Below are 52,497 nucleotides of genomic sequence, written 5' to 3'. Positions count from 1 at the left end.
TAGCGGGCCTCGGCCATCCAGTGCGCGTCGGGGGTACGGGTGACGGGGACGTTCGAGCCCCACATCATCAGGTAGGCGGCGTCCCACCAGTCGCCCGACTCCGGCACGTCCGTCTGGTCGCCGAAGACCTGCGGGGATGCGACCGGCAGGTCCGCGTACCAGTCGTAGAAGGACAGCATCGGGGCGCCGATGAGGGAGTGGAATCGGGCGCCTGCGGCGTGCGAGGCCATGGACATGGCGGGGATGGGGGAGAACCCCGCCACCCGGTCGGGACCATGCTCCTTGATGGTGTGCACCTGCGCGGCGGCGGCGATCTCCACGGCCTCGTCCCAGCTCGCGCGCACCAGGCCGCCCTTGCCCCTGGCCTGCTGGTACGTGCGTCGGCGCACCGGATCGCGCTGGATGTCGGCCCAGGCGAGGACGGGGTCGCCCAGGCGCTTCTTGGCCTCGCGGTACATCGCGAGGAGCGTGCCGCGCACATAGGGGTGGCGCACCCGGGTCGGGGAGTAGCTGTACCAGGAGAAGGAGGCGCCGCGGGGGCAGCCGCGCGGCTCGTACTCGGGGCGGTCCGGGCCGACCGAGGGGTAGTCGGTCGCCTGGGTCTCCCAGGTGATGATGCCGTCCTTGACGTACACCTTCCAGCGGCAGGAGCCGGTGCAGTTCACGCCGTGCGTGGAGTTCACGACCTTGTCGTGGCTCCAGCGGTCGCGGTAGAACACCTCGCCGTCGCGACCGCCCGTGCGGTGCACCGACCTCAGGTCGTCGGACACTTCGTCCCGGGTGAAATACCGCCCGGCCTTGAGCAGCGCCTCCGTGGCTCCGCGCTGATTCTGCCGCAACTTGACCCTCCGAGAATGGAAAGAGTGCGCCCCTGGCTTGCCGACAGAATGCCGGGAAATTCGGTGGCCTGTTCAGACCCTAAGCCTGCTTTTCGGGTCGAACCCGGGGACTTAAGTCCCACCGAGCAGTGACCTAATTCCGCAATTCGGTGTGCGCGCAGGTGACATGGTGGGATTCCGGACCAAAGTGCGGAAGGGAGAGGGCTTTTGACCCGCCGGGTTCTTCCCGCCCCGCTCCCTGATTCCCTGACGTTTCCCTGGCGCGGTCCAGCCGGCGTCACAGGGCGAGAGAAGGTCGGTCACTCATGCATGCCTGGGCGAACGCCCGCGCCGTTGCCGCGTCTGCCGTACGAGCCCTGCCGCCCGAGCGGCGGCCCCTGACCGAAGCCATCGGCCAGGCGCTGGCCGGACCGCTGGGCGAGCCCACCGACGTGCCCGCCCTCGACGGCTCGGCGATGGACGGCTGGGCGGTCCGTGGGCCGGGGCCCTGGGGCCTACGGGGCGACCGGGTCCTGGCGGGCCACCCCGGCGGACGGCTCCGCCACGGGGAGGCAGTATTGGCGGCCATCCCGCCGGAGGGCGCGGAAGCGGGCACGAAGGTGGAACCGCTGTCGTGGCCGGGCTCCGTTCCCCTTGCCGGTTCCACGGCGAGTTCCGCCGCAGCCGCCCCGGCGAGGGCGGTCGCGGCATGAGCGCGGCCACTCAAATCGGCGCCCGTTCCGCAGGGGTGCCCGCCCGCGCACAGTCGAAGTGGGTACCCGATCAGCACGGCGCGTGGGCCATGCTCGCCGTGCCGTTCGCCGCAGGCACCTTTCTGGGCGCGCCGACCTGGCTGCACCTGCCGGTGTTCGTGTGCTTGCTGCTCGCGTACGCCGCCACCTTCCACCTTCAGCAATACGTACGACTGCGCCGGTGGTCCCGTAATCCCCGTGCGGCTGACCGCCACACGCGGCCGTTCCTCACCTTCGCCACCGCGCTGATCCTGGTCGGCATGCCGCTTGTGGTGGTGCGGCCCTGGCTGCTCGTCGCGGTGGCGGCGGCACTGCCGTTCTGGGCGGTGAACACCCTTTACGCGCTGCGGAATCGGGAGCGTGCACTGGTGAACGGCCTGGTCGCGGTCGTGCCCGCGTGCGCCATGCTGCTCGTCGCGCTGCTCCTGGGCGGCGGCACGCTCTCTGAGGGGGCGGCACCGCTGGCCGCCTGTCTGCTCTACTTCGGCGGAACGGTCCTGTACGTCAAGTCCACGATCCGAGAACGCCGCAACCGCCGCTACCTGTACGCGTCGGTCGCCTACCACCTCGCCGCCCTGATCTGCGCGACGCTGCTCGACCCGCTGCTGGCGGTGCTGTTCTCCGTGTGCCTCGCGCGCGCCGCGCTACTGCCGGACAGGAGGCTGCGGGTCCGAACTGTGGGGCTGATCGAACTGGCCTGCTCACTGGTCCTGTTCGTGACGGTGGCTTTCGCCTGACGAGGACGCGTGCCTCGGAGAAGACCCGCCACGCACGTCCCGGCTCATTTCATGGCGGGAGCGCCAGTACGGGTTGTCGTGGGGGAGGCTTCCGCTGACTCTGCCGTACATGCCACCGGTCATGAGGAGCAGTCCGACGGCGAAGCTGAACAGTACGTTCCGAGCCCCCTTCGCCTGTAGGCGCCAACGCTTGCGGAGCGCAAGGTTCTCGTGACTGCGCAACAGTCGTGGTCCGGGTTCCGACCGTCCTGCGACCAGATATGAGTACAGCATTTCCTGAATTCAGAGATTCATGTACTGTCTGAGTGTGCTGACCATCGCTTCCCAGGTCGAGGTGCTTGCCCGGTTCGGCCGAGCGCTGGCCGACCCGATCCGCTGCCGCATTCTGCTCGCCCTCGCCGAAAGCCCGGCCTACCCCTCCGAGGTGGCCGAGACCCTCGGCGTCTCGCGCACCCGGCTCTCCAACCACCTGGCCTGTCTGCGGGACTGCGGCCTGGTCGTGGCCGTGCCGGACGGTCGGCGCACGCGCTACGAACTGGCCGACGAGCGGCTGGGGCACGCGCTGGAGGACCTGCGTACCGCCGTGGTGGCCGTCGAGGCCGATCGCACCTGCCCGGACGCGGACGAAAAGGGCTGCTGCTGATGGCCTCGATATCCCTCGGCCCCTCCGCCGCCCGCCGGGACGTGCTCGCACGCCGCATACGCCTGCTCGTCGCCACCACCATCACCTACAACGTCATCGAAGCCGTCGTCGCCATCACGGCAGGCACGATGGCCTCGTCCACCGCCCTGATCGGTTTCGGTCTCGACTCCGTCATCGAAGTCTCGTCGGCCGCCGCGGTGGCCTGGCAGTTCTCCGCCACCGACCACGCGGTGCGCGAGGCCCGCGAGAAGACCGCCCTGCGCATCATCGCCGTGTCGTTCTTCGCGCTCGCCGCCTACGTCGCCGTGGACGCCGTCCGGGCCATCACCGGCACGGGGGAGGCCGGGCACTCGCTGCCGGGCATCGTGCTCGCCGCACTCTCCCTCGCGATCATGCCGTTCCTCTCCGCCGCTCAGCGCCGCGCGGGCCGCGAACTGGGCTCGGCCTCGGCTGTGGCCGATTCCCAACAGACCCTGCTGTGCACCTACTTGTCGGCGGTGCTCCTCGTCGGCCTGCTGGCCAACTGGCTGTTCGGCTGGTCCTGGGCCGACCCGATAGCTGCCCTGGTGATCGCCGTCGTGGCGTTGAAGGAGGGCCGCGACGCCTGGCGTGGCGACGCCTGCTGCGCCGTCCCCGCCCCGAGCGCGAGGGACCTGACCAAGAAGGACGCGTGCGGCCGCCGCTCCGGCTGTGACTGCTGCGCCTGATCCACCGGACGCGCCGCCTGCGCGTTCACGGCCGGTCGACGAGGCGTGGTGGGCGTCAGGAGCTCCGCGGCTGCTGGAGGCCCTGGAGGAGCAGTGCGACCAGACGGCGGGGGTCGTAACGGGGGTCGCCGGCGGATCCGATGCAGAGGTTGCCGATGCCGCGCATCAGCTCGTAGGGCTGCGTGCCGGGCCTGATCTCGCCCGAGTCGACCGCGGCGGCGAGCAACTGCTCGGCGACGGGGAGCAGTCGGTCGAGGAAGTAGGTGTGGAGCGCGGCGAATCCGCTGCTGTCCGGCTGCACCGTGTTGGCGAGCCCGTGCTTGGTGACCAGGAAGTCGACGAAGACATCGATCCACTGACGCAGCGCCGCAAGGGGTGAGTCGGCACGGGCGAGGAGGCTCGGGCCGGCTTCGGCGCACGCCTCGACCTGATGGCGGAAGACGGCCACGACGAGATCCGCCCGCGTCGGGAAGTGGCGGTAGATCGTTCCCATGCCGACGCCCGCCTTGGCCGCGATCTCGCGGATCGGCGCATCGACGCCGGAGGTGACGAACACCTCGGCTGCGGCGGCAAGCAGCTTCTGCTGATTGCGCACCGCGTCGGCCCGCTTGCTCGGGGCTGGCGCATCTCCGGGCTGGCCTGCACTGGGCACCGCGGTCTCCTCTCGGTAGCAGGGCTCTGGGACGTATCACGGCTCTGGGGTGCTGGATCGGAACAGTGTTCTGCTTGCCAAGCGGAACACTGTTCCGTATCGTAAGTGGAGCAACGTTCCGATTCAATTCTCAGTCTAGTCGAAGCCGGCCCTGCCTCCCCGCCTCACACCCCGACCCGACCCCATCCCAGGAGATCGGCGGCACAGGCCCAGTGGGAAAACCGAAGGGATTCACACATCGTGAGCACATCGACTTCCATCACCGACACCGACACCGGTGACTCGCCCGCCCCCGTCCTCTCGTACAGCCCGGTGGTGCTGTCCGTGCCCGGACGTCCCGTCGACCTTCAGGTGCGCGTCACCGCACCCGCGACCGGAACCGACCTGCCGGTCATCCTCCTGTCGCACGGCCACGGCTACTCGAACCACCTCTCCTCGCTGAACGGCTACGCCCCGCTCGCCAACCTCTGGGCCGAACACGGCTTCGTCGTCATCCAGCCCACCCACCTCAGCTCCAGGACGCTCAGTCACCTTCACGCGGAGACCCCCGGAGCTCCCTTGTTCTGGCGTTCACGCGCCGAGGACATGACCCACATCCTCGACCGGCTCGACGCGATCGACGAGGCGGTGCCGCAGCTTGCCGGTCGGATGGACCACGGCAGTGTCGCCGTGGCCGGACACTCGCTGGGCGGCTTCACCGCCGCCCTTCTGCTGGGCGCCCGGATCACCGACCGCGACGACGGCCAGGAGGCAGACCTCATCGAACCCCGCATCAAGCAGGGTGTGTTGCTGGCCGCTCCCGGCAGGGGTGGCGACATCCTCACCGGGGTCATGGCCGAGCGGTGGCCGATCTTCCGGACCATCGACTTCTCCACCATGACCACGCCCGCGCTGGTCGTAGCCGGAGGCAAGGACGACCCCCGGCACTTCACGGAGGCGGGTCCGGACTGGTACGCCGACCCGTACCGCCTCGCACCTGCTCCCAAGACGTTGCTCACCCTGTTCGACGCGGAGCACGGACTCGGCGGGATCAGCGGGTATGACGCCGAAGAGACCACGGATGAGAGCCCCGATCGAGTCGCGGCGCTCGGACGGCTCTCCGCGGCCTACCTCCGCAGCCAGTTCCAGCCCGGCGACCATGCATGGAAGGAAGCTCAGGACGCGCTGGCCACCGGCCCCGACGCGTTCGGGCTGGTCGAATCCAGGTGATCGGGGACAGACGCCGGCCCGAGGGTCGGTAGCCGCGGACAGACGCCGGCACCAGGGCCGGTGGCCACTGGTGCCGGTGCGGGCTCGGCGTCGTCAGGCGGGGACGGGGTCCTGGTCGGCGGCGTCCAGGGGCGGATAGCTCTCCCCACGCGCAACTGATGGGCGTTGACGCCCGTCCGGCGACCCAGTTCTCCGATCCGCATCGAAACCTCGCGTGACCTTCATACCGGTATCAACGTTGACGATGTTGCCATGAACAACAAAACCGCTACATCTATTACCGTCATCGGACTCGGTCGTATGGGCCAGGCACTGGCCGGTGCGTTCCTGAAAGCCGGTCATCCCACGACCGTGTGGAACCGTACGGCATCCAAGGCCGACCAACTCGTCGCCGCGGGCGCCCAGTCGGCGCCGACCGTCGGCGACGCGCTCAAGGCAAGTCCCCTGGTGATCGTCTGCCTCACCGACTACGCGGCCATGTACGAGCTGCTCGGCGCGAGCGATGTCGGCCTGGGCGGCACGACGTTGATCAACCTGACCTCCGGAGACTCCGCCCAGGCCCGGGACGCCGCCCGATGGGCCGAGCAGCGCGGCGCCCGCTACCTGGACGGCGCCATCATGGCCGTCCCGCCGGCGATCGGGACCGCCGATGCGGTGATCCTGCACAGCGGACCGCAGCCGGACTTCGAGGCATACGAGTCGACACTCGGCGCCCTCGGTACCGTCACCTACCTCGGTGCGGACCACGGCCTGGCGTCCCTGTACGACGTGGCAGGCCTGGCCATGATGTGGAGCGTCCTGAACGCCTGGCTCCAGGGCACCGCACTTCTCAAGACGGCCGGCGTCGACGCCGCGACGTACGCGCCGTTCGCGCGGCAGATCGCCGCCGGTGTGGCCGAATGGCTCCCTGGATACGCCGAGCAGATCGACGCGGGCTCCTTCCCGGCCGAGGTGTCGGCCCTGGACACCGACGCGCGGGCGATGGGGCACCTGATCGAGGAGAGCGAGGCGCTGGGCGTCAATGCCGAACTGCCGAAGCTGCTCAAGGCGATGGCCGACCGCTCGATCGCCGCTGGGCACGGTGGGGAGCAATACCCCGTGCTGATCGAGGAGTTCAGCAAGCCCAGGACCGACTGACCGGTCTCGAACTGCCCCGTCGCAAAACGGCGGGTACGGGCGGTTACGGGGGAGAGTTCCGCACTAGGGACTAGAGTCGCGGACATGGATCAAGGAAGGAACAACTTGCCCACCAAGTCACTGCAGATACCCACACCGGACGGCCGGGCCGACGCCTTCGCGGCCTACCCCGACGGCGGCGAGCGGCACCCGGGAGTGCTGCTGTACCCGGACGCCTTCGGCGTACGGCCCGAGTTGGAGGACAAGGCCCGCGAACTGGCCGGGCACGGGTACTACGTACTCGTCCCCAACCTCTACTACCGGCACGGCACGGCCCCGGTCATCGAACTTCCCGCGCACGTCGGAGAAGAGGTCCGGCCCGCGGTCTTCGCCCAGTTGATGCCCCTGGTGGAGGCGCACACCACCGAACGGGTCCTGAGCGACGCCGACGCCTACTTGAGGTTCCTCACCACGCAGCCCGAAGTGAGCGCGGGACCGGTCGGCGTGATCGGCTACTGCCTGGGCGCCGCGTTGGCGATGCGCACCGCGACCGCCCACCCCGAGAAGGTGGCCGCCGTCGCCGGATTCCATCCCGGCTTCCTGGTCACCGACGCGCCGGACAGCCCGCACCGCCTCGTCCCCAAGCTCACCGCCCAGGTCCATCTCGGCCTCGCCGAAGGCGACTTGACGCCCGAGGCCATCAGCGAGCTCAACCACGCCCTGGACGCCGCTGGTGTCGACTACACCACCGAGATCTACCCCGACACCATCCACGGCTTCACCATGTCCGACACCGATGCCTTCAACCCCGCGGCGCTGCAACGCCATTGGGACCGCCTGCTCCCGCTTCTGGAGCGCACCTTGGGCGGCAGCTGAGGATCCGGCTCGGACGCCACGCTGCCCGGGAACCCCTGCGGGGGAGCGTGGAGGTCACACGGGGGCGAGCCGGGTGTGCAGGAGACAGAACTCGTTGCCCTCCGGGTCCGCGAGGACGTACCAGCTCTCGGTGCCGGTCTGGCCGACATCGGCGTGCACGGCGCCGAGGCCCAGGAGCCTCTCCAACTCGGCTTCCTGGTCACGGTCGGTGGCGCTGACATCGATGTGCAGCCTGAGCCTGCCGACCCGGGGGGCACTGTTCGGGCTGAGGACGAGGACGGGTTGCGGGCTGCCGAAGCCTTTCGCGGGGCCGATCTCGATGCTGCCGTCGTCGCATCGTTCGAGTTCCACGTAGTCAAGAACGTCGCACCAGAACGCTGCCAGCCGGTCGGGGTCCGCAGACTCGACGACCAGTTCACTGATTCGGCATGCCATGGGCGTCAGCGTACTGCTCGGCCGTGCGTCCGGTCCCGGGTCCCGGGTCCACGAGCGGGCCGCTTCCGTCTCCCTCCGCCCCATGGCGACGGTCCGATCGGCGTGACCAGCTCCGCCCGCTTCCGATCACCCCGGCTTTCCTTCTACTCTCGGTTCAGGTGAAGTCGGGCTCACGCCCACACCGCAGGCTCCCAGCCCCCGAGCCGTGACCGACCGCCCAGGCCGGCTGGAGCCGCATCACCGACAACGCGGCTCCAGCATCCGCCCTCCAGACGCGTCGGCGAGGCAACTCCCGCAGCCTCGCACCGCTGGTGGGCACCTTGCGCGAGGACCGATCGAGGGGAGCCGCGGTCGCTCGCGCCCCGGTCGCCGCCGCCGCACGCTCGCGGCGGCGACCGGACGCCCCGGCCTCCCACTACGGGCGGGTCTCCCGCTACGGGCGCGGCGTGTCCGTGGCCCGACGCAGCTGCTCACGCACCCATGCGGGATCGGGGTTGGTGTGCGGCCGACCCGCCACGACGACCGTGGGCACGGTCTCGTTGCCGTCGTTGGCCGCCCGCACCGCCGCCGCGCCCGCCGGGTCACGCCAGATGTCGACCCAGTGCAACTGCCGGGCGCTCGGGCCCAACCGGATGCGCAGCCGCAGACAGTACGTGCAGCCCGACCGCCAGAAGACGACAGGCCGGCCGTCGAGCGCGCTGCGGCGTTCCGCTTCCACCACCCCGGTCGAGGTCGGGAAGATCAGCGGCGAGTGCACGTAGGCGAGGAGGACGAACAGCAGCAGGAGTACTGCGGCCGCACCGGGGCTCCCGCCGGAGGCCAGCCCAGTCGCAACGACTGAACCGCACAGAACCAGCAGCATCGGCAAGATCCAGGCGCGCGTCATGAACACGCACGCTACCCGGTGAGGGCGCATGCGGATGAGGGCAGCTCGATGTCGATCGCCCGATGAGGATCACGGCCACGGGGCGTCGGTAGGGTCGAGCCTATGATCGTCGCTCGTTCCCTGGCCCTGTTCCTCGTCGCCGCCCTCTTCGAGATCGGCGGTGCCTGGCTGGTCTGGCAAGGCATCCGGGAGCACAAGGGCTGGATCTGGATCGGCGCGGGAGTCATCGCCCTCGGTCTGTACGGCGTCGTCGCCACCTTCCAGTCCGACGGGAACTTCGGCCGCATCCTCGCCGCCTATGGCGGCATCTTCGTGGCCGGGTCGATCGCCTGGGGCATGGTGGCCGACGGCTACCGGCCCGACCGTTACGACGTCGTGGGCGCCCTGGTGTGCCTCGCGGGGATGGCCGTGATCATGTACGCGCCCCGCAGCAACTGACCTGCGCCCCCCCGTGGGCCAGCGCGCCCGCTGCGCCGGAGCCGGAGTGGACGGCACGAATGATCGACGCCTGTAGGCGTCGTGCGGGGCCGTCTACCAGTAATGCTTCCGTCCGCCGACCGCGTGGCCGACGGACCCGAGGATCCACATTGCCGCCCCGACGACGACGAGTACGACGCCGATGGTCCACAGGAGCGAGATTCCGGCCAGCATGCCGATGATGAGCAAAATGATGCCGAGCGCGATCATGGAGTCCTCCGACCCTCGGAACAACAGTTCAACTGCGCGCCTGCCGAGTGCCCTCAGACAGTCAGTCGACTCCTCGTGGAGGCCTCCGATCGGATGTGTGCCCGCTAGCCCGCCGTTCCGAAGCCCTCGCCCGCGCCGCTGATGGGCAGCCTGGCCAGCAGGGCACGGCGGCTGGCCCTGACGTGTTCGCGCATCACGCGCTCGGCGCTGTCGCCGTCCTTCTCGAGGATCAGTTCCAGGACGAGGTGGTGTTCACGGTCGGACTGCAGGGCCCGGCCCGGCTGGCTCAGTGAGGTGTTCACGAGACGGGAGTACGCCAGTTGGTTCATCAGCATGCGGTAGTGCGCTGCCAGCTTGTTGTTGTCGGCGCCGGTGATGAGCAGGTCGTGGAACTCCTGGACCAACTCCGCGTACCGCTCCCGGTCGTCGCGCGCCACCGCCTCGTCGGCCTCGCGCAGGTTCCGTTCGAGCCCGTCGATCTCCGGGACCCGGCCGCGCTGGGCGAGGAGGCGTACGGCGGCGCCCTCCAGGAGCTCCTTCATCTCGAAGAGTTCGGTGATCTCGCGTCGGGACGGTGTGGTGACGAACGTCCCGACACGAGGCCGGATCTCGACGAGCCCCTCGGTCTGCAACTGCTTGAGTGCCTCGCGCACCGGCGTACGGCTCACGCCGAACTCGTCCGCGAGGGCGAGTTCCGAGAGTGGCGCGCCGGGTGCGATGTCGCCCTTGATGATCCGCCCGCGCATTTCGGCGATCACCCTGCCCTGCATCGACCCACCCCCAGCCTCCGGCCGGGGGGACCCCCACTTCGGTTCGCTCTTTCCGCGATTCACCGAACCCTCCTCCGTCTCCCGAACCGCCCGCCGGTCATCCCAGGGGCGCGAGCGCGCCACCGTCGAAGAACTTACCCGCGCTGTAGACCATCGGGTCTCGCTCCTCGACCGCCGCGTGCACCACCCGGCAGATGAAGACGGTGTGGGTGCTGGCCTGGAGCCGCTCGCGGATCTCGACCTCCATCCGCGCGCTGCTCCGGGCGATCAGCGGGCTGCCGCAGGGCCCGCTGTGCCACTCCAGGTCCCTGAACTTGTCGTCGGACTTCGTCGCGAAGGTACTGACGACGTCGAGCTGGTCCGTGGACAGGATGTTGATCGCGAGGTGGTCCGCACGGAAGAGGCAGTCGTGGGTGGACGAGGTGCGCTGGACGCACACCATCACCGTGGCGGGGTCGAGCGAGATGCTCGAGAAGGCGTTGACGGCGAGACCTCGAGGGGTGTCACCGTCCATCGCGGTGACGACCGTGACACCGGTGACGAACTGCCGGTTGACCTGCTTCATCACGTCGAGGTCGGGCTTGCAGGCGAGCGGGGCCATGAAGGTACTCCTTGTCATGTTGATCGTCGGTCCTGTCCCACGTGGTCGTCAGTCCTGCCCCACGCGGATGATGCCGAGGGCCGAGAGAAGGGCCCGGGGGTCCCACGTCACGTACTCCTCGACGATGTGGTCCCCCTCGAACCGGGCGAAGGTGGCACCGCTGACGTCGACGCGCCGCTCGGTGGCGGGGACGCCGAGGAACGAGTGCGTGTGGGTTCCGCTGCTGTGCCAGCGGATGGCTGCCTTGTCGCCGTCGACCACGATGTCGTCGATGGTCGTGACCAGGTCGGGAAAGGCGGCGCGTGTGGAGACGATCGCTGCCTTGAAGGCGGTCAGGTCCTGCGGGTGCGGGTCCGTGCCATGGCGGAGGTAGGCCGGGCTCAGGAGTTTGTCGAGGGCATCGACGTCACCTTGGCCCCAGGCCACCGCCCACACCTTCTCGGTGCGTGCGCGACGGGTCTCAGCGTGGGACATCACTCTTCTCCTTTCGGTCGGCGCCCAGTTCCTTCCAGAAGGACACCGCCAGACCGGCGATGATCACGAGGAACGGCAAGGACGTCACGATGACGGTGTTCTGAAGGGCGGTCAGTCCGCCGGCGAGCATGAGGGCGACGGCGGTGACTCCGGTGAGGACGCCCCAGAGGACGAGCACCGAGCGGCGCGGGGTGAGCGAACCGTCCGAGGTCATCATGCTCAGTACGTACGTGTTGGCGTCCGCTCCGGAGACGAAGAACATCACGACCAGGAGGATCGCGACCACCGAGGTGACCCCGGAGAGCGGGAAGTGTTCGAGGGTCGCGAAGAACGCGCTGTTGATGTCTGCCGAGGTCTGCCGCGCGATGTCACCGCCCTCGAACAGGTCGAGGTGGATGGCCGTACCGCCGAAGACCGTGAACCAGGTGAAGAACACCACGCTGGGCACGACGAGGACTCCGACGATGAAGCCACGGATGGTGCGCCCGCGCGAGATGCGGGCGAGGAAGACACCGACGAAGGCGCCCCAGGAGACCCACCAGGCCATCATGAAGTAGGTCCACACCTGCATCCACGCGAGCCCGCCGAAGGCGGTGCCCTGCAGACTCATCCGGAAGAAGTCGGTGGCCCAGTGGCCCACGGACTCGATGTACAGGTTCGCGATGAAGACGGCGGGGCCGACGACGAGCATGAAGACGAACAGCGCGACCGCGAGCAGCGAACTGCCCTGGCTCAGGAACTTGATGCCCTTGCTGACGCCGGTCACCGCCGAGAGCGTGAAGACCGCGGTGACGGCGGCGATGATGAGCACCTGGGTCACCGAGTTGACCGGGATCCCGAACAACGTGCCCAGGCCGTTGTTGACTTGGAGTGCTCCCAGGCCGAGCGAGGTCGTGGTGCCGAAGAGCGTCGCGAACACGGCGAGTACGTCGATCGCCTTGCCGATCGGCCCGTTCACGCGGTCCCCGAGCAAGGGCACGAACAACTGGCTGACCAGGGCGCGGCGTTGCTTGCGGTGGGTCGAGTACGCGATGGCGAGTCCGAAGACGGCGAAGATCGCCCAGGCGTGCAGGCCCCAGTCGAAGTAGGAGTACTGCAGGGCCCTTACCGCCGCGTCCGGCGTGTTCGGCTCGGCGAGGCCGTGGGGCGGTGCCGCCAGGTGGGAGATGGGTTCGGCGACGCCGTACGAGACGAGTCCGATGCCCATGACCGCGCTGAGGATCATGGCGAACCAAGTCGGCGTCGAGAACTCGGGGCGGTCGGTGTCCTTGCCGAGCCGGATGTCGCCCGCGGGGCTGAAGGCCAGGAAGACCAGGAAGACCAGGATGGCGAGCGTGACCACCAGGTAGGTCCACCCGAAGGTGCCAGTGACCCAGTTCAGGGACGTGGTCGTGACCGTGTTCAGGTTCTCCGTGAAGAGCACCGCCCAGGCCACGAAGACGGCGGAGATGCCCAGGGAGGCCCAGAAAACGGAACCGAGCCTGCCGGCGGATTCGGCTGTCTTGCCCTCGCTCGCCGGCGGCTCGGCGGGCGCCGTTTCCGCGCCCGTCGGAAGGGGACTGGCCATGAAACTCCTTGAGTCCGCGGGCTCACCGCTACCGCCATTGGTATACAAGAAGCAGTAAGGCATGCCACCGATTGAGCGTCAAGGGGTCGGCCTTGCCTAATCGCCACGCGAAGCTCAGTTGCGTCAAAGTGCCAGCTCAGAGCCAAATTATGGGGGAGTCCTGCGCCTTCTTGGGTGTTTGGGGAAGTCCCCCGCCTTTTGCCTCTTGACCGGCACTAGCGAGCATGTCTAACGTCCTGTGGCATGCAAGAGAGCAACCTGGATCATCGTGCGGACGAAAGCATCGGTCTCCGCAAGCTCGTGCTCTACCGCGACGTCGTCCTCACCGAAGCGGGCGAGGTGCCCGCGCAACCGGCGGGCCGCGCCAGCGTCGCCGCCGTCATCCGGAATCCCTGGGTGGGCGCCGGACCATCGACTGATCTGTCCCCGCAGCAGGAACGCGTCGCCCCGGTCCTTGCGAAGGTGCTGACCGACCGGCTCATCGGCGTGCTCGGCGGCGTGGACGAGATCGAAGCGTTCGGCAAGGCCGCCGTCGTCGGCACGGCGGGCGAGATCGAGCACGCCGGTGCCCTCATCCACACCCCGTACTTCGGCAATCTGGTCCGGGAGTTCCTCCAGGGCGAGTCGATCATCTGCTTCGCCGACACACGCGCCGAGGCGGGCGAGACGCTGATCGTCCCGCTCTGGCACAAGACACTCGCCGCGACCCGCAGCCACTACCAGACCATCAGCGCCCGTGTTCCCGACGCCCCGCGCGCCGACGAGATCGTCGTCATCGCGGCGGCGTCGACGGGGCCGCGCCCCCACCCCCGTATCGGGGACCGCATGACCGACCCCGTCGTCACCACCGAAACCCTGGAGGTAGTCCCCTCATGAGCGTCCGCAAGATCGTGACCGTCGTCGAGGAGATCCGCACCGAAGGCGGCCGCGCAGTCAGCCGCCCCACCCGGATCGCCGTCGTCGCAGCGGTGATCGAGAACCCGTGGGCCGGCCAGGGCTTCGTCGAAGACCTCAACCCCGGCATCGACGCGCACGCCTCCGACCTCGGCGCACTCCTCGCCCCCGCGGTGCTCGACGCCCTGGAGGCTCCCGCGGAGGCGTACGGCAAGGCGGCCGTCGTCGGCCTGGACGGCGAGATCGAGCACGGCTCGGCGCTGATCCACACGCTCAAGTTCGGCGACCACTTCCGCAAGGCCGCGGGCGCCACCACCCTGCTGCCCGCGGTCGAGAAGCGCGGACCAGCCGGCGTCGTCTTCGACATCCCGCTGAAGCACATCACCGACGCCACGATCCGTTCACACCACCAGACCATCGAGATCCGGCTCACCGACGCTCCCCACCCGAACGAGATCGTCATCGCGCTCGCCGCCGCCGCGCAGGGCCGCCCGCAGCAGCGCCTCGCACCTCTGTCGACCGAGCAGTAGGCAGCCATGAGCAAGCCCACCGTGGTGCTGCTGCACGGCGTCGGGCTCGACCACTCCATGTGGGAGCCCGCCGCCGCGCTCCTGGCCGACCGATTCACCGTCATCGCCCCCGACCTGCCGGGCCACGGCACGCGCCCGCCCGTACGCGACGGGGTGACGCTCACCGACCTGGCCGACGGGGTCATCGGCGAGATTCCCGCGAGCTCGCACCTGGTCGGATTCTCGCTCGGCGCGCTCGTCGCGCAGCATGTCGCCCTGCACCGACCGGAGTTGGTGGCCACGCTGACCTCGGTCAGCTCGGTGTGCGAGCGCACACCTCAGGAGCGGGCATCCGTCCTGGAGAGGCTGCGCGCCGCGGAATCCGACTTCGCGGCCAGCATCGCCGCATCCCTGGAGCGGTGGTACGCGGGCACCGACGTCGACCCCGGTCGCGTCGCCCGCACCAAGGCCACGCTCCTGGCCAATGAGGTCGGATCCTTCCTCGCCTGCTACCGCGTGTTCGCCACCGCGGACGCCGAACTCGCGCCGGACCTGGGCGCCATCGCCGTACGCGCCCTGGCGATGACGGGGGAGAACGATCCCGGCTCCACCCCGGAGATGACCCACCGGCTGGCCGGGGCGCTCGCGCACTGCCGCGCGGCCGTCATCCCCGCGGCGCGTCACATGCTGCCCGTCGAGTGCCCCGAGGCGTTCGTCGACCGTCTCACCACCTTCATCGGAGAGCGCGCACATGTCTGAACTCACCACGCTGCAGCACTTCATCGGCGGTACGTGGGTCGAGCCCGCGTCGGGGGAGTACTTCGAGAGCACCAACCCGGCCACGCGCCAGGTCCTCTACCGGGCGGCGCGCGGGAACGCGGCAGACGTCGACCGGGCCGTGGCCTGTGCACGCAAGGCCTTCGAGGACCCGCGCTGGCGCGACCTCAGCCAGACGCGCCGCGGACACCTCCTGCGCCGCCTCGGCGACCTGATCGCCGAGAACGCCGAGGACCTCGCCCGCGGGGAGACGCAGGACAACGGCAAACTGCTGCGCGAGATGCGCGGACAACTGGCCGCCCTGCCCGAGTACTTCCACTACTACGCGGGCCTCGCCGACAAGATCCACGGCGACTTCATCCCCACCTCCGACCGCCAGGTGCTGAACTACACCGCCCGCGAGCCGCTCGGCGTCGTCGGCGCGATCACCCCCTGGAACTCGCCGCTGACGCTGACCAGCAGCAAACTGGCGCCCGCTCTGTGCGCGGGCAACACCGTGGTGATCAAGCCCTCGGAGTACACGTCGGCCACCGTCCTCAAGCTCGCCGAGCTGGCGCTCGAAGCAGGGTTCCCGCCGGGCGCGGTGAACGTCGTCACCGGGTTCGGCGCCGAGGCCGGGCAGGCACTGGTCGACCACCACGACCTCGCGAAGATCTCCTTCACCGGCAGCACCGCCACCGGATCGCGCATCGCCGCGGCGACCGCGAGCCGGTTCGTCGGCTCGACGCTCGAACTCGGCGGCAAGTCACCCAACATCGTCTTCGGTGACGCGAACATCCCCAACGCCGCGATGGGCGTCATCGCCGGGATCTTCGCCGCCGCCGGACAGACCTGCATCGCCGGCAGCCGCGTGTTCGCCCACCGGTCCGTCTACGACGAACTGCTCGACCGCGTCTGTGAACGCGCCAAGACCATCCGCATCGGCGACCCCATGGACGAGACGACCGAACTGGGACCGCTGGCCTTCGCCGCCCAACGCGAGAAGGTGGCCGGGTACGTCGACCTCGGCCGCACCGAAGGCGCCCGCGTGCTGACCGGCGGACACTCCACCGACGGCGGGCTCGGCGGCTACTTCTACGAGCCCACCATCCTCGTGGACGTCGACAACACCATGCGCGTCGTCCGAGAGGAGATCTTCGGGCCCGTCCTCGCGGTCATGCCGTTCGACTCCGAGGACGAGGTCGTGGGCCTGGCCAACGACACCGACTACGGGCTCGCGGCCGGCGTCTGGACGACGAACCTCTCCCGCGCGCACCGGATGGCGGCGCGCCTGGACGCCGGGACCGTCTGGGTCAACACCTACCGGGCCATGTCCCCGATGTCGCCGCGGCAGGGCTTCAAGACCAGCGGTGCCGGCGTCGAACACGGCACCGAGTCCATCAACGAGTACACCCGGCTCAAGAGCGTCTGGATCAACACGAGCGAGGAGCCCGTGGCCGACCCGTTCACCATGCGGAGCTGACATGCCACAGGTCGCCATCACCCTCGCCGAGGGCCGCACCCCGGCACAGATCCGGGACCTGCTGCACGAGGTGCACGCCGCGGTCCTGCGCACCACCGGCACCCGGTCCGAACACATCCGGGTCGTCGTCCACGAAGTCCCCCGCACCCACTGGGCCACCGGGGACATCACCATCGAGGAGCTGTCATGAGGTTTTCGCTGTTCGTGCACATGGAGCGCTGGGACGAGGAGGTCAGCCACCGGCAGTTGTTCGAGAACCTCTCCGAACTCGCCCTCATGGCCGAGGCAGGCGGCTTCTCCACCGTGTGGATCGGTGAGCACCACGCGATGGAGTACACCATCTCGCCCAGCCCCATGCCGCTGCTCGCCCACCTGGCCGCGAAGACCTCCACCATCCGCCTGGGCGCGGGGACGATCATCGCCCCGTTCTGGCACCCGATCCGGGCCGCCGGTGAATGTGCCCTGCTCGATGTCATCAGCAACGGCCGCATGGAGGTCGGACTCGCCCGCGGCGCCTACCAGTTCGAGTTCGATCGGATGACCGACGGTGTCTCGGCCCGCGACGGCGGGAAGCACCTGCGCGAGCTCGTGCCCGCCGTTCGGGCGCTCTGGCAGGGTGACTACGCCCACGACGGCGAGATCTGGCAGTTCCCCACGTCGACCAGCGTGCCCAAGCCGGTTCAGCAGCCCACCCCGCCGATGTGGATCGCCGCACGCGACCCCGACTCCCACGACTTCGCCGTGGCCCAGGGCTGCAACGTCATGGTCACCCCGCTGATGAAGGGCGACGAGGAAGTCGCCGACCTCAAGCGGAAGTTCGACACCGCCGTGGCCCACCACCCAGAGGTGCCGCGTCCCGACCTGATGGTCCTGCGGCACACACACGTCCACTCGCCCGACGAGCACGACGGCTGGCGCCCGGCCGCTGAGGCGATCAACCGTTTCTACCGGACCTTCGATGCCTGGTTCGGCAACAAGGCCACCCCTGACAACGGCTTCCTCGCGCCCAGCCCGGAGTCGAAGTTCGAGGGCCGCCCCGAGTTCGAACCGGAGGCGCTGCACAGGACCGCGATGATCGGCACCCCGGAGGAGGTCGTCGAGCGGCTGCGGGCCTACGAGGAACTCGGCGTCGACGAGTACAGCTTCTGGATCGACACGGGCCTCTCGCACGAGGAGAAGCGCAAGTCCCTGGAGCTGTTCATCAAGGAAGTCATCCCGGCCTTCCAGTGAGGCCCGGCCGCGGTTGCCGCGGCCGCCTGCTGTCTGTGCCGGGCCATCGCGTCCGGCAGGGCGGAGCAGTCGTCGGCGGCCGGGCGTATCGCCTCACGCCCGCGTGACCGGCGGTACAGCGCTCGCTATGACGCGGGCCGTCTCTCTGCCGAGTTCCGCCACGGAGGGCTCGGTCGCCGGCAGACACCGTCGCGCGGGGGACTCGTACACGCAGCCCAGCACCCCGGCGTGGTCGGTGGCCTGTTCGGACAGCTCCGAGTCCCAGTTGTGCGTGAGGAGGGCTGCGTGCAGCTCGCGGGAGGATTCGACGGGCACGACCGTGTCCTGGGTGCCATGGACGAGCAGTACGGGCACCGGCGCGACCGCTCGGCCGACCGCCTGGAGAGGCGCGGTGCCGGTCGTGCGTGCCGGACGCCGGTAGCCGCCCGCGATGCCGACCACCGCAGCGGGCCGCCAGCCGCCGAAGAGTTCGGGCTGGAGGGCTACGCCCAGCGCGGCGCCTGCCCCAGCCGACCACCCCGCGAGAATCAACTGGCCCGGCCCCTCGTTGGATTCGCGCACGTAGTCGCGCACGTAGTCGCGGGCGAACCGCAGGCTGTCGGTGAGGTGTTCCCGGCCGTCGTCGGCCTCGTCCGAACGCCAGTCGGGGACAAGGACGGTGGGACCCAGACCAGCGATCTCCCTGGCCAGTGAGGCCAGTACGTCCCGCTCGTCGGGTCCCATCCCGTGCCACAGCAGCACACACCGATCGTCCGGCTGCCCGGACGTGTGTATGTCGAGTGGTTTGCGGTCGCCGCCGGTGGCGTAGCACACGGTCCGGGTAGTCGTCCTCAAGTCCGTCCCTCCAGGCCAGATCCGGTGTGGTTCGGTTTTGCGGGGCTTCTAGGGCTGCTTTGGCGGGGGTTCTAGGACTGCTGGTGGTGTGTGAGCAGTCGAGTCAGCAGGCTGGTCAAGGTCTGCCTGTCCTCGGCCGAGAGTGGCCCCAGCAGGTCGTCCTGGACCCTGTCGAGCGCTTGGTCCATGCGGCGCAGCTGCCGTCGGCCCGCCGTGGTGACGGTCACCCTGTTGCGCCGTCGGTCGTCCGGGTCCGGAGTCCGCTCGACGTACTCCTGCGCGGCCAGTTCATTGATCGCCGCCACGACATCGCTGCGGTCCATGCTGCACCTGCGGCCCAACTCGGCCTGGCTGGCCACTCCGAACTCGGCCAGCGCGGCCAGGATCCGGTAGTGGTATCCGCGCGCGCCCACCTCGCCGAAGCCCTCGGACGCCAGCCGGTGGGCGTGCACTGCCACCTGAGTGAGGAGCCAACTCGGCTTCGCGGTCAGGTGCGCTGGGGTCTCTTCCACGACAGTCACTCTACATCGTTGGCGCGGCCAATGAATCTCTGTATGGTTGGCGGCGCCAATGTTGGATGCGCCAACGAAAGAGGATGTCATGTCTGCCATACCTGCCACATCCACGAGTGCTCCGGTCGCCGACCGCATCGAGATCGCCGACCTGTTCAGCCGCTTGGCGCGGCTGCTCGACGAGAAGCGGTGGGACGAGGCGGACACCGTCTTCACCGACGACGTGGTGGGGCACTCGCCGCGCGCGGCTGAAATCCGCGGCCTCGACGAGCTCATCGACTTCATGCGACAGACTGAGGTCGAAGGCGAGTACACGCAGCACGTGACCACTGACCTCCTGGTGGACGTCAACGGCGATGAGGCGGCCGCCTCGGGAAACTCGCTGGTGTACTTCTACCGGGAGGGCCAGGCGCCCCACGTGGCGAGCGGCCTGCGGCTTGCCTGCACCGTGGTGCGGACGCCTGCGGGCTGGCGGCTCCGTGAGACGCGGCTGACGCTCGCCTGGATACGCGAGCAGTGATCGGTGCGGTTCTAACGGCCGTCTGCGGCGGTCCTGCCGGGCAGCGGCGTGTGCCTACGCTCGCGGCAGGCCTTGCAGAACTCCAGGCACACCCAGACGCCCACGGCAGCGACCGTGAGCAGGATGGTGACGCCGAAGAGGAACGGGTAGATCATGCGGCGAGCATATCCCGTCGTATGTGAGCCAACTCGTACGGGATTGTCGCAGCCGTCCCGGCCCGGAGACGCCTATGCGCGGCCTTCGACGACCAGGTCGCCGTCTTCGGTGAGGCGGGCGATGACACCGGTCTTGTGGAGACCGTCGGGCGTGAAGGCGCGGCTGTTCTCGTCGGGGGCCTTGTAGTAGCCACGCAGCGTGTAGGGGCCGCGCGTCCAGAGGTGGCCGGGAGTCCCCACCGGTACGTCGTCGCCGTCCGAATCGGTGACGCGGATCTCGTCACCGGGGGAGAGGGGGCGCCCCTGCGTGTGATGGATGACGTCTTCGGTGTCGGTGAGGCGGGTGAGGGAGAGCAGTCCCTCGGGCGTCCCGAAGACCTGTTGCAAGCGGCAGCCGAAGGTGGGTTGGATACGGGCCGCGAGCCCGGGGTGGTGACCTGCTCCGCCGATCTGGATGAGGCGCAGGCTGGAGAGGTCGTACCGACCGTCGGAGAGGGCGTCCAGCCACAGGCGCGCGACGTCGGGGACCAGGGAGGTGACGGTGACCCCCTCGGTCTCGATCGCGCGGAAGGCGTCGCCGGGTTCAGGGTCGTCGCCGATGAGGACGACGGTGCCGCCGACGGTGAGGGTGCCGACGATCCCGGGGGAGCCGAAGGCGAAGTTGGACTCGGCCGGAAGGGCCGCGAGGTAGACGTCCTCGGGGCCGAGGTCGATCAGTTCGGCCGATGCCCGGCTCTGGTACGCGTAGTCGTTGTGGGTACGCGGCACCAGAGGGGGCAGGGCCGCGGCCCCGCCCGACGGCAGCAGGAACGCGACGTCGTTGGGGTCGTACGTGCGCTCCGGGTCCATCGGGGCGTCCACGGAGCTGAGGGGAAAGAACAGACATCCGCTGAGGGCGGTGGTGAAGCCGCTCTGCGGGCCTTCGGGGCCGTCGAGAGTGAAGACGCGGCGCAGGCGCGGACGCTCATCGCTGATGGCCTCGATCATTTTGGCGTGGTCGAAGCCGCGGTGGATGCCGGGCCCTATATAGGCGGCGGCTTCAGTTGTCCGGGCGAGGTACCCGATCTCCTCGGCGCGGTACGAGGTGGGCGCGAACACCGGGACTGCGCCGGCCCGCATGAGCGCGTAGACGGTGACGACGAACTCGGGCACGTTCGGGAGCTGGACGATGACGCGGTCGCCGGAGCGGATGCCGCGGAGAGTGAGCCCGGCAGCCAGGCGGTCGACGCGGCGGTTCAGTTCGCGGTAGGTGAGACGACGTTCGCCGTGGACGAGCGCCGTGCGGGTTCCGTACGCGCGGGCGTGCCCGGCCAGGAGTTGGGGCAGCGCGGCGCCTTGGTAGAAACCCTGGTCGTAGTAGCGGCCGATGGTCTCGGGCAGGTGCGGGGTGCAGCCGTCCAGCATGGTTCGGACTCCTTCCGGGCGCCGTGTGAGGATTCGATCACGGCGGCTCAGAGTTCCATGCCGGGTGCGGAAGCTTCAAGCAAATGCCGACCACCGGTGGTGGGTCGGGTGGTGGGTTCCTGGAGTGTGTCCGAACGTGCGGCGGAAGACATCGATGAACGCGCTGGCCGACGACCATCCGCACCGGTGGGCCACGGTCGTCACGGGAGTGTTCTCGGCGAGCATGATCAGGGCGTGGTACAGGCGCAGTTGGGTGCGCCACTGCGGGAAGGTCATGCCGAGTTCGGCCTTGAAGCGGCGGGAGAGGGTGCGGTCGCTTGCGCCGACCTCCCGGCCCAGCGCGGCCAGCGTGCGGCCGTCGGCCGGATCCGCGTGAAGGATCTCGCACACCGCCTGCAGCTGCGGCGTGGTCGGGGCGGGCAGGTGTAAGGGCTGCTGGGCCGAGGCCCGCAACTGGTCGAGGAGCACGGCCCGCAACCGCCGTCGCTCAGGGCTCTCGTCGTGCGGGGTGTGCGTGTAGGCGAGGATCAGTTCCCGCAGGAGGGGGCCGACGGCCAGCACGGTCGGCTCGTCGAGACCGAGCGGATTGTCCTTCGCGGGCAGGCCGACCAGGTGCAGTTCCAGGTCGCCGTGCGCCTGGTGCGCGTGCGTGGTCCCGGCGGGAACCCAGATGGCGCGCGTGGCCGGTGCGATCCACGAGCCGGTGCTCGTCGTCACGGCGAGGACTCCCCGGCCCGCGTAGACGATCTGGTGGTCGTCGTGGCGGTGGGCGCCGATCGCCGCCCCGGACGCCATCGGCTGGGTGCGGGTCGGCGCGACAGGCTGGTGGCGGATTTCTGTCATTACTTGGCAGTTTATCGGAAGCGCGACAGGTGGCCGGGCGGTGACTCTGGTGACGTGTCAAGAAAGCAATCGATCACTCTGCTGTCGGTCGGCCATGCCTGCGTGGACATCTATCAGGGCTCGGTCGCCTCCCTCGTCCCCTTCTTCGTGGCCGAGCGTGCGTACACCTATGCCGCGGTCTCGGGCATCGTGCTCGCCGCGTCGCTGCTGTCCTCGGTGGCCCAGCCCGTGTTCGGGATGCTCACCGACCGCTGGGCGATGCCCTGGATCCTGCCGGTGAGCACGATCCTCGGCGGACTCGGCATCGCCCTGAGCGGCCTGAGCGGCTCCTACACACTGACGTTGCTGTTCGTGGCGGTGTCCGGCGTCGGGGTCGCCGCCTACCACCCCGAGTCCGCCCGCGTCGCAAGGCTCGTCAGCAAGGGCAGCCACAGCGCGATGGGCTGGTTCTCGGTCGGCGGCAATCTGGGCTTCGCCGCCGCGCCCCTCATGGTCACCGCCGTCGTCGCCTCCGGCGGCCTGCGCCTGTCACCGCTGCTCGTCCTGCCGGCCCTCGTCGGCAGTGTGCTCTGCCTGCCGGTCCTCCACACACTGGGCAAGACGGGACGCGACGGCTCCGGCCCCGCGGCCGTGGTGGGCACCGACGACAAGGCGTCGTTCGTGAAGCTGTCGCTGGCCGTGGTCTTCCGGTCCATCGTCTTCGTCTGCCTGAGTACGTTCATCGCGCTCTACGCCCGGCAGCGCATGGGAGGCAGTGCGGCAGCCGGCACCGCGGCACTCTTCGTCCTGTACATCGGCGGGGCGGTCGGCTCCATCCTGGGCGGCAATCTGGCCGACCGCTGGGACCGGGTCAACGTCGCAGGCTGGTCCTACCTCCTCTCGATCGTCGCCGTCGCGGGCACCGTGTTCGTCCCCGGCCCGGTGTTCTACGTGTTCGTGGCGCTGACCTCCATCGGCCTGTACGTCCCCTTCTCGCTGCAGATCACCCTCGGCCAGGACTACCTGCCCACACGTGTCGGCACCGCCGGCGGAGTCACGTTGGGGCTGACTGTCAGCGTCGGTGGCCTGGTCAGCCCGCTCGTCGGCAGCATCGCCGACGCGACATCCCTGCGTACCGCGCTGGCTCCGCTGATCCTGATGCCCGTACTGAGCTGGCTGTTGTTTCGCACCCTGCCGGAACCCTCCGGGCCGAAGCCCGCGGTGGTGGCAGAGCAGACCGGAGACGACGCGGATGCCGCACCTTCTCCGGCGCACGACCTCCGCTGACGGTGGAGGGTCATGGCGGCGCGTCGGCCGGTCAGCGACCCGTGGATCCGTCGATCTGCTCACGGAGGATGTCGGCGTGGCCGGTGTGCCGACCGGTCTCTTCGATCATGTGCACCAGGACCCATCGCATCGAGGGCCCCGGCCCGCGGCGCGGGGGTCGCGGTGCGGGAAGCGTCAGATCCGGGCAGGCGTCGATGACTTGGTTCGCCCGCTCGACGGTCTCGCGGTAGTCGGCGAGCACGCCGTCGATGGTGTCCTGCGCGGAAGGGCGGAGGGTCGCGGGCCAGCCGCCGGCATCCTCTCCGAGGAAGTAGAAGCGTTCGACGTACGCAAGATGCTTGAGCAGCCCCAGAAGACTGGTGCCCGAAGGCACGCCGCCCGTTCGGACTTGGGGTTCCGGCGCGCCCGCGACCTTGTCCGCGATCGAGTTCCGCAGGTAGTCGAGGAAGCCTTGCAGGGTGGCCTTTTCGTCGGCGCCGGTCCGTGGAGGTCCGGTGTCCTTCGCGCGAGTCATCGCGTCACTCCGTTCCGACGTGAACGTGCACACGCTGGACGAGCAGGACGTTGTCGGTGACGTCGGCGGTCTCACCGGTGGGCCCGGTGGCCTGCCGCCGGGGCATGTCGGAGCGCAGTACGGACCAGTGCGCGGGGTCGAGTTCGAGTTCGGCGGCGATCTCGGCGGGTGTGGGGTAGTGGATGTCGGGGTCCTGGTTCCACGACCAGGGGGCGGTGGAGCCGTGGTCGACGACGAGCAGGAGGCCGCCGGGTCGCAGTGCCTGAGCGGCGGTACGCAGGACTTGGCCGCGGGGGAACGCGAACGGGGTGTGGAAGTACTGGGCGGAGACGAGATCGAACGGCCCGGCAGGGAAACTCCTCGCCAGGTCGTGCTGTTCGGCGACGACCCGGTCCCCGACGCCGAGAGCCCGCGCCTGGTCCCGCACCCGCTCGACGGCCGTCGTGGAGATGTCCACGGCGGTGACGTGCCAGCCCTGCTGGGCGAGCCACAGGGTGTCGCCGCCCGAGCCGCAGCCCAGATCCAGGGCGCTGCCGGGGCGAAGGGGTGCGGCGGTCTCGGCGAGGAGCGGGTTGACGCGGGCGCCTGCGGCGCGGCGGGTGCGGTAATGCCGCTCCCAGAACAGCTCGGCGCCTTCGTCCGCCGTGTCCTGGTCGCCTGTGGCATGGGCGGTGGCACTTCGGGTGGAGTCCATCTGAGTTGCCCTTTCGTCGTCCGGCATGCCGAGCGTGATCGGATCGCATCCGATCCGCGATGTCGACGCCGGTGATGTACCGACAGCATCGGCACCGCTGTTTCTCCCTTGCAAGAAAAGTTGCGGATCCGCATCATCGGGGCATGGAAAACTCCGCAGAAGACGTCTTGGCCGGAGTAGGGCCGCGCCTCCGTGCCCTGCGCCAGGCACGGAGCGCCACGCTGGCGGGGCTGGCACAGGAAACCGGCCTCACCGCGAGCACCCTGTCCCGCCTGGAGAACGGCAGGCTCCGCCCCACGCTCGAGCAACTGCTGCCCCTGGCCCGCGCGCACGGCGTACCGCTCGACGACCTGGTCGCGGCGCCGCCCACCGGCGACCCGCGCGTCCACCTGCGACCGGTGCGGCGATCCGGCCTCGTGATGGTGCCGCTGACCAGACGGGCCGGCGGCATCCAGGCGTACAAGGTGATCTATCCGCCCGCCGGCCGAGCACCCACCTTGAACCTGCAGACCCACGAGGGATACGAGTGGTTCTACGTCCTCAACGGCCACGTCCGTTTCGTGCTCGGCGAGGAGGAGTTCCAGCTCGGAGTCGGCGAGGCGGCGGAGTTCGACACCGGCACACCCCACTGGATCGGCAGCGCGGACAGTCAACCGGCAGAGCTGCTGGCCCTGTTCGGCGCACAGGGAGAGCGGGCACATCTGGCACCGTCGGGCCAGTGACCCGCCCCCTTGTGAGGGCCGGAGCGATCACCGCCCGTACTCTGGCGCGAGAAGGCGCGGAGGAGGTGAGAGGGCTGACGCACACCGGAGTGGCGGACTCCGCCGTGAGCACGCGGCGCGCGGCCAAGGGCAGCGACAAGGGTTCCTGCCGCCGCGGCCGCAAGTGGGCCCTCCTCGCCTGCGGCACGCTGATCGCCCTGCTGCTGGTCCTGCTCGTCGTACGGCTGACGGGCCTCGATGCGGGAACCCCGCTCGCCGTGCCGGTGGTTCTGTTCCCCCATGCCGCCGTACTCGCCGTGCTCGCACTGACCGCCACGATCGCCACCCCCGCTCTGCGCAACCTGTGGCTGGTCATCGTCGCCGCAGCGCTCGCAGTTGCCTACGTTGTGCTGCTGGTGCCGCGGTTCATCCCGCACGACCAGCGGCACATCCCGGCGCAGGCAACCGAGTTGCGCGTGGCCGCCCTCAACACCCATGTCGGCAGGGTGGATACGCGTGCGGTGGTGCGGTTGGTGAAGTCCGAACGGATAGATGTCCTGGCCGTGCAGGAGCTGCCGTCCGCAGGGATCAAGGCGCTCGCCGAAGCCGGCTTGGGCAAGGTTCTGCCGTACCAGGAGCTCCATCCCGAGAACGACTCCTCGTTCTACTCGCGGATTCCGCTGACGCGCGGCGGCCCGCTGAAGGCGGACACCGCCTGGCCCCAGACCAGCGCACAGGTGACGGTCGGAGGACGCACCGTACGGCTGGTGGCCGTTCACACGTACTACCCGCTCGGTGACGCGCAGCGATGGACCCGGGACATGACCGCCCTCACCGCCGTCGCCCATGACAGCGGCCCCGACACGGTGTTCATGGGCGACTTCAACGCCACTCTCGACCACGCACCCATGCGCGAACTGCTCTCATCGGGCGGGCTCATCGACGTGCACGCCGAACTCGGCAAGGGCTGGGCCCGCACCTGGCCGGCCAACAAGAGCCTCCTGCCACCCCTGGTACAGCTCGACCACGTTCTGCACGGCTCGGGTCTGGCGGGCATATCGGTAGACGAGCGGACCATGCCGGGCACGGACCACCGGGCAGTCATCGCCACGTTGGCGCTGCTGCCCAACCGATGAAGGGGCCGCTGTCCCTGATGTCTCTGCTGATGTTGACGGTGCGGCGGATCGGGGATTCTGTCGCTGGAGATGCGGTGCGGGAGAGTCCCTCACCGGGAGAGGAGACAGCATCCTCATGTCAGGTGAGCGAGAACTCGGTGTTGCCGTCATCGGAACCGGGAAGATGGGCGCGGATCATGTGCGCCGGATCCATGAGGTCATCAGCGGGGCGCGCGTGGCGGCCGTCGTGGACATCGAGGCGGACCGGGCGAAGTCGCTCGCCGACGCGATCGACGGGTGTACGGCCTACACGGAGGCCGCGGCCGCCATGTCGGCGGACGAGGTGGACGCCGTACTCATCGCCTCTCCCGGCCCCGCCCACGAGGCGGCCCTGATCGAAGCCCTGGGCCGCGATCTGCCGGTGCTGTGCGAGAAGCCGATGACTCCGGACGCGGCATCCGCCCTGCGCATCCTGGAGGCGGAGCAGCGTCTCGGTCGCCGCCGCATCCAGGTCGGCTTCATGCGGCGCTACGACGGCGAGTACGCCAAGCTCAAAAGGCTGCTGGACAGCGGTGCGTTGGGTGCGGCGCTGATGCTGCACCAGCGGCACCGCAACCTGGACATGCCGCCGGGATTCACCGACGAGATGCTCATCAGCAGTTCGGTCTCGCACGAGGTGGACGCGACCCGCTGGCTGCTCGACCAGGAGATCACCGCGATCACCGTGCTCAAGCCGACGGCGTCGTCGTACGCCCCGGCAGGCATGAACGACCCCCAGTTCGTCCTCCTGCAGACCGCGTCGGGCGCGCTCGTCGACGTCGAGATCTTCGGGCACTGCGGGTACGGCTACCAGGTGCAGGCCGAAGCGGTCTGCGAGCGGGGCACCGTGCGCATCGGGGACGAGCCGGGGCCCCGGGTCAGCGCCGACGGCCGCTGGGGAGGCCGCGTCCCTCCGGACTACGTCGAGCGTTTCGAGGACGCCTACGACCGCGAGGTGCAGGCCTGGGTGGACGCCACCCGCAGGGGCGAGGCCACCGGCCCCAGTGCCTGGGACGGCTATGCGACGGCGGCCGTGTGCGAGGCGGGCATCGCGTCCCAGCGCGAGGGTGGGCGCGTCGAGGTCGTACTGGCCGAGCGACCCGTGTTCTACGCGTAGGCCCGCGCGTGCACCGTGCGGCAGGCGGGGCGGGCGGCACCGGTCCGGTGCCGCCCGCCCCGCCTGCTCTGTGCCGCCCGCGCGGCACCGCCGCGCCTACGGGCGGACCGTCAGCACCAGCTTCCCCGTGACGCGGCCCGTCTCACCCTGCGCGTGGGCCTTGGCGGCATCGGCGAGCGGGTACGTGTCCGAGACGTGGACCCGCAGTTGCCCGGACTCGGCGAGTCCCGCGATCGCCGTCATGCCCGCCTGGTCGTGTTCCACCAGCATGTCCGTGGCCCGCACGCCCAACTCGGCTGCGCGCTCGGTCACTTCCCCGAAGTTGCCCGGCAGGATCGACACCAGGATGCCGCCCGGCCGCAGCACCTCCAGGGAGCGCAGCCGGTCATCGCCGCCCAGCGGGTCGAGGACCACGTCGATGTCGTGGGCCTCCTTCACGAAGTCCGCGGTGCGGTAGTCGATGACCTCGTCCGCGCCCAGGCCGCGTACGAAGTCGTGCTTGGCAGCGGAGGCCGTGCCGATGACGTACGCGCCGCGTGCCTTGGCGATCTGCACCGCGGCATGGCCCACGCCGCCTGCCGCCGCGTGCACCAACACCCGCTGTCCCGGCTCCAGGCGGGCGTTGTCGACGAGGGCCTGCCAGGCGGTGAGCGCGACCAGCGGCAGGGCGCCCGCCTCGATGTGGCTCAGCCCGGCGGGCCGCGGCACGAAGGCGCGGGTGGGCCCGGTGACGTACTCGGCGTGCGAGCCGGCCCCGTACGGATAGGGCAGCATGCCGAACACCTCGTCGCCCGGCTGGAACAGCGAGACGCCGATGCCGACCTCCTCGACGACGCCCGACACGTCCCAGCCGAGCGTGAACGGCGGCTTGCCCAGGAAGGCGCCGAACCTGCGGTGCTTCCAGTCGGTCGGGTTCACGCCCGCCGCGTGCACGGCGACGAGGATCTGGCCGATGCCGGGCCTGGGGCGCGCGACCTCGACCTCCTTCAGTACCTCGGGTTCGCCCAGGGCGTCCTGCCTGATGGCCTTCATGGTCGGCTGGTTCGGCTCTGCGGGCTGAGAAGCGGTGTCGTTGGTCATGGGTCCAGCGTGCGGCAAAGGCCTGACCTGGGCAATGGCAAGATAGCCATTCAGCGATAGGATCGTGCCATGGCTTCGATGGAATTCCCCGCTGACCGCCCGCACCGCGTGGTCGTCCTCGCGCTCGACGGCGTCTATCCCTTCGAGCTGGGCATCCCGGACCGCGTCTTCACGATGGTCCCCGGGGCTTACGAGGTGGTGACCTGCGCGGCGACGGACGACCGTACGGTGTCCACCAACGCGGACTTCACCATCACCGTCGGGCACGGCCCCGAGGCGCTTGAGAGTGCGGACACGGTGGTCATGCCTCCGTACGACCTGAGCCGCATCACCGCAGAGCTGTCCGAGCCGGTCCGCGACGCGCTGGCCCGCATCAGGCCGGGCACGCGGTTCGTATCCATCTGCACCGGGGCGTTCACGCTCGCCGCAGCCGGACTGCTCGACGGGCGGCCGGCGACGACGCACTGGGCGCTCGCGGACCACTTCCGCGAGATGTACCCCCAAGTGGCCCTGGATCCGGACGTGTTGTTCGTGGACGACGGGGACGTACTCACCTCGGCGGGCGCCGCGTCCGGCATGGACGTGTGCCTGCACGTGGTGCGCTCCGACCACGGCAGCGCGGTCGCCAACCGGGTCGCGCGGCACTGCGTCGTGCCACCGTGGCGGGAGGGCGGCCAGGCCCAGTACATCGAGCAGCCGATACCGGAAGACGGGGTCACCGGCACCGCCGCCACCCGTGCCTGGGCCCTGGAGCACCTCGACCGTTCGCTCGCCCTGCGGGAGTTGGCCGCTCATGCCCGGATGAGCCCACGCACCTTCGCGCGCCGTTTCCAGGAGGAGACGGGCATGAGCCCTGGCCGGTGGCTGATCCAGCAGCGGGTGCACCGGGCCCGGCAGTTGCTGGAGTCCAGCGACCTGCCGGTCGACCGGGTCGCGGCGGAGGTCGGTTTCGCCACCGGGACGTCGCTGCGACAGCACCTGCAGGCGGCCATCGGAGTGTCGCCGCAGGCGTACCGGAGGACTTTTCAGGCCGGGGCAGGGGCTGCGGCGGCGGTCGGTACCTAGGTGAAGGCCGGTCCGAAGGGCCAAATCAAGGCCTGGATCAAGGCCCGGCAGTAGATGTAGCAGCCAGCTTTCAGAGGTGGGGTTGCACTGGTTCTGTTACTGCACGCAAAGGTGCGTGCACCGACAGTGAGGAAAGAACATGGGTAACCGCCAGTCCCCCCAGGACAAGAACCGCGCCCGGCGCGAGCAGGAGCGCAGCAAGCAGCAGCCCCGTCGCCGTGACGAGCAGCCCGACGTCGAGAGGGCGGAGAAGCACCAGCGCCCCGAGCCGGGCAAGCCTGCCGGCGACATGGACTTCTAGGGCTGGCGGGCCCTGACTGCGGCGCCCCACCCTGCCTCTGACGAGGCGGGGTGGGGCGCCTCGGTTTTCCACGGGAACGCACGTTCCCCCGACCCCACTCACCTCACCTCACCTCACCTCACCTCGCCGCGCACCTGGCGCGCAGCGGCGATGTGGCGCCGGAACCACCCGACCAGGCCGATGTCCACCTGGTGGGCCAGCGGCAGCTGTGGCGCGGGCTCGATGCCGGGCTCCTCGGCGAGCGGATGCGCAAGGCCGGGAATCGGCAGCAGTTCGCCCCGCTCCCCGAGCGCGTCGACGAGGTCCGACGCATCGGCCCGCAGCCCCGGGTGATCCAGGTCGCCGCTGACGACCAGGAGCGGCGCGCGACCGGCGATGGCTTCCGCCTTGGCGACGAAGTCCAAGCCGTCGACGGCCTTCTCCGAGGCTGCGTCGTACGGATAGTCGCCCGGGAACAGATCGACGACCGACCGCATCCGGATGGCGGCGTTGACGACGGCCCCCGCGAAGACCGGAGTCTCGGTGTCGGCGAGGACCCGCAGCGCGACAGCCCCGCCCAGCGACCCGCCCAGCACGCCGATCGGGCCGTCATCGACCGGCAACTGCGCACGGACCGACGCCAGCGCGGCCGGGAACTCCTCGGCAGCCTGCCGCACGAACGGCTCCAGGTAGGACATCAGGACGTCCTCGCGGACCAGTTCCCATCCGGCGTCCATGCTGCCGTCGACCATGCGCGCCCCGCACATCGGCATCCCGAGGTGCACCCGCCACGCGGGCAGGTCGTTCATCGGCAGCGCGGCGGCGGACGCCGCATCGGACCTCGGCGCGTCCAGCATGTGCCAGGTGACGATCAGCGGCGCGGCCCCGCCGTCGGCCGGCGGCAGCGCGGTGAACGGCACACCGGCCGCCGTGCCCGTGATGGGTGACTCCATGCGGCCACGGTAAGTCCGCGCCGCGGAGAGGGAGTCGGGTATCTGCCACCAGCGAAGCCGGGTATGCCGACGGCCCTGTGCCGCTGACGTTCACCAGCTGATTCCTGCCGCCACCGGGCGGTGATCGCTGCCGGTGGCCGGCAGCACCCACGAGCTCTCCGGCTGCACGCCCCGGACCAGGATCTGGTCGATCCGCGCCACGGGGAACTGCGCCGGCCAGCTGAAGCCGAAGCCGTCCCCGGCCGAGTCCTGGGCCGATCGCATCTGCGAGGTGATGCCGTCCAGTGCGCGGTCGTTCGGGGTGCCGTTGAGGTCACCGAGCAGGACCACCCGCCCGTTCCGCTCGGAGGTGAGGGCCTCACCGAGCGCTCGGGCGTTCCTGTCCCGCGAGCCCGTCCAGAATCCTGTCCTGGGGTTGACCCGAACGGACCCCAGGTGGACCACATACACCGCGAGGGGCCCCCGGTCCGTGGCCACCGTCGTACGCAGCGCCCGGTTGTCGACCAGCTTGACCTCGGCCGGCTTGGCGTCCCCCAGCGGCCCGACGTCCTGCTCGATGTCGACCGGCCGGGTGCCGGACAGCGGCAGCCTGCTCCACACCCCCACCGTGCCCTGCACCGTGTGGTGCGGATACGCCTTCGCCAGCTCCTTCTCGTATGTACCCCGGGCCTGCCGGGTGATCTCCTCGAGGGCCAGCACGTCGGCGCCGGAGGAGGCCAGGTCGCGGGCGGTGCCGGCCGGGTCGGGGTTGTCGGCGCCGACGTTGTGGCTGACCAGGGTGAGGTCGCCGCGTCCGTGGGACTTGTCGCCGAGCAGCCCGCCGAAGAGGTTCAGCCACACGATGACCGGCAGCAGCAGCGCGACCACCGCGGAGGCGGAACGGCGCCAGAGAGCGCAGGCAAGGAGCACCGGGATGAACAGGCCGAACCACGGCAGGGACGTCTCCACCAGGCTGCCGAGACCCCCGCGGTCCGTGATCTGCGCGTGCAGCAACATCAGCAGGCCGAGCAGCAGCGCAAGCGCCGCGAGCACCAGGCCGCGCCTCCAGGGCTCCGGCCGGGAGCCGATGCGGATCGCCCGGCGGATTCCCGCGCGCCGCGTACCGGAGCCGGAGTCCTGGCGGTCGGCACCCTCCTGGCCGGTCTGTTCCACCGTGTCGATCTGCACCATCGTCTGTCCTCGCTCACTGCCGGTCACTGCTGCATCCTCGGGTCCTGGGTGGGGTCGGCGTACATCGGCGGGCAGCGGCGGTCGATCGCTTCGGGGCGCAGCTCGTAGTGCCACGGCTCGTTCCGGTAGATCTGACAGAGCCCGTACGCGGCGCCGTGTTCGGACAGCCACCGCGTCGCGTCGGAGCGGCCGATGTCGACGGCGTCCCCCGATACGTGAGGGGACGTCTTTGCGGTGGCCACCCACCTGGCGGCCTCGGCCTCGGATCCGTACTCGGCCACCGCTTTGCGGACGAGCTCTTCCTGGTATTCCGGGGACCGCCAGCCGCTATTGACGTAAAGGTCGACTCCATCGCTCTCGGCATCCTTCGCCGCCTGGCGGAGGGCCTTGAGTAAATCCGGGCCGAGTCTGGCCACGGCCGGAATGTCGTCGTCGAAGAGTGTCGTGCCGTCGGGGACGGCGCCGTCGGCCTCTCCCAGCGCACCACGGGGCAATGAGGATGGTGCGGACGAGGAGCCCGATGAAGGCGAGGAGTTCTGTGCCTGACAGCCGAGGGTCGCGGCGATCGCCGCGACGACGGCAATCAGGCCTACGACAAGGCGCCGGTGAATCCGGCGGATCGTCGTCGGCGCCGATGGCGGGATGTGATTCATGGAGCCAGTCAAGGCAGTGCGGTGTTGCCGTCAGGTATCGGATTTTCGATACGCGGACGATAGGTGCCGCCTCGTAGCATCAAGGGCATGCGTGTGCTGATCGTCGAGGACGAACCCTTTCTGGCAGAAGCCGTCCGCGACGGTCTGCGCCTGGCAGCGATCGCGGCCGACATCGCAGGTGACGGCGACACCGCTCTGGAACTCCTGAGCGTCAACGCCTACGACATCGCCGTCCTGGACCGCGACATCCCTGGACCGTCCGGTGACGAGATCGCCCAACGCATCGTCGCCTCCGGCAGCGGCATGCCGATCCTTATGCTCACCGCGGCCGACCGGCTCGACGACAAGGCATCCGGGTTCGGACTCGGCGCCGACGACTACCTGACGAAACCCTTCGAACTGCAAGAACTCGTGTTCAGGCTCAGGGCACTCGACCGCAGACGCGCCCACAACAGGCCGCCCGTACGCGAGATCGCGGGCCTGCGGCTCGATCCGTTCCGCCGCGAGGTCTACCGCGACGGGCGCTACGTCGCGCTCACCCGGAAGCAGTTCGCCGTGCTCGAAGTCCTCGTCGCCGACGAAGGCGGTGTCGTCAGCGCCGAAGAACTCCTGGAACGCGCGTGGGACGCCAACGCCGACCCGTTCACCAACGCCGTACGCATCACGGTCTCCGCCCTGCGCAAACGGCTCGGCGAGCCCTGGATCATCGCCACCGTGCCAGGTGTCGGCTACCGCATCGACGCGACGCCCGGCACCGGGCGCGGGAGCGGTGACCGTGGATAGGAGGTCCGGCCTGAGCATCCGCCTCAAGCTCACCCTCAGCTACGCCGGATTCCTCATGCTCGCGGGGGTCCTGCTCCTCGGCGCCGCGGGGTACTTCCTGCTGCGCAAGGGGTGGTTGCGGACCAACGAACAAGGGGCGTGGCAACAGAGTCCGGGCACCGATCTCGTACGCGGTTTCGCGCCGACGGCAGCCGCGGTCATGGTGTTCCTCCTGGTCTTCGGCCTCCTGGGAGGATGGCTCCTCGCCGGCCGGATGCTCGCGCCCATGGACCGCATCACATACGCCACCCGGGCGGCGGCGGCCGGGTCACTGTCCCACCGGATCCGGCTGCCGGGACGCAAGGATGAGTTCCGCGAACTTGCCGACGCCTTCGACACGATGCTTGCGCAGCTCGAAGCGCACATCGCGGAACAGCAGAGATTCGCGGCCAACGCCTCCCACGAGTTGCGCACGCCGCTGGCGGTCTCGAAGTCGCTGCTCGACGTGGCCCGCAGCGATCCGAACCACGACACCGGCGAACTCGTCGACCGCCTTCACGCCGTCAACACCCGCGCCATCGACCTCACCGAGGCCCTGCTCCTGCTCAGCCGCGCCAACCAGCGGTCCTTCACCCGCGAACACGTCGACCTGTCCCTCATGGCGGAAGAAGCCACCGAAACGCTCCTCCCTCTGGCGGAGAGGCACGGCGTCACCCTGGAGACCAGCGGGGACATCGCCCCCACGATCGGCTCGGAAGCGCTCCTGCTGCAGCTGACCACGAACCTCGTGCACAACGCGATCGTCCACAACCTCCCCGAACAAGGCACGGTGTGGGTCCATACCGGCGTCCGCCCCCAGACCGTGGTGCTCACCGTCGAGAACACCGGCGAGCAGCTCACCCCGGAACGGGCCGCGACACTCACCGAACCGTTCCAGCGCGGCACCGAACGCGTACACGCGGGCCACCAGGGCGTCGGCCTCGGCCTGGCGATCGTCAAGACCATCACCCAGGCACACGACGGAACGCTCACCCTCACCCCGCGCCCTGCCGGCGGACTCCGCATCACCGTGGAATTCCCCGGGGAGGACCCGCGGGGCCACTACCCGGAACGCTGAGCACGGTTGTCTTGCACCTTGCCTACTTCTTGCGCAACAGCGCGCAGACGAGGTTCTCCTCCACGGTCCGCAGCCGCTTCAGAAGTTCCGGCTTGTTCGTCTTGTTGACCTGGGTGGTGAGGGAGACGGTCAGCGAACGCTTGCCGTCCGGGGTGGCCGCGATCAGCTGCGTGTAGCCGGGGAAGTTGCCCGTGTGGCCGTAGACCACGCCGCAGCGGGTGGTGTACCGGAAGATCGCAAGACCGGCCTTGTTCTTGCCGGGGCCCGCGGGTTCGGACGCGCCGTTCACCCACTTCAGCTGATGACGGCGTGTCCGGTCGGAGATGAGCTTGCCGCCGGCGTAGCCGCGGATGAAGGCCGTCATGTCCTTCGGCGTCGAGGTGATCCCGCCCGATGCCCACACGCCCGATGCACTGAGTACCTCGCTGACGTCCTCGGGCGGGTCCGGCGGGGTGACGTCGTAGCCGTGCATGTACGGCCGGGGCATCCGGTAACCCTGCGGCAGGCTGGTGTCGCGCAGACCCAGCGGGTGGTACACGAAGTCGGCGAGCAGGTCTTCGTAGCGGCGGTCCGTCACTGCCTCGGCCATCAGCGCCACGGCGATGTTGTCGGAGTTGGAGTAGGCGTACCGCGCCCCCGGGCGGAACCCCAGCGGCTCATCGGCCACGAAGTCAAGGAGTCGGCGGGAGTCGAACCGGCGGCGCGGGTCCTCGGTCACCAGAGCCAGGAATTTCGGGTCCGCGCTGAAGTCCGGCAGTCCGCTGGTGTGGTTCAGGAGGTGGCGCAGCGTCACCCGATGCCATGCGCGCGGCAGCCGGGGAAGGACCTTGCCGATGGTGTCGTTCAGGCGCAGCTTCCCGAAGTCGACGAGTTCGAGGGCGACCGCGCCGCTGTACGCCTTGGCCGTACTGGCGATGCGCATGTGGTCGGTGGCCTCGATCGGACGGTCGGTGCCCGTCTCGGCGACGCCGGCCCGGTAGATCTCGTGGTGGGCCCCGCGCTTGAGGACGGCGATCGCTCCGGGCGGTCCGCCGGGGGCGGTGGTCAGGTCGTGCAACTGCCGTTGCAGCGCGCGGCCGTCGTCGGCGGGGACATCCGCGGCTTGGGTCGGTGCCTGCACTAGACCCGCCATGCAGGCAGCGGCCAGCAGAGCGACCAGGGGGAGGCGGACCTGCGGGGAGCTGGGGAGTGGCACGGAAGGACTCCTGAGACGTGAGCGCGGTCGGTCGGGACCCGCGGGTTCGGGTCGTACAGCAACAGATCACCGGCCACGGATCTGGGTGACGCGGCCGTACCGCACCCCGATGAGTGACAGGGACATGCGGCCAGGTGGTCGCAGATGGTTGCCCTGTCCGCGCGCCTACGGCACAAAAGTCCGCCGCAGCGCCCTGCCCCACTGATGCAGCCGACGCATCCGCACCGTGGAGGGCTCGCGGCTCATTGACCCCCGGAGGCGCACGGTGTTCGCTCGCCTACGGTGCACGGGGACACGGGGGACACCGAACGGGGATCGGCGCGCACTGCCATGCCCTCCTCTTCCCGAGCGTGCCCGGATGCTCCGGAGCACGCCCGGACGGCACACGGAGACCGCTGTCGACACAGGAGGAACCGATGACCGTTCATCAGCGCGTGACGGCTGCCGGCGCCGCGTTGGCCGCCCTTTGCGCGGTGACCGCCCTTGCCCCCACGGGCGCGTCCGCCGCCGACCCGTCCGTGCCGCGCACCGAGCGGGTGGGCGTCGGCGAGGGCGGCGCCGAGAGCAATGCCGCTTCCAGACCCGGTGGTCAGCGGTGACGGCCGCTACGTCGCGTACGCGTCGGGCGCCGAGGATCTCGTCGCGGGGGACGCCAACGAGCGGGACGACGTGTTCCTCTACGACCGCAAGACGAAGCGCATGCGGCTGGTCAGTGCGGCCGCGGACGGCACACCGGCCGACGGGGACAGCGGCAACGTCTCGCTGAGCCAGGACGGGCGCTACGCGGCGTTCACCTCCGCCGCCTCCAACCTCGCCCCTGACGACGACGGCGACAGCAGTACGGACGTCTTCCTGCGGGACATGGTCACCGGGGAGGTGCGTCTCATCAGCGACGAGAGCGAGCCGGTGTCCGAGGACACCGCACCGGGGCCGCGGACCGGAGTCGGCGACGAGGGCGGCGCGGTGGTGTTCGACTCCCCGGCCGGGAACCTCGTCCCTGACGACACCAACGCGGCGGCCGATGTGTTCCTGCGGCGGCTGCGCTGACGCGGAGACTCACGGCCCGGCGATGACTCCCTCGACGATTCTCATCAATCGGTCCCCCACCTGATCGATGCTCCCGTTCTGCGTGCTGACCTGTGCGCCTTCGAGTACGAAGGTGATCTCGGCCGCGGCCTGTTCGGGGTCCGGCAACCCTGCCTCGGCGCACATGCCGACCAACCGGCGGGTCTGGTGGGCCTTGTGCTGCTCGATGACCTGCCGTGCGGGATGGGAGCGGTCGGGCAGCTCGGCGAGGGAGTTGATGAACGGGCAGCCCCGGTGCGAGATGGCCGGCAATCCCTCGGCGATGAACCGGGCCAGGCCCAGGATCTGTTCCCTGGGCCTGCCGGGGTATTCGGCCTCGACCCGGTCGAAGGCGGCCTGGTAGTCGGCGGCGACGATCCGCAGCCACTCCGCGACCAGCGCGTCCTTGGTCTCGAAGTGCCGGTAGATCGCCATCTTGGTGGTCTCGGCCTTCTCGGCGATCGCCTGGACGCCCACCCGCCTGATCCCCTCGGCCTGGAAGAGCTCTTCCGCCGCGTCGAGGATGCGCTCACGAGGCGGCAGTTTGGCCACTCTGCTCGGCCTTCTGGCGGTCGATGTCATGACTGCTCCGTGACGTCCGGTGGGTGGGGGCCCTCTTGCCTGCCTGCTACGGTACCAGTCAGTCCCTGACGATACCCATCAGTATCGTAAGGGACTGGACGGTATTGTTCTTTCCCTGGGAGTGACAGTGAGAGTTGCCGAGTACGTGAACTTCGACGCGGTCGGGCTCGCCGAATTGGTGGCCAAGGGCGAGGTGACCCCCGCCGAACTGGAGGCAACGGCACGCGAGGCCGTGCGGGCGGTCGATCCGCAGATCAACGCCATCGTGGAGGCATGGCCGACCGACGACGAGCCCACCCCGGGCGGCGCACCGCTGGCCGGGGTCCCTTTCCTGATCAAGGACATCGGAGTCTCCATGGCGGGGCGTCGCATGGAGCTGGGCAGCCGCATCGCGGCCGGCAATGTCGCGGGCTCCGACTCCTCCCTGATGCTGCGCTTCCGTCGCGCAGGCCTCGTGACGTTCGGGCGCACCGCGACACCGGAGTTGGCCTACAGCATCACGACCGAACCAGTGATGTACGGCCCGACCCGCAACCCTTGGAACCCGGAGCGCAGCGCGGGCGGATCCAGCGGGGGAGCGGGTGCGGCTGTCGCCGCCGGGGTGGTCCCGATCGCGCACGCCACGGACGCGGCGGGCTCGCTCCGCATACCCGCGGCCTACAACGGTCTCTTCGGGTTGAAGCCCACCCGCGGCAGGGTCTCGATGGGGCCCGGCGCCGACGAGGTCTTCAACGGCCTTGCCGTGCAGGGCAGTGTCAGCCGGACCGTCCGCGACAGTGCGGCCCTGCTCGACCAGATGCGCGGCCCGGAACCGGGTGACCCCTACTTCGCCGAGCAGCCGCCCCGGCCCTACGCGGAGGAAGTCACCCGCCCCCCGGGCACGTTGCGGATCGGCGTCCTCACCCAGGCATGGGGCGGACGCCGCACCACGCCACCGGTGGCCGAGGCTCTCTCTCGTACGGTGCGTCTGCTCGAATCCCTCGGCCACCAGGTGGAGGAGGCCGAGGTCGGCATCGGGGTCGGCTGGGAGGAGTTCGTCCTGGCCAACGCCCGCCTGATGACGGCGAATCTGACGGCATCGCTCGACGAGCTGGCTGCGGCCTTCGACCGCCCCATCGACGCCTCGACTCTCGAGCCGGGCACCCTGGTCGGCTACCACTATGGGCAGCGGGTCAGTGCCGCCCAGTTCGTCACCGCGCTCGCGATCCGGAACCGGGTCGCCCGAAGCCTGGCACGGTACTTCGACGCCCACGACGTACTGCTCACCCCGACCGTGCCGGAGCTTCCCCTGCCCTTGGGTGCCTATGCCGAGGGTGCGGAGGGGCTGGACGGTCTCGGCTGGATCACCCGCCTCAACGACCGCTCGCCGTTCACCACGGCCTTCAACATGGCGGGCACACCCGCCATGTCCGTGCCCGTGACGTCCGACGCCGACACCGGCCTTCCGATAGGCATGCAATTCGCTGCCGCTTACGGGCGGGAAGGCCGCCTGTTCCGCCTGGCCGGCCAACTGGAACAGGCAAGCCCGTGGTCGGGCCGAACACCCGCGGTGTGGGCAGCGTCCCCGTCGCTCAGTCGATGATCCCGACGTCGTAGAAGAAGCGGTAGCGGTCCGGGTCGTCCGGCAGGAACCAATGGAAGCCCTCCAGGAGGAAGACCGCGACCAGGTTCACCGCGATCACCAGGGCGAGGAAGCCGAACACGACGCGGCCCGCCATCCTGTACGCGCCTGACGTGGGCACCGTGGTGTCCGCAGTGGCGTGGGCGAAGGCCATCACGATGCCGATCGCCACCACCGAGGCCATGAACAGGATCCAGGCCCACACGTACAGGTGCAGGCCGAGGACGGGCGCGCCGTAGCCCTTGTCGCCCGGCAGGATGTGCAGCATCGTCTGCCGCCAGGACGCGAAGGCACCGCCCATCACCGCGACCAGGGCCAGCCCCCAGCCCATCATGTAGTCGCGGCCGGTGACCGTGCCGGTCATGCCGCGGCGCACGATGTACGCCGCTCCCAGCGCGGCGAGCAGCATGAACATGCGCTGCACCATGCACAGCGGGCAGGGATAGTCCCAGTCGACGAACTGGACGCCGAGCCCGCCGCAGACCACGCCGGTCCAGCCGACGGCGAAGAAGCAGGCGAACCAGTACTGGACCTTGCCGAGCACGGAGGAGCGCTCGGTGCCCGGCAGCGGGGTCGTCAGAGTGCTCATCAGTAGTTCAGCCCCAGCTTGAGGCTGCTGGTGATGTGGTGGGCGAGCAGGAGGACCGTGAGGACGAACACGATCCACCAGCCGCCGAGCAGTACGGCCCGTGAACGCCGACGGTGGAGCGCGTACAGCGTGGCGAGGAGGCCGCCGAAGATGAGGGTGTCCATGGCCGCGGAAGGTATCCGGGGAGGCGGCCTCACCGTGGCAGGGCGCTCGGGACGCGCCACCGGTTCCACGGGAAGGGACCAACCCCCGCCCGGCCCACCTGCTGTGACGCTCAGTCAGGGTGTGCCTCGCGCCAGGCCGCCATCGACAGGTTCCAGTCGTCGCCGTCGAGCGCGGTGAGCGAGGCAGGGAACAGGCCGTCCTCCTCCTTGGCGATGTGGTGGTGCAGTTCGTCGACGGCTTCGACGAGGGTGCGTACGTCACCGGGGTCCGTCAGGTCGAGAGCGGGCAACAGGGCCGCGAGTCCGCGGTGTTCGCTCTCCAGGTCCGCGATGTAGTCCGCGTACTCGGGATCCTTTCGCATCACGGCGAAAAGGCCGTTCTCCTCGCCACGCCAGTGCGAGTCCAGCTCGCGGGACATGACGTCCACGAGGGCGCGTGCGCGGGCCGCGTCGCCCAGCTTCAGGGCTCGGACGGCATCGCCCGCGGCGTCGGTGACGCGCTCGTGCTCGACGATGAACTCCTTGATCAGCGGGATCTCTCGGCAACCGCAGTAGTGGCACATGGAGGTGTTTCTAGGCGAGAGGTCGCGCCCGCCAGGTACGCCACGCGCGCGTGGCCGTCGGTGTCACCCCGCGTCAGCGCTCTCTGAGCTCACCCTGGGCGCTCTCGTCGATGGCGGGCATGGACACCCCGCCTGGATGCCACTTGTCCAGGAAACTGCCCTGCCTGCTGAGGTCGACGAGTTCGATGCGTGCGCCGATGCTGTCCATATGGTGGTAGGTGAACGGCCGGCCATAGGGGCATCCGGAGAAGTCCGCGGGCATGCCCTCGTCCTCCAGGCGCCGCGAGCCCGCCTCGACATCGCTGCTCCAGAAGCCGATGTGATCGAACCTGGCGCCCGCCGACGCGTCCCAGGGGCTGCCGGCGGGGCCTTCGATGAGCTCGATGAACGGAGGCCCACCGGTGGTGAAGGCGATGCGGTAGTCCCACTCGCCGAGCCGGTCGGACAGTGGATCACTCCATTCGACCCCGGCCGAGCGCCGGAAGTCCCGCATCGCTTGCTCGATGTCCAAAACCGCGAAGCACACATGGTAAAAGGCAGTCATTCACCCATGATCGGACATCAAGTGCCGCCTTTCGCCAGGTCGGTGAGGAGACCGTCGAGGGCCTTGCCGAGGGCTTCGACGTTGGCTGCGTCGAACCACGTGGTGCGGATCCGTTCGTTGTTTCCGTTCGGGGTCTCGTGGTCGGCGGCGAGTTGGTGCAGGGATCGGGTCTCGTCGCTCAGGGCGCGGCCGACGCCCTGGAAGAGTCCGCGGACGTAGCGGTCGGCGACGTCGGAGGGGATGCCGTGGCCGGCCGCCCATGACGTGAGCGTGGCGAGATACGAGTAGTGGGTCGTCAGTGTCCCCGTCAGCGCGGAGAAGACGTCGAACGCCGCTTCGTCCGCGACCGGCTGTGCCCCGCCAAGCCGATCGAACAGCGCGTCCACCACCGGGTGGGAAGGAAACGTCACGGTGACGGAGCGGCGTTCACGGACGGAGGGCAGCGGGATGGCCCGCACGAACGCGGCGTCGGAGGCGAGCAGGTGGCGCAGGTCGTCGTTGGCGACGCCGGACATCACGTTGACCACCGTCTTGTCGGCGTCCACCCGCAGACCGGCCAGGGCTTCGTGCCGGTCCCGTGCGCGTACGGCGATGATCACCACCTCGGAGCGTTCCACCACCTCCTGGTTGTCGGCGCAGACCTGTACGCCCTCGTAACGCCCGGACAGTTCCGTGGCCGTGGCGGCACCGCGGGGTGAGAGGAACACCTGCGGTGGCTCGTCGACCCCGTCGCACAAGCCCGTCACGATGGCCCGGCCGATCTCGCCGACCCCGACGATGCCGATGCGCTTCACTGTGTCTCCTTCCATGAGGCCCGCAGGAAGTCGAGGATCTCCGCTCGCGCGGGCTCGGCCTGCGGTGCCATACCTGGCGTGCTGACGAACGCGTGACCCGCGCCGTGGTACTCGGACAGGCGCGCGGGCGTTCCGGCCGCCTGCAGTCGTTCGGCGTAGACGCGGCCGTGATCGGCCAGCGGGTCGTGGGTCGGCACCACCACGAGCGCCGGGGCAAGGCCGTCGAGGCTGTCGGCATGGAGCGGTGAGAGCGCACGAGGGTCGGCTCCCGGCGGAACGGCGAGCCGCTGGAACAGGCGCAGTTGCGGCACGGCGAGGGTCGGGGTGCGGGCGTGTTCGGCGACCGAGGCGTGGTCGAGCATCGCCTCGGTCACATCGACGGCGGGGTTGACCAGCACCTGCGCCTGGAGGGGCAGGCCGGCTGCCCTGGCCCGGATCGCCGCCAAGGCGCAGATGAACCCGCCGCAGCTCTCCCCGAAGACGGCGGTCCGTGCCGGGTCGATGCCCCACTGTGCGGCGTGCCGCAGCACGTGCTGGAGTACCTCCCAGCCGTCGTCGACAGCGGCCGCCAGTGGAGTGTCCGGGGCGATGAGCCGGTGCTCGACCGAGACGACCACCGCGGGGAGTCGGGCGGCCAGGTGGCTGTTGACCCAGTCGCTCTGCACCGCCGTGCCCACGAACCCGCCACCGTGTACGTGGAGTACGAGGGGCAGATCTGTCCGGCCGCCCCCGTCCCCGTCGGGCCCAGGTGACGGCCGGTACACCCGCACCGGGACTTCGCGGCCGGGCAGCGCGACCTCCTGCCAGTCGATGGCGGCGCCGGGGTCAGGCTCCCCGGTGATCGCCCGCGCCGCGTCGGACGCCCGGAAGCGGTTCTCCGCGTCGCGGTAGGCGACCAGCTCCTCGGCCGTGATCGCAGGCCAGTTCGGCTCCGGCGGCCGCTCGGCGGCGGCAGCGGCGGTGAGCTCACTCATGGTCCTTAATTCCTTCCCTCAGAGAGTTACGCGACCTCAGGTATCGAAACCTAAGGTAGCGAAAACCGGTATCGTGTGGCTATGGCATCGCCCAAATCCGCCAGACCGCCCGGCCGCCCGCGCACCGGCGTCAACGCCGAGGTCTTCGCCGCCACGCTGAGCACGGTCCAAGAGGTCGGCTATGCGCGCGCCACCGTTGAGCGCATCGCCGCCGCGGCCGGTGTCGCGAAGTCGACGGTCTACCGCCGCTGGCCGTCGAAGGGCGCACTGATCGTGGACTGTCTCCTGGACGCGTTGGGCCCAGCGCCGCTGGCGGGCGCGAGCCGGGCCGAGATCATGTCCTCGACCATCCGCTGGACCGCGGCGAAGATCAGTGAACCGGGAGTGGGCGACGCGTTCGCCGGCGTGTTCAGCGACGCCGTCAGCGATCCGGCCCTGCGCGAGATCCTGTCGACGCGGTTGCAGGATCCCTACCGGCTCGCGTTCCAGGACGCGCTCGGGGAGCCGGAACAGCGCGTCCTGTTCTTCATCGACGTCGTGGTCGGCGTCCTGCTCCACCGGATGGGCATGACCGGCGAACCGATGGTCGACGCCGACGTCGACGCCCTCGTCGAGATGGTGCTGCCGTACTTCGCCGACGGCCCCGGCCCGGCATAGCGTCCGCCCCAGCGAACTCGACCATCGACGCCGGGGCGCTCTGGGGGCCGCCTAGGATCTGCCCATGATCGCTGGCCTGCTCATGCCGATCCGGCAGGCATCCGTTCTGCCTGGTTCGACATGGAGCCATGGCGAGCGAGCGCGACAAGGCAGGGCGGCAAGGCAGAGCGACAAGGGGGAGCGATCATCAACGGAATTGCGGGGACCGGGCGCAGGGGCGTGGTGGCCGTTGCCGTGCTGGCGGCCGTGCTCATGGCTGCGGGGTGCGGTACGGGCTCCGAAGAGAGCGGCCCTCGGGCCGCCGGATCCGACGGCAAGGACGGGCGGGCCAAGGGCCCCGCGGGCTCCCTCACCTGGGAGTTCGAGCACATCGCGGACTTCAACGGAGAGCTCGTCGATGTCGCCGTCCTGGCCGAGGACGACATCTGGGCGGTCGGGAACGAGAACGACGGCACGGCCAACGCCCACCTCCTGCACTACGACGGCACGAAGTGGAAGCGTGAGCCCCTGCCCGAAGCTCTCGGCGCCGGCGTCCACCCGCCCCGCCTCGAAGAGATCGGTGAAGACGTCCTGTGGCTGCGGCCGCAGGCCGTCGAAGACGGCGCCGCCAACCGCTGGGCGCAGTGGGACGGCGCCCGCTGGTCCGCGGTGCCGAGCCCTCCGCCGGGCGAGACAGGGGATCTCGAGGCCGCGGGCCCGGACGACATCTGGGCCCTCGACAGCGAGCACACCGCCCAGCACTGGGACGGCACCGGCTGGACCACGACCCGGCTGCCGTACGAAGCCTCCGACCTCGCCGTGGTGGGGCAGGACGACGTCTGGGCGGTCGGCCGCCGCTCGACCGGGCCGGGCACCGAACTGGAGGGCGGCGGCGAGTCGTACAGCCAGCCCGCCTCGATGCACTGGGACGGCACGTCCTGGAAGGCGGTGGACACCCCGCAGGCCCGCTTCGATGAGCCGCTCCCGCCGGAGCCGGACGCCGGTCTCGCCCAGGTCCTCGCGCTCGACAGCGGGGAGGTGCGCGCGTACGGCATCCACTCCTTCAATCACGGCGAGGTCGAGAGCGAACCCCAGGACGAGTACATCCGGCTGCGCCGGGACGGCTCGAAGTGGGTCGAACAGGAGGCCGCGCCCGGCGGATGCGCCCTGCGGACCCCGGTGGGCCAGGACGACAAGGGCTTGTTCCTCGACGGGAACTGGTACGTGACCGACGACGGCCGGTGCGTGAAGATCAAGCGCCACCGCCTGCCCCTGTCTACCGGCGCCCGCAAGGGATCCAACCAGTCGCTGTGGCTGAAGGAGATCCACCGCGTGCCCGGCACCGACGAGTGGCTGGGCGCCGGACTCGTCCAGGTCAACCAGTCCGGCGATCCCTTCCGCGCCCCCGTCGTCGTACGCCTCAAGCGCGGCGGCTGATCACCGGGCCGCTCCAGCCCGCCGCGAGCGCCTACGCGTCGGCCCCGTACGTCCCGTACTCCGGAAGTCCCGTCGATTCGTAGACGTGGATCGCCAGTCCGCCCGGTGTCGTCTCGTTGCTCAGCAGCCGCAGTCCCGCGGGTGCGCCGCCGTCCGGGAGCAGGCGGCGGCCCGTGCCCACGACCACGGGGGCGATCGCGAGGCGCAGTTCGTCGACCAGACCCGCGGCAAGCAGGGACTGGCCGAGCCGTCCGCTGCCGTGGATCTGCAGCTCTCGGCCCGGCTGCCGCTTCAGCTCGGCGACCTGGGCGGGGATGTCGCCGGACAGGATCGTGGTCGGGTCCCAGTCCGCCGTGGTCAGGCTGTGGGACGCCACGTACTTCGGCAGGCCGTTCAAGATGCTCGCGGACGGGTGCTCGGTCATCTTGGGCCAGTCCCGCGCGAAGTTCAGGTACGTACGGCGGCCGAACAGGAAGGCGTCCGCCTGACCGAGCCAGGTGCCTGCCAGCCGTTCGAACTCCTCGTCCAGGTGCGGCACGAACCAGCCGCCCCGGGTGAAGCCATCACTTGTGTCCTCGTCCGGCGCCCCCGGGCCTTGGTAGACGCCGTCGAGCGACAGGAACTCCTGGAGTACCAACCTCATCGTGCACCACTCTCCTGACAGGGGGACGGGTCCGTCCCTCCCTCTTCAGACAGCGTGGCCCACGAAGACTCATCGGTCCCGGCACCGCCGATCCCGTGTTCCTCGCACCTGAGATCGACCGGCCCCACCGGCCAGAACCAGGCAGCGCTGAGGCCGCCCCTCTGGCCTGCGATGACGGTATAGGAATGGCTTGATATGTCTACGTACCGTCCGTCCGGCATGGCGAAGCCGTGGGCGGGGCAGCGCTCCCCTCGCCGGGTCCAGGAGCCATACTGGTCGGGCCCCCGCCCTCTCACAGAACGACTCCATGGCGAAGAAGAGCACCTCAACGACCACCGTCCCCGACACCGCGTGGCTGGGGCGCGGGCGCCACCTCGGGCCCGAGCCCGAGCAGGACGTCCGGCGCAACCTGATCGCCCTCAAGGCGGCCGGGGTGCTTGACGACTTCCTGGATCTCGACCCCGTCGAGGCGGCCCGCTCCACCGTCCTGCACCCGCGGGACGAGTCCGCCGACCCCGGCCCGTCGGCCCGCCGCCTCTTCGAGGCCCGCTGGCGCGTGGCCGACGACATCACGGTGCGTGCGCAGCTGACCCTGTACGACCCCGAGACCCGCCGCAAGGAAACCGAGGGCGTCACCTGGGTCCTCGCCGCGGAGGCGGAGCGGGCGTGGGACGTGCACTGGCCTTCGCCTGCCCTGATGTTCTGGCCGGACAGCGACCGGGTCGCCTGGGACCACGACACGGTGCCGGGCGTGCGCATGCGGACGACGAACCACCTGCCCAAGGACGACGACGAGCTGCGCCGCCGACTGCGGGACTGCACCCGGCAGAGCTGGTCCATCCACGTCGTGGTGCACGAGGCGATGACGCCGGACGCGGCTGGGCAGAAGCCGATCTCGGCGTTCCTGCCTCCCGGCCTGCGCCACCGCGTGGTCGAGCACCGCGGCACGCCGGAGCAGGCGCAGATCGCCGACTTCGCGATGAAGCGGGAGCTGAGCGTGCGGATGCCGCGCGGCGGCGGCGTCGTCCTGCCCACGACGCCGCAGACCCCGGGGTACGACGCGGAGCGTTACACGGTGCGCAGTGTCTTCCTCGACGGCTCGGAACCGACCGAACTCCTCGACAGGATCAAGGAGTTCGCGGTGCTGCCACGGCCGCTGCCGGCCGAGGCCGAGCGTGCCCTGACCCAGCTGCGCCAGGGATGGCACCTGCTCACCCAGGAGGAGGAGCTGGCCCACGCCCAGGGCATGGTCACCCGGTACGCCGAGGCGCTCGAGGCCATGACGAACTCCCGTGACCTGTACCAGCAGGCGGCCGATGCGGCGCAGGCCGCGCTGGCCGAGGTGACCGGCGGCGACGGCGTGCCCCGCCCGGCCGCGACGGGTCAGGCCAAGGCGGACGGCTCACCGCTGAGCGCCTTCACGAAGGCGTTCGGCCGCTTCCGGGACCCGAACAAGTAGGGCGTTGCCCGCGTGGGCAACGCCCTGATGGCGGCCTGGAGTTCTGTGCGTCACATGCTCTGGGTGCTCATCCATCTGATCGAGGAGACCGCACGGCACGCGGGTCACATGGACATCGTGTGCGAACTCATCGATGGTGCCATCGGCGACCACCCTCAGGGCTGACCCGGATCGGCCCTGGAAGTGGGTGAGTTGGTCGCGGCGCGGGCATAGCGGCGGGCCAAGTGCGTGAAGGCGTCCTTGAGTTCGGCCGGGCCGACGATCTCGATGTCGGCGTCGAACCGGCCGATGTCGGCGGCCAGAGCAGTCCATGACCAGGAGCCGATGACGAGTCGGCAGCGGTTCGGTCCGATCTTCTCGACGAGCCCGTCGCGCGAGTACTGGGACACCTGGGCCGCGGGCAGGTCGAGGATCACCTCACCGCGACAGGGCCAGTCGCCCGATCCGGCGGAGCCCTGGAACCTGCCGGCCACGAACGCGGCCACGTCGCCGCCGGGCACATCGCGCGGGGTGAAGCGGGGCCCGGCGGGCGTACGCGGAGTGATCCGGTCGGCGCGGAAGGTGCGCCAGTCCTCGCGGTCGAGGTCCCACGCGACGAGATACCAGCGTCCGCCCCAGGTGACGAGGTGGTGGGGCTGCACCCGGCGAGGAGGGGGCCCGGCGCAGTCGCCGTCGGCGGCCTCCGGCGGGGACACAGGGGCGTAGTCGAATCGCAGTACCTCGCGGGCGTGCACGGCCGCGCTGAGCGCCATGAGTACGTTGCTGTCGACCTGCGGGTTCGGCCGGGTCGATGGCCGCTCGACCGCGGTGACCTGGAGGGTGTCGACGCGGCGGCGCAGCCGGGCGGGCATGACCTGCCGGACGGTGGTCAGCGCACGCGCCGCGGCTTCCTCGATGCCGGCGCCGGTGGTGGTGGCGATCTGGAGGGCGACGGCGAGGGCGATGGCCTGCTCGTCGTCGAACAGCAACGGAGGCAGCTCCGAGCCCGCGTCCAGCCGGTAGCCCCCGTCGGGCCCCTTCAGGGCCACGACGGGATAGCCGAGCTCGCGCAGCCGATCGACGTCACGACGCACGGTGCGCGCGCTGATGTCCAGCCGCTCGGCCAGCAGCGCTCCCGGCCAGTCCCGGCGCGCCTGGAGCAGCGAGAGCAGCGAGAGCAGTCGGCCTGAGGTCTTCGGCATGACTCCATGTTGCCCCGAGAAGAGGTCACAACCTGACCGCTTCTCCTGCGAGGGTCGTCCGTGCCAGACCGAGACAACGACAACGGCAACGACTGGAAGGCCCGATCACGGTGACCACCACGACCACATCCCCCTCGACGCTCGACGCCGAGCGCGCCGACCTGCTCGCCCGGCTCGCGGCCGCCCGATCGGCCCTGACCTCCACGGTGCGTGGACTGAGCGACGAGCAGGCAGGACAACAGCCGACCATCAGCGCGCTGTGCCTGGGCGGACTGATCAAGCACGTCGCGTCCATCGAGGAAGGATGGCTGCGCTTCGCCGTCGACGGTCCCTCCGCGATGCGCTACGACCTGCCCGACGGTGTCACCTGGGACGACCTCGCGGCCGGTACCGCCCGTGAGTACCCGCAGTGGGCGATCGACCATCAGAACGACTTCCGGATGCTGCCCGGCGACGACCTGGCCGGGATCGTCGCGCGCTACGAGGAGGTGGCGGCCCGCAGCGAAGAGATCGTCGCCTCCGTCCCCGACCTCTCGGCGACACACCCGCTGCCCGAGGCGCCCTGGCACGAGCCGGGAGAAGTACGCAGCGTGCGCGGGGTGCTGATGCATGTGATCGCCGAGACCGCGCAGCACGCAGGCCACGCGGACATCCTGCGCGAGACGCTCGACGGCCAGAAGTAGATCCCCGGGGCCGGGCGGCGGCTGTGCGTCGTCGCCCGCCCCGTTCCACGACCTGGGATCGATGCTCGACGCGAGATCCAGGGGCCACACGGGTCTGTACGAGACCGAAGGGAACGGCGTCACCGTGAAGATGAACGAACTGAGGCGGAGGGACACCACCAACCGCGCGTCGCTGGGCGGACGTTCGACCGGCGGGCACACCGCGCGAGGGCCCCGATGACCGTTCTCGACACCCGGGCACTGAACCGCGCGACCCTCGCCCGGCAGCTCCTGCTCGATCGCGTCGACGTACCGGTCCTCGACGCCGTCGCCCATCTGGGTGGCATGCAGGCGCAGGAACCGCAGGAGCCGTTCGTCGGCCTCTGGTCGCGGCTGCGCGGCTTCGACCCGGCGGAGCTCTCGGAGCACCTCGTACGGCGGCGCGTGGTCCGCACCCACCTCATGCGCCGCACCGTTCACCTCGTCACCGCCGATGACGCTCTGGCCTGGCGCGCCCGCCACGACGCCATGCAGCGCCAACGGGTGCTCGGCGTCTACCGCAACGAGTTGGCGGGGACCGACCTCGACGAGCTCGCGGCGGCGGGCCGGGAGGTCATGGCCGACGGCGAGCCGCGCACGATGACCGGGCTCGCGCGGGAACTGGCCGACCGCTGGCCGGACCCGGGGCCGCGGGCTCTGGGAGAGATGCTGATGGCCCTGGTCCCGATGGTGCAGATGCCGCCGCGCGGGCTCTGGCGGACGAAGGCAGGCGTACGGCATGCTCCGCTGGCGTCCTGGCTGAAGCGCGGGGTCGCCCCTCTCTCCCCGGACGACACCGACCCCGTGGGGCAGGCGATGCTGCGCCGCTACCTGGCCGCGTTCGGTCCCGCTGCCTCGGCCGACCTGCGCGCCTGGTGCGGCCTGGCGGGACTGCCGGCAGCGGTCACCGCGCTGCGCGAGGAGCTGGTCTCCTTCCGGGACGAGCGGGGCCGGGAACTGCTCGACCTCCCCGACGCACCGCGCCCGGCCCCGGACACCCCAGCCCCGGTGCGGTTCCTGCCGGCGTTCGACAACGCGATCCTCGGCTTCCAGGACCGCACCCGGATCATCGACGACGCCCACCGGGGCCTGTCGGTCGCAGGGGCCCGGGTCGTGTTGGTCGACGGCCGGGTGGCCGCCACGTGGACGGAGGAAGAGGGCACCGTGACGGTCACCCCGCTGGGCCGATTCTCACGGGCGGACCGCGTCGCGGTCATGGAGGAGGGACAGGCGCTGGCGGCGTTCCTCACCGACACCGACACCGACACCGACACCGACTCCGACCCTGATTCCGACTCCGACTCCGACGCCGGTAACGGCTCAGGCAAGGCGGTCCAGCGCGTACGGATCTCCGGGTCTTCTCGCTGAGGTCGTCACATCCGAGGCGTCGCCGGATCAAGCAGCACGAGCCCGAACTCCTTGGTCACCAAACGGTTACCCAGTCACCGGAAAGTGCGTTCTTCCACGTCAGCGGCCACTCTTCTAGGGTTTCCCAGTATCCGCCGGAGACCACGAGTGGGTGGGTGAGGTGGAAACGAGCCCGCGGGCTCTCATGACAAGGAGACAGACAGCATGGCCATCACCCTGGTGAATCCCGACGGGTTGCCGAAGATCGATGCCTACCGGCAGGTGTCCGTCGCGACCGGGTCGAAGCTGGTGTTCATCGCCGGGCAGGTCGCCTGGGATGCCGATGGGGTCACGGTCGGAGAAGGTGACCTCGCCGCTCAGGTCGAGCAGTGCTACCTCAATGTCGCCACCGCCCTCGCGGGGGTCGGGGGATCCTTCGACGACGTGGCGAAGTTGACCGTGTATGTCGTCGACTGGACCCCGGACAAGATGCCGCTCTTCGGAGAGGGAGTGGCGCGGGCGGCCGCGAAGTTGGGGGTCACTCCCGTACCGCCGGGCACGCTGGTGGGCGTGGCGGCGTTGGACGTGTCCGAGCATCTGGTGGAGGTCGAGGCCACGGCGGTCATCGACTGAGCAGGTGGAGGGACGTGACATCCTTCGACGCTGCAGACTTGGCGTGCTGGCGTGCTGGCGCGTCGTAACGCGGCCGAAGGGAAGAGCTGTTGATGACATTCCGACTGCACCTGGAGCAGATGGCGCGGCGTACCGTGGCCGAGTTCCCCGCAGAGCCGGCCTCCGACATCTACGCGGTCACGTTCCGTGTCGACAGCGTCGACCAGGACCCGAGGTTCCCGTACGTGGCGATCGGCTACAACACCGAGACCGAGGTGGCGCGGCTGCTCGCGGAGGGGAACGCCCCAGAGCCGCGGGAGGCCCGCTGGAGCTACGCCTGCTTCCCGCCCTCCGGCCTTGAGGGCATCCGCACTGTCGGGCACGACCCCGAGCACGACCCGGTCGGAGCCGATCTGCACCGGCGAGAAGCGGTGGCCCAGGGCCTTTGGTACGAGGAGGGGGACGGCCTCTCCGAGGAGGAGCAGGACGAGCGTGACGAACGGCTCGCAGAACAGTTCGACGAGTTGTGTGTCGAGGTGGCACGCCACCTCCACGAGGACGGCCGGCTAGTGGCAACGCTTGGACGGCCTGTGCCGGTCATCCTCTACAACATGTTCGACCCCGACCAGATGTTCACGCTGACCCGAGCCGCCAACCCGGCCGACCTGGTTGCGGAGTTCCTGAGGGAGATCCCGGAGTGACCCCGATCGGCTTCAGCCAGAGGGCCGCCAGGGGCGGAAGCGTCAAGGAGACGGACGTGGCGAAGCCGTGGCTGGGGTGGGGTTCCTGGTGACGGGGGTCGTCGTTCCCGACGCCGCTGCCGCCATAGCGCGGCGCATCGGTGTTGAGGATCTCTTCCCAGGCTTCGCCCACCCCAGGAGGTACGCCGAGCCGGTAGTCGTGGCGGACCACGGGGGAGAAGTTGAAGACGGCCAGCAGGGGAGTGCCGTCGGAGGCGTGGCGGAGGAAGGCGAAGACATTGTCCTCGGCTGCGTCGGCGGCGATCCAGGTGAAGCCGGACGGTGATGTGTCCTGCTCCCACAGGGATGGCGTCGCCACGTAGTGGTGGTTCAGGTCCGCTACGAGGTGTTGGATCGCGCGGTGTTCCTGGTGCGCCGGGTGGTTCTCCTGGAGCACCCACCACTGGGGCCCGTCCAGCTCTGACCACTCGGCGCCCTGCGCGAACTCCTGTCCCATGAAGAGGAGTTGCTTGCCCGGGTGCGCCCACATATAGGCCAGGTACGCACGGTGGTCGGCGCGCTGTTGCCACCAGTCGCCCGGCATCTTCGACACCAGAGCCTGTTTTCCGTGCACGACTTCGTCGTGGGAGAGGGGCAGGACGTAGTTCTCGCTGTAGGCGTACACCATCGAGAACGTCATCTCGTCGTGGTGGAACTTGCGGTGCACGGGCTCGTGGGAGATGTAGGCCAGGGAGTCGTGCGACCAGCCCATGTTCCACTTGAACCCGAAGCCGAGACCGCCGAGCCCGGCCGCCCCGGGCTCGTCCGTGGGCCGGGTGACCCCGTCCCACGCGGTGGACTCCTCGGCGATGGTGACGACGCCCGGACAGCGGCGATAGACCGTCGCGTTCATCTCCTGCAGGAAGGCCACCGCGTCCAGGTTCTCCCGTCCGCCGTCGGCATTGGGCGACCAGCCTCCTTCCTCGCGGGAGTAGTCGAGGTACAGCATGGAGGCGACGGCGTCGACGCGCAGGCCGTCGATGTGGAACTCCTCGCACCAGTAAGTGGCGTTGGCGACAAGGAAGTTGCGGACCTCCTTGCGGCCGTAGTCGAA

64 protein-coding genes and 2 pseudogenes are annotated in these 52,497 nt (G+C 69.8%); 34 read left to right on the top strand and 32 right to left on the bottom strand.

Translation table 11 applies throughout. The annotated features are described in order from the left end of the window. A partial coding sequence (locus tag AC5P1C_RS37750) for a molybdopterin-dependent oxidoreductase (protein WP_493870494.1) occupies positions 1–839 on the bottom strand: 839 nt, incomplete at its 3' end. Between the two features lie 305 nt (positions 840–1,144). Between AC5P1C_RS37750 and AC5P1C_RS37745 the strand changes: the two genes are divergently transcribed. Beyond that, entirely contained in the window at positions 1,145–1,531 is a 387-nt protein-coding gene (locus AC5P1C_RS37745; protein ID WP_493870493.1) for a hypothetical protein, read from the top strand. After that, positions 1,528–2,307, top strand: coding sequence for a YwiC-like family protein (locus tag AC5P1C_RS37740; protein ID WP_493870492.1), 780 nt, complete (start codon positions 1,528–1,530; stop codon positions 2,305–2,307). Before AC5P1C_RS37745 ends, AC5P1C_RS37740 begins: the two co-directional genes overlap by 4 nt. Here AC5P1C_RS37740 and AC5P1C_RS37735 read toward each other — a convergent pair. Continuing rightward, a pseudogene (locus AC5P1C_RS37735) lies at positions 2,272–2,469 on the bottom strand (DUF4383 domain-containing protein); the annotation flags it as partial. The gene AC5P1C_RS37740 and the pseudogene AC5P1C_RS37735 sit on opposite strands and share 36 nt — an antisense overlap. Before the next feature lie 130 nt (positions 2,470–2,599). Here AC5P1C_RS37735 and AC5P1C_RS37730 point away from each other — a divergent pair. After that, on the top strand, positions 2,600–2,950 hold the full coding sequence (locus tag AC5P1C_RS37730) for an ArsR/SmtB family transcription factor (protein WP_493870491.1): 351 nt from the start codon (positions 2,600–2,602) through the stop codon (positions 2,948–2,950). Continuing rightward, positions 2,950–3,657, top strand: coding sequence for a cation efflux transmembrane domain-containing protein (locus AC5P1C_RS37725; protein WP_493870490.1), 708 nt, complete (start codon positions 2,950–2,952; stop codon positions 3,655–3,657). The genes AC5P1C_RS37730 and AC5P1C_RS37725 overlap by 1 nt, the downstream gene beginning before the upstream one ends. Positions 3,658–3,712: 55 nt before the next feature. Here AC5P1C_RS37725 and AC5P1C_RS37720 read toward each other — a convergent pair whose 3' ends face one another. Next, positions 3,713–4,309 (bottom strand): TetR/AcrR family transcriptional regulator, encoded by a 597-nt coding sequence (locus AC5P1C_RS37720; protein WP_493870489.1) that lies wholly within the window; start codon positions 4,307–4,309, stop codon positions 3,713–3,715. 240 nt (positions 4,310–4,549) lie between these two features. Between AC5P1C_RS37720 and AC5P1C_RS37715 the strand changes: the two genes are divergently transcribed. From AC5P1C_RS37715 to AC5P1C_RS37705, 3 genes are all read left to right on the top strand, one after another. Beyond that, complete coding sequence (locus AC5P1C_RS37715) at positions 4,550–5,518, top strand: alpha/beta hydrolase family protein (RefSeq protein ID WP_493870488.1); 969 nt, start codon at positions 4,550–4,552, stop codon at positions 5,516–5,518. A 252-nt stretch (positions 5,519–5,770) separates the two neighbouring features. Beyond that, a complete protein-coding gene (locus AC5P1C_RS37710; protein WP_493870487.1) occupies positions 5,771–6,655 on the top strand; it encodes an NAD(P)-dependent oxidoreductase in 885 nt (294 codons plus the stop codon). Positions 6,656–6,760: 105 nt separating this feature from the next. Beyond that, positions 6,761–7,510, top strand: a complete 750-nt coding sequence (locus AC5P1C_RS37705; protein ID WP_493870495.1) for a dienelactone hydrolase family protein — start codon at positions 6,761–6,763, stop codon at positions 7,508–7,510. A gap of 54 nt (positions 7,511–7,564) precedes the next feature. On the opposite strand, the gene AC5P1C_RS37700 is transcribed toward AC5P1C_RS37705, so the two are convergent. Together AC5P1C_RS37700 and AC5P1C_RS37695 are read right to left on the bottom strand one after the other, a co-directional pair. Continuing rightward, the gene (locus AC5P1C_RS37700; protein ID WP_493870486.1) at positions 7,565–7,945 is read right to left on the bottom strand and encodes a VOC family protein; all 381 of its coding nucleotides are present in this window, start codon (positions 7,943–7,945) and stop codon (positions 7,565–7,567) included. A gap of 433 nt (positions 7,946–8,378) precedes the next feature. After that, the gene (locus AC5P1C_RS37695) at positions 8,379–8,831 is read right to left on the bottom strand and encodes a glutaredoxin domain-containing protein (RefSeq protein WP_493870485.1); all 453 of its coding nucleotides are present in this window, start codon (positions 8,829–8,831) and stop codon (positions 8,379–8,381) included. 102 nt (positions 8,832–8,933) lie between these two features. Between AC5P1C_RS37695 and AC5P1C_RS37690 the strand changes: the two genes are divergently transcribed. Continuing rightward, positions 8,934–9,269 (top strand): YnfA family protein, encoded by a 336-nt coding sequence (locus AC5P1C_RS37690; protein WP_493870484.1) that lies wholly within the window; start codon positions 8,934–8,936, stop codon positions 9,267–9,269. 93 nt (positions 9,270–9,362) lie between these two features. Here the strand turns inward: AC5P1C_RS37690 and AC5P1C_RS37685 are convergent, their stop codons facing one another. The 5 genes from AC5P1C_RS37685 to AC5P1C_RS37665 all read right to left on the bottom strand — a co-directional run bounded on the left by AC5P1C_RS37685 (position 9,363) and on the right by AC5P1C_RS37665 (position 12,930). Next, positions 9,363–9,518 (bottom strand): DUF6131 family protein, encoded by a 156-nt coding sequence (locus tag AC5P1C_RS37685; protein ID WP_493870483.1) that lies wholly within the window; start codon positions 9,516–9,518, stop codon positions 9,363–9,365. Positions 9,519–9,622: 104 nt separating this feature from the next. Continuing rightward, on the bottom strand, positions 9,623–10,288 hold the full coding sequence (locus tag AC5P1C_RS37680; protein ID WP_493870482.1) for a GntR family transcriptional regulator: 666 nt from the start codon (positions 10,286–10,288) through the stop codon (positions 9,623–9,625). Between the two features lie 97 nt (positions 10,289–10,385). Beyond that, positions 10,386–10,889 carry a flavin reductase family protein gene (locus AC5P1C_RS37675; RefSeq protein WP_493870481.1) on the bottom strand — a complete coding sequence of 168 codons (504 nt, stop codon included), beginning with the start codon at positions 10,887–10,889 and terminating at the stop codon, positions 10,386–10,388. Positions 10,890–10,937: 48 nt separating this feature from the next. After that, positions 10,938–11,363, bottom strand: a complete 426-nt coding sequence (locus tag AC5P1C_RS37670; protein ID WP_493870480.1) for an ester cyclase — start codon at positions 11,361–11,363, stop codon at positions 10,938–10,940. Continuing rightward, positions 11,350–12,930, bottom strand: a complete 1,581-nt coding sequence (locus AC5P1C_RS37665; RefSeq protein ID WP_493870479.1) for a BCCT family transporter — start codon at positions 12,928–12,930, stop codon at positions 11,350–11,352. The genes AC5P1C_RS37670 and AC5P1C_RS37665 overlap by 14 nt, the downstream gene beginning before the upstream one ends. A gap of 243 nt (positions 12,931–13,173) precedes the next feature. Here AC5P1C_RS37665 and AC5P1C_RS37660 point away from each other — a divergent pair, with 243 nt between their 5' ends. Genes AC5P1C_RS37660 through AC5P1C_RS37635 form a run of 6 tightly spaced genes read left to right on the top strand, consistent with a single transcriptional unit; the run spans position 13,174 to position 17,802 of the window. Beyond that, positions 13,174–13,806 (top strand): amino acid synthesis family protein, encoded by a 633-nt coding sequence (locus AC5P1C_RS37660; RefSeq protein WP_493870478.1) that lies wholly within the window; start codon positions 13,174–13,176, stop codon positions 13,804–13,806. After that, complete coding sequence (locus tag AC5P1C_RS37655) at positions 13,803–14,354, top strand: amino acid synthesis family protein (RefSeq protein WP_493870477.1); 552 nt, start codon at positions 13,803–13,805, stop codon at positions 14,352–14,354. Before AC5P1C_RS37660 ends, AC5P1C_RS37655 begins: the two co-directional genes overlap by 4 nt. A 6-nt stretch (positions 14,355–14,360) precedes the next feature. After that, positions 14,361–15,092: an alpha/beta fold hydrolase gene (locus tag AC5P1C_RS37650; protein ID WP_493870476.1), complete on the top strand. Its 732-nt coding sequence runs from the start codon at positions 14,361–14,363 to the stop codon at positions 15,090–15,092. Continuing rightward, a complete protein-coding gene (locus tag AC5P1C_RS37645) occupies positions 15,085–16,572 on the top strand; it encodes an aldehyde dehydrogenase (RefSeq protein WP_493870475.1) in 1,488 nt (495 codons plus the stop codon). Before AC5P1C_RS37650 ends, AC5P1C_RS37645 begins: the two co-directional genes overlap by 8 nt. A gap of 1 nt (position 16,573) precedes the next feature. After that, positions 16,574–16,762 (top strand): tautomerase family protein, encoded by a 189-nt coding sequence (locus tag AC5P1C_RS37640; protein WP_493870474.1) that lies wholly within the window; start codon positions 16,574–16,576, stop codon positions 16,760–16,762. Continuing rightward, on the top strand, positions 16,759–17,802 hold the full coding sequence (locus tag AC5P1C_RS37635; RefSeq protein ID WP_493870473.1) for an LLM class flavin-dependent oxidoreductase: 1,044 nt from the start codon (positions 16,759–16,761) through the stop codon (positions 17,800–17,802). Before AC5P1C_RS37640 ends, AC5P1C_RS37635 begins: the two co-directional genes overlap by 4 nt. A gap of 93 nt (positions 17,803–17,895) precedes the next feature. Here the strand turns inward: AC5P1C_RS37635 and AC5P1C_RS37630 are convergent, their stop codons facing one another. Together AC5P1C_RS37630 and AC5P1C_RS37625 are read right to left on the bottom strand one after the other, a co-directional pair. Continuing rightward, entirely contained in the window at positions 17,896–18,636 is a 741-nt protein-coding gene (locus AC5P1C_RS37630) for an alpha/beta hydrolase (protein ID WP_493870472.1), read from the bottom strand. A gap of 71 nt (positions 18,637–18,707) precedes the next feature. Further along, positions 18,708–19,148 (bottom strand): MarR family winged helix-turn-helix transcriptional regulator, encoded by a 441-nt coding sequence (locus AC5P1C_RS37625; RefSeq protein WP_493870471.1) that lies wholly within the window; start codon positions 19,146–19,148, stop codon positions 18,708–18,710. A gap of 88 nt (positions 19,149–19,236) precedes the next feature. Here AC5P1C_RS37625 and AC5P1C_RS37620 point away from each other — a divergent pair, with 88 nt between their 5' ends. Further along, positions 19,237–19,668, top strand: a complete 432-nt coding sequence (locus AC5P1C_RS37620; RefSeq protein WP_493870470.1) for a nuclear transport factor 2 family protein — start codon at positions 19,237–19,239, stop codon at positions 19,666–19,668. Positions 19,669–19,679: 11 nt separating this feature from the next. Here the strand turns inward: AC5P1C_RS37620 and AC5P1C_RS37615 are convergent, their stop codons facing one another. The 3 genes from AC5P1C_RS37615 to AC5P1C_RS37605 all read right to left on the bottom strand — a co-directional run bounded on the left by AC5P1C_RS37615 (position 19,680) and on the right by AC5P1C_RS37605 (position 22,070). After that, positions 19,680–19,823 carry a hypothetical protein gene (locus AC5P1C_RS37615; protein ID WP_493870469.1) on the bottom strand — a complete coding sequence of 48 codons (144 nt, stop codon included), beginning with the start codon at positions 19,821–19,823 and terminating at the stop codon, positions 19,680–19,682. Between the two features lie 72 nt (positions 19,824–19,895). After that, positions 19,896–21,227, bottom strand: coding sequence for a (2,3-dihydroxybenzoyl)adenylate synthase (locus AC5P1C_RS37610; protein ID WP_493870468.1), 1,332 nt, complete (start codon positions 21,225–21,227; stop codon positions 19,896–19,898). Positions 21,228–21,302: 75 nt separating this feature from the next. Next, positions 21,303–22,070, bottom strand: a complete 768-nt coding sequence (locus AC5P1C_RS37605; RefSeq protein ID WP_493870467.1) for an AraC family transcriptional regulator — start codon at positions 22,068–22,070, stop codon at positions 21,303–21,305. A gap of 54 nt (positions 22,071–22,124) precedes the next feature. Here AC5P1C_RS37605 and AC5P1C_RS37600 point away from each other — a divergent pair, with 54 nt between their 5' ends. Further along, positions 22,125–23,336 (top strand): MFS transporter, encoded by a 1,212-nt coding sequence (locus AC5P1C_RS37600; protein WP_493870466.1) that lies wholly within the window; start codon positions 22,125–22,127, stop codon positions 23,334–23,336. 31 nt (positions 23,337–23,367) lie between these two features. Here the strand turns inward: AC5P1C_RS37600 and AC5P1C_RS37595 are convergent, their stop codons facing one another. Together AC5P1C_RS37595 and AC5P1C_RS37590 are read right to left on the bottom strand one after the other, a co-directional pair. Then, positions 23,368–23,850, bottom strand: a complete 483-nt coding sequence (locus AC5P1C_RS37595) for a DinB family protein (RefSeq protein ID WP_493870465.1) — start codon at positions 23,848–23,850, stop codon at positions 23,368–23,370. A gap of 4 nt (positions 23,851–23,854) precedes the next feature. Continuing rightward, positions 23,855–24,544 carry an SAM-dependent methyltransferase gene (locus tag AC5P1C_RS37590; RefSeq protein ID WP_493870464.1) on the bottom strand — a complete coding sequence of 230 codons (690 nt, stop codon included), beginning with the start codon at positions 24,542–24,544 and terminating at the stop codon, positions 23,855–23,857. A 143-nt stretch (positions 24,545–24,687) separates the two neighbouring features. On the opposite strand from AC5P1C_RS37590, the gene AC5P1C_RS37585 reads away from it, so the two are divergent. From AC5P1C_RS37585 to AC5P1C_RS37575, 3 genes are all read left to right on the top strand, one after another. Then, positions 24,688–25,266, top strand: coding sequence for a helix-turn-helix domain-containing protein (locus tag AC5P1C_RS37585; RefSeq protein WP_493870463.1), 579 nt, complete (start codon positions 24,688–24,690; stop codon positions 25,264–25,266). A 104-nt stretch (positions 25,267–25,370) separates the two neighbouring features. Then, complete coding sequence (locus tag AC5P1C_RS37580) at positions 25,371–26,381, top strand: endonuclease/exonuclease/phosphatase family protein (protein WP_493870462.1); 1,011 nt, start codon at positions 25,371–25,373, stop codon at positions 26,379–26,381. A gap of 115 nt (positions 26,382–26,496) precedes the next feature. Continuing rightward, positions 26,497–27,516 carry a Gfo/Idh/MocA family protein gene (locus AC5P1C_RS37575; RefSeq protein ID WP_493870461.1) on the top strand — a complete coding sequence of 340 codons (1,020 nt, stop codon included), beginning with the start codon at positions 26,497–26,499 and terminating at the stop codon, positions 27,514–27,516. Between the two features lie 96 nt (positions 27,517–27,612). Here AC5P1C_RS37575 and AC5P1C_RS37570 read toward each other — a convergent pair whose 3' ends face one another. Beyond that, the gene (locus AC5P1C_RS37570; RefSeq protein WP_493870460.1) at positions 27,613–28,596 is read right to left on the bottom strand and encodes an NADP-dependent oxidoreductase; all 984 of its coding nucleotides are present in this window, start codon (positions 28,594–28,596) and stop codon (positions 27,613–27,615) included. Positions 28,597–28,665: 69 nt separating this feature from the next. Here AC5P1C_RS37570 and AC5P1C_RS37565 point away from each other — a divergent pair, with 69 nt between their 5' ends. Further along, on the top strand, positions 28,666–29,661 hold the full coding sequence (locus AC5P1C_RS37565; RefSeq protein WP_493870459.1) for a GlxA family transcriptional regulator: 996 nt from the start codon (positions 28,666–28,668) through the stop codon (positions 29,659–29,661). A 139-nt stretch (positions 29,662–29,800) separates the two neighbouring features. After that, complete coding sequence (locus AC5P1C_RS37560; RefSeq protein WP_493870458.1) at positions 29,801–29,962, top strand: hypothetical protein; 162 nt, start codon at positions 29,801–29,803, stop codon at positions 29,960–29,962. A gap of 113 nt (positions 29,963–30,075) precedes the next feature. Here the strand turns inward: AC5P1C_RS37560 and AC5P1C_RS37555 are convergent, their stop codons facing one another. The 3 genes from AC5P1C_RS37555 to AC5P1C_RS37545 all read right to left on the bottom strand — a co-directional run bounded on the left by AC5P1C_RS37555 (position 30,076) and on the right by AC5P1C_RS37545 (position 32,717). Next, complete coding sequence (locus AC5P1C_RS37555) at positions 30,076–30,894, bottom strand: alpha/beta hydrolase family protein (RefSeq protein ID WP_493870457.1); 819 nt, start codon at positions 30,892–30,894, stop codon at positions 30,076–30,078. Positions 30,895–30,984: 90 nt separating this feature from the next. Continuing rightward, positions 30,985–32,064: an endonuclease/exonuclease/phosphatase family protein gene (locus AC5P1C_RS37550; RefSeq protein WP_493870456.1), complete on the bottom strand. Its 1,080-nt coding sequence runs from the start codon at positions 32,062–32,064 to the stop codon at positions 30,985–30,987. Between the two features lie 23 nt (positions 32,065–32,087). Further along, positions 32,088–32,717 (bottom strand): M15 family metallopeptidase, encoded by a 630-nt coding sequence (locus AC5P1C_RS37545; RefSeq protein ID WP_493870455.1) that lies wholly within the window; start codon positions 32,715–32,717, stop codon positions 32,088–32,090. Positions 32,718–32,804: 87 nt separating this feature from the next. On the opposite strand from AC5P1C_RS37545, the gene AC5P1C_RS37540 reads away from it, so the two are divergent. Together AC5P1C_RS37540 and AC5P1C_RS37535 are read left to right on the top strand one after the other, a co-directional pair. Then, the gene (locus AC5P1C_RS37540) at positions 32,805–33,500 is read left to right on the top strand and encodes a response regulator transcription factor (protein WP_493870454.1); all 696 of its coding nucleotides are present in this window, start codon (positions 32,805–32,807) and stop codon (positions 33,498–33,500) included. Next, positions 33,493–34,596, top strand: coding sequence for a sensor histidine kinase (locus tag AC5P1C_RS37535; protein WP_493870453.1), 1,104 nt, complete (start codon positions 33,493–33,495; stop codon positions 34,594–34,596). Before AC5P1C_RS37540 ends, AC5P1C_RS37535 begins: the two co-directional genes overlap by 8 nt. A 22-nt stretch (positions 34,597–34,618) precedes the next feature. Here the strand turns inward: AC5P1C_RS37535 and AC5P1C_RS37530 are convergent, their stop codons facing one another. Then, on the bottom strand, positions 34,619–35,791 hold the full coding sequence (locus tag AC5P1C_RS37530) for a serine hydrolase domain-containing protein (RefSeq protein ID WP_493870452.1): 1,173 nt from the start codon (positions 35,789–35,791) through the stop codon (positions 34,619–34,621). Positions 35,792–36,207: 416 nt separating this feature from the next. On the opposite strand from AC5P1C_RS37530, the gene AC5P1C_RS37525 reads away from it, so the two are divergent. Together AC5P1C_RS37525 and AC5P1C_RS37520 are read left to right on the top strand one after the other, a co-directional pair. Further along, on the top strand, positions 36,208–36,390 hold the full coding sequence (locus AC5P1C_RS37525) for a hypothetical protein (protein ID WP_493870451.1): 183 nt from the start codon (positions 36,208–36,210) through the stop codon (positions 36,388–36,390). After that, on the top strand, positions 36,359–36,838 hold the full coding sequence (locus tag AC5P1C_RS37520; protein WP_493870450.1) for a TolB-like translocation protein: 480 nt from the start codon (positions 36,359–36,361) through the stop codon (positions 36,836–36,838). Before AC5P1C_RS37525 ends, AC5P1C_RS37520 begins: the two co-directional genes overlap by 32 nt. Before the next feature lie 9 nt (positions 36,839–36,847). Here the strand turns inward: AC5P1C_RS37520 and AC5P1C_RS37515 are convergent, their stop codons facing one another. After that, positions 36,848–37,438: a TetR/AcrR family transcriptional regulator gene (locus tag AC5P1C_RS37515; RefSeq protein WP_493870449.1), complete on the bottom strand. Its 591-nt coding sequence runs from the start codon at positions 37,436–37,438 to the stop codon at positions 36,848–36,850. A gap of 127 nt (positions 37,439–37,565) precedes the next feature. Between AC5P1C_RS37515 and AC5P1C_RS37510 the strand changes: the two genes are divergently transcribed. Next, positions 37,566–39,020: an amidase gene (locus AC5P1C_RS37510; protein WP_493870448.1), complete on the top strand. Its 1,455-nt coding sequence runs from the start codon at positions 37,566–37,568 to the stop codon at positions 39,018–39,020. Here AC5P1C_RS37510 and AC5P1C_RS37505 read toward each other — a convergent pair. The 6 genes from AC5P1C_RS37505 to AC5P1C_RS37480 form a co-directional block, all read right to left on the bottom strand. After that, positions 39,010–39,648: a disulfide bond formation protein B gene (locus AC5P1C_RS37505; RefSeq protein ID WP_493870447.1), complete on the bottom strand. Its 639-nt coding sequence runs from the start codon at positions 39,646–39,648 to the stop codon at positions 39,010–39,012. The two genes, AC5P1C_RS37510 and AC5P1C_RS37505, sit on opposite strands and share 11 nt — an antisense overlap. Next, a complete protein-coding gene (locus AC5P1C_RS37500; protein WP_493870446.1) occupies positions 39,648–39,812 on the bottom strand; it encodes a DUF5993 family protein in 165 nt (54 codons plus the stop codon). The genes AC5P1C_RS37505 and AC5P1C_RS37500 overlap by 1 nt, the downstream gene beginning before the upstream one ends. Before the next feature lie 110 nt (positions 39,813–39,922). Then, positions 39,923–40,375, bottom strand: coding sequence for a hemerythrin domain-containing protein (locus AC5P1C_RS37495; RefSeq protein WP_493870445.1), 453 nt, complete (start codon positions 40,373–40,375; stop codon positions 39,923–39,925). 73 nt (positions 40,376–40,448) lie between these two features. After that, positions 40,449–40,919 carry a VOC family protein gene (locus AC5P1C_RS37490; protein WP_493870444.1) on the bottom strand — a complete coding sequence of 157 codons (471 nt, stop codon included), beginning with the start codon at positions 40,917–40,919 and terminating at the stop codon, positions 40,449–40,451. Positions 40,920–40,936: 17 nt separating this feature from the next. Then, positions 40,937–41,713, bottom strand: a complete 777-nt coding sequence (locus tag AC5P1C_RS37485; protein WP_493870443.1) for an NAD(P)-binding domain-containing protein — start codon at positions 41,711–41,713, stop codon at positions 40,937–40,939. After that, positions 41,710–42,687 carry an alpha/beta hydrolase gene (locus AC5P1C_RS37480; RefSeq protein WP_493870442.1) on the bottom strand — a complete coding sequence of 326 codons (978 nt, stop codon included), beginning with the start codon at positions 42,685–42,687 and terminating at the stop codon, positions 41,710–41,712. The genes AC5P1C_RS37485 and AC5P1C_RS37480 overlap by 4 nt, the downstream gene beginning before the upstream one ends. 81 nt (positions 42,688–42,768) lie before the next feature. Between AC5P1C_RS37480 and AC5P1C_RS37475 the strand changes: the two genes are divergently transcribed. Continuing rightward, entirely contained in the window at positions 42,769–43,344 is a 576-nt protein-coding gene (locus AC5P1C_RS37475; protein WP_493870441.1) for a TetR/AcrR family transcriptional regulator, read from the top strand. 222 nt (positions 43,345–43,566) lie between these two features. Continuing rightward, positions 43,567–44,760, top strand: coding sequence for a hypothetical protein (locus tag AC5P1C_RS37470; RefSeq protein WP_493870440.1), 1,194 nt, complete (start codon positions 43,567–43,569; stop codon positions 44,758–44,760). A gap of 31 nt (positions 44,761–44,791) precedes the next feature. Here AC5P1C_RS37470 and AC5P1C_RS37465 read toward each other — a convergent pair whose 3' ends face one another. Then, positions 44,792–45,403: a dihydrofolate reductase family protein gene (locus AC5P1C_RS37465; RefSeq protein ID WP_493870439.1), complete on the bottom strand. Its 612-nt coding sequence runs from the start codon at positions 45,401–45,403 to the stop codon at positions 44,792–44,794. 307 nt (positions 45,404–45,710) lie between these two features. On the opposite strand from AC5P1C_RS37465, the gene AC5P1C_RS37460 reads away from it, so the two are divergent. Further along, positions 45,711–46,862 carry a hypothetical protein gene (locus AC5P1C_RS37460; protein WP_493870438.1) on the top strand — a complete coding sequence of 384 codons (1,152 nt, stop codon included), beginning with the start codon at positions 45,711–45,713 and terminating at the stop codon, positions 46,860–46,862. 33 nt (positions 46,863–46,895) lie between these two features. Further along, a pseudogene (locus AC5P1C_RS37455) lies at positions 46,896–47,027 on the top strand (mycothiol transferase); the annotation flags it as partial. Here AC5P1C_RS37455 and AC5P1C_RS37450 read toward each other — a convergent pair. Beyond that, positions 47,018–48,043 carry a helix-turn-helix transcriptional regulator gene (locus AC5P1C_RS37450; protein WP_493870437.1) on the bottom strand — a complete coding sequence of 342 codons (1,026 nt, stop codon included), beginning with the start codon at positions 48,041–48,043 and terminating at the stop codon, positions 47,018–47,020. The pseudogene AC5P1C_RS37455 and the gene AC5P1C_RS37450 sit on opposite strands and share 10 nt — an antisense overlap. A gap of 110 nt (positions 48,044–48,153) precedes the next feature. Between AC5P1C_RS37450 and AC5P1C_RS37445 the strand changes: the two genes are divergently transcribed. The 4 genes from AC5P1C_RS37445 (at position 48,154) to AC5P1C_RS37430 (ending at position 51,404) form a co-directional block, all read left to right on the top strand. Then, positions 48,154–48,726: a DinB family protein gene (locus AC5P1C_RS37445; protein ID WP_493870436.1), complete on the top strand. Its 573-nt coding sequence runs from the start codon at positions 48,154–48,156 to the stop codon at positions 48,724–48,726. A gap of 216 nt (positions 48,727–48,942) precedes the next feature. Further along, positions 48,943–50,112 (top strand): winged helix DNA-binding domain-containing protein, encoded by a 1,170-nt coding sequence (locus tag AC5P1C_RS37440; protein WP_493870435.1) that lies wholly within the window; start codon positions 48,943–48,945, stop codon positions 50,110–50,112. 204 nt (positions 50,113–50,316) lie between these two features. Then, positions 50,317–50,724 (top strand): RidA family protein, encoded by a 408-nt coding sequence (locus tag AC5P1C_RS37435; RefSeq protein WP_493870434.1) that lies wholly within the window; start codon positions 50,317–50,319, stop codon positions 50,722–50,724. Positions 50,725–50,816: 92 nt separating this feature from the next. After that, entirely contained in the window at positions 50,817–51,404 is a 588-nt protein-coding gene (locus tag AC5P1C_RS37430) for a hypothetical protein (protein WP_493870433.1), read from the top strand. Here AC5P1C_RS37430 and glgB read toward each other — a convergent pair. Beyond that, the coding region (gene glgB, locus AC5P1C_RS37425) for a 1,4-alpha-glucan branching enzyme (RefSeq protein ID WP_493870432.1) at positions 51,337–52,497 on the bottom strand (1,161 nt) is incomplete at its 5' end. The two genes, AC5P1C_RS37430 and glgB, sit on opposite strands and share 68 nt — an antisense overlap.

The organism is Streptomyces sp. A18 (assembly GCF_059026065.1).
The sequence above is the reverse complement of the archived record's forward strand: the minus strand, read 5'-3'. Positions and strand labels throughout refer to the sequence as shown.

Coding starts and splice junctions, on each gene's coding strand:
- AC5P1C_RS37745 (WP_493870493.1), top strand. CDS start 1,145: ATGCATGCCTGGGCGAACGCCCGCGCCGTTGCCGCGTCTGCCGTACGA.
- AC5P1C_RS37740 (WP_493870492.1), top strand. CDS start 1,528: ATGAGCGCGGCCACTCAAATCGGCGCCCGTTCCGCAGGGGTGCCCGCC.
- AC5P1C_RS37730 (WP_493870491.1), top strand. CDS start 2,600: ATGTACTGTCTGAGTGTGCTGACCATCGCTTCCCAGGTCGAGGTGCTT.
- AC5P1C_RS37725 (WP_493870490.1), top strand. CDS start 2,950: ATGGCCTCGATATCCCTCGGCCCCTCCGCCGCCCGCCGGGACGTGCTC.
- AC5P1C_RS37710 (WP_493870487.1), top strand. CDS start 5,771: ATGAACAACAAAACCGCTACATCTATTACCGTCATCGGACTCGGTCGT.
- AC5P1C_RS37700 (WP_493870486.1), bottom strand. CDS start 7,945: ATGGCATGCCGAATCAGTGAACTGGTCGTCGAGTCTGCGGACCCCGAC.
- AC5P1C_RS37695 (WP_493870485.1), bottom strand. CDS start 8,831: ATGACGCGCGCCTGGATCTTGCCGATGCTGCTGGTTCTGTGCGGTTCA.
- AC5P1C_RS37690 (WP_493870484.1), top strand. CDS start 8,934: ATGATCGTCGCTCGTTCCCTGGCCCTGTTCCTCGTCGCCGCCCTCTTC.
- AC5P1C_RS37685 (WP_493870483.1), bottom strand. CDS start 9,518: ATGATCGCGCTCGGCATCATTTTGCTCATCATCGGCATGCTGGCCGGA.
- AC5P1C_RS37680 (WP_493870482.1), bottom strand. CDS start 10,288: ATGCAGGGCAGGGTGATCGCCGAAATGCGCGGGCGGATCATCAAGGGC.
- AC5P1C_RS37675 (WP_493870481.1), bottom strand. CDS start 10,889: ATGGCCCCGCTCGCCTGCAAGCCCGACCTCGACGTGATGAAGCAGGTC.
- AC5P1C_RS37670 (WP_493870480.1), bottom strand. CDS start 11,363: ATGTCCCACGCTGAGACCCGTCGCGCACGCACCGAGAAGGTGTGGGCG.
- AC5P1C_RS37665 (WP_493870479.1), bottom strand. CDS start 12,930: ATGGCCAGTCCCCTTCCGACGGGCGCGGAAACGGCGCCCGCCGAGCCG.
- AC5P1C_RS37660 (WP_493870478.1), top strand. CDS start 13,174: ATGCAAGAGAGCAACCTGGATCATCGTGCGGACGAAAGCATCGGTCTC.
- AC5P1C_RS37655 (WP_493870477.1), top strand. CDS start 13,803: ATGAGCGTCCGCAAGATCGTGACCGTCGTCGAGGAGATCCGCACCGAA.
- AC5P1C_RS37650 (WP_493870476.1), top strand. CDS start 14,361: ATGAGCAAGCCCACCGTGGTGCTGCTGCACGGCGTCGGGCTCGACCAC.
- AC5P1C_RS37645 (WP_493870475.1), top strand. CDS start 15,085: ATGTCTGAACTCACCACGCTGCAGCACTTCATCGGCGGTACGTGGGTC.
- AC5P1C_RS37640 (WP_493870474.1), top strand. CDS start 16,574: ATGCCACAGGTCGCCATCACCCTCGCCGAGGGCCGCACCCCGGCACAG.
- AC5P1C_RS37635 (WP_493870473.1), top strand. CDS start 16,759: ATGAGGTTTTCGCTGTTCGTGCACATGGAGCGCTGGGACGAGGAGGTC.
- AC5P1C_RS37620 (WP_493870470.1), top strand. CDS start 19,237: ATGTCTGCCATACCTGCCACATCCACGAGTGCTCCGGTCGCCGACCGC.
- AC5P1C_RS37615 (WP_493870469.1), bottom strand. CDS start 19,823: ATGATCTACCCGTTCCTCTTCGGCGTCACCATCCTGCTCACGGTCGCT.
- AC5P1C_RS37610 (WP_493870468.1), bottom strand. CDS start 21,227: ATGCTGGACGGCTGCACCCCGCACCTGCCCGAGACCATCGGCCGCTAC.
- AC5P1C_RS37605 (WP_493870467.1), bottom strand. CDS start 22,070: ATGACAGAAATCCGCCACCAGCCTGTCGCGCCGACCCGCACCCAGCCG.
- AC5P1C_RS37595 (WP_493870465.1), bottom strand. CDS start 23,850: ATGACTCGCGCGAAGGACACCGGACCTCCACGGACCGGCGCCGACGAA.
- AC5P1C_RS37590 (WP_493870464.1), bottom strand. CDS start 24,544: ATGGACTCCACCCGAAGTGCCACCGCCCATGCCACAGGCGACCAGGAC.
- AC5P1C_RS37585 (WP_493870463.1), top strand. CDS start 24,688: ATGGAAAACTCCGCAGAAGACGTCTTGGCCGGAGTAGGGCCGCGCCTC.
- AC5P1C_RS37575 (WP_493870461.1), top strand. CDS start 26,497: ATGTCAGGTGAGCGAGAACTCGGTGTTGCCGTCATCGGAACCGGGAAG.
- AC5P1C_RS37570 (WP_493870460.1), bottom strand. CDS start 28,596: ATGACCAACGACACCGCTTCTCAGCCCGCAGAGCCGAACCAGCCGACC.
- AC5P1C_RS37565 (WP_493870459.1), top strand. CDS start 28,666: ATGGCTTCGATGGAATTCCCCGCTGACCGCCCGCACCGCGTGGTCGTC.
- AC5P1C_RS37560 (WP_493870458.1), top strand. CDS start 29,801: ATGGGTAACCGCCAGTCCCCCCAGGACAAGAACCGCGCCCGGCGCGAG.
- AC5P1C_RS37555 (WP_493870457.1), bottom strand. CDS start 30,894: ATGGAGTCACCCATCACGGGCACGGCGGCCGGTGTGCCGTTCACCGCG.
- AC5P1C_RS37550 (WP_493870456.1), bottom strand. CDS start 32,064: ATGGTGCAGATCGACACGGTGGAACAGACCGGCCAGGAGGGTGCCGAC.
- AC5P1C_RS37545 (WP_493870455.1), bottom strand. CDS start 32,717: ATGAATCACATCCCGCCATCGGCGCCGACGACGATCCGCCGGATTCAC.
- AC5P1C_RS37540 (WP_493870454.1), top strand. CDS start 32,805: ATGCGTGTGCTGATCGTCGAGGACGAACCCTTTCTGGCAGAAGCCGTC.
- AC5P1C_RS37525 (WP_493870451.1), top strand. CDS start 36,208: ATGACCGTTCATCAGCGCGTGACGGCTGCCGGCGCCGCGTTGGCCGCC.
- AC5P1C_RS37520 (WP_493870450.1), top strand. CDS start 36,359: ATGCCGCTTCCAGACCCGGTGGTCAGCGGTGACGGCCGCTACGTCGCG.
- AC5P1C_RS37515 (WP_493870449.1), bottom strand. CDS start 37,438: ATGACATCGACCGCCAGAAGGCCGAGCAGAGTGGCCAAACTGCCGCCT.
- AC5P1C_RS37505 (WP_493870447.1), bottom strand. CDS start 39,648: ATGAGCACTCTGACGACCCCGCTGCCGGGCACCGAGCGCTCCTCCGTG.
- AC5P1C_RS37500 (WP_493870446.1), bottom strand. CDS start 39,812: ATGGACACCCTCATCTTCGGCGGCCTCCTCGCCACGCTGTACGCGCTC.
- AC5P1C_RS37495 (WP_493870445.1), bottom strand. CDS start 40,375: ATGTGCCACTACTGCGGTTGCCGAGAGATCCCGCTGATCAAGGAGTTC.
- AC5P1C_RS37490 (WP_493870444.1), bottom strand. CDS start 40,919: ATGACTGCCTTTTACCATGTGTGCTTCGCGGTTTTGGACATCGAGCAA.
- AC5P1C_RS37480 (WP_493870442.1), bottom strand. CDS start 42,687: ATGAGTGAGCTCACCGCCGCTGCCGCCGCCGAGCGGCCGCCGGAGCCG.
- AC5P1C_RS37475 (WP_493870441.1), top strand. CDS start 42,769: ATGGCATCGCCCAAATCCGCCAGACCGCCCGGCCGCCCGCGCACCGGC.
- AC5P1C_RS37465 (WP_493870439.1), bottom strand. CDS start 45,403: ATGAGGTTGGTACTCCAGGAGTTCCTGTCGCTCGACGGCGTCTACCAA.
- AC5P1C_RS37460 (WP_493870438.1), top strand. CDS start 45,711: ATGGCGAAGAAGAGCACCTCAACGACCACCGTCCCCGACACCGCGTGG.
- AC5P1C_RS37450 (WP_493870437.1), bottom strand. CDS start 48,043: ATGCCGAAGACCTCAGGCCGACTGCTCTCGCTGCTCTCGCTGCTCCAG.
- AC5P1C_RS37440 (WP_493870435.1), top strand. CDS start 48,943: ATGACCGTTCTCGACACCCGGGCACTGAACCGCGCGACCCTCGCCCGG.
- AC5P1C_RS37435 (WP_493870434.1), top strand. CDS start 50,317: ATGGCCATCACCCTGGTGAATCCCGACGGGTTGCCGAAGATCGATGCC.
- AC5P1C_RS37430 (WP_493870433.1), top strand. CDS start 50,817: ATGACATTCCGACTGCACCTGGAGCAGATGGCGCGGCGTACCGTGGCC.